The following is a 54,754-nucleotide window of genomic DNA, read 5'->3' as shown; positions in this document are numbered from 1 at the left end:
CCTCCTGCAATGGCATCGGGTCGGGGTAGCAGGCACTGGCCTGCGCCACCAGCTCGTCCACCTGCAGCATCGGCGGCAGGTTCGTGCTCTGCAGCATCACGCCCAGGCCCAATCGGCTGGCCCGCTGCTGCGGGTCGCCACCGAGCAGCTCGACCTGGCCTGCATCGGCGCGACGCAGGCCCAACAGCACGCTGATCGCGGTACTCTTGCCGGCACCGTTGCGGCCCAGCAATGCCAGCACCTGGCCAGCGCGGACCTGCAGGTCGATGCCATGCAGGGCGGTATGGTCGCGGTAGCGCACCTGCACCTGCTGCAGGCGGGCCAGCGACGGGGCGATCGGATCCATGGGCGGTACCGGTAGCGGGGACGTTGCCATCCTGTGCCGCCGTGGTCACATTTCGCAGTTGCCGCCGTCAGTGTCATCGGGTGACAGCTGTCACTGCCGTCATCGCCGTACCTGCCTTCATGCTGTGCCGCACGCTCCACCGCCGGAACCGCCGCCGTCCGCTCTTCCGGCCACACCCGCCCGAACGCCTGTGATGGAACGAATGAACGCTTCTGCCGAGCTGTTGAAGGAACTCCGTATCGACCGCAAGTCACCGCCGCCCGCCTCTGGTGGTGGTAGCAATGGCGGTGGCCGTCGTTGGTTGTGGACCGCGATCATCGTGGTCGTGCTGCTGATCGCCGCCGCCGTCGCCTTCCTGCTCGGCCGTGCGCCGGCCGTGGAAGTGGAAACCGCCCCTGCGGTGGCCATCCAGCAGGGCAGCGCCAGCAGTTCGGTGCTCGACGCCAGCGGCTATGTGGTCGCCCGGCGCATGGCCACGGTCTCGGCCAAGATCACCGGCAAGGTGCGCGAGGTGATGATCGAGGAGGGCATGCGCGTGGAACAGGGGCAGGTCATGGCCACCCTGGACCCGATCGATGCCGACGCGCAGCGCAGCCTGTATGCCTCGCAGCTGCAGGCCGCGCGCAGCCAGGTGGTCGGTCTGGAAGCCCAGCAGAAGCAGGCCGCTGCCGAGGCCAGCCGCCTGCAGGCGCTGGTCGGCCAGCAGCTGGTGTCGCGCTCGCAGTACGACCAGGCCGTGGCCCAGCGCGACAGCCTGCGCGCACAGCTGGATACCGCGCAGCGCAACGTCAAGGTGGCCCACGATCAGCTGGCCATCGCTGACCTGGGCGTGGACAACAACGTGGTGCGCGCACCGTTCTCCGGCGTGGTCACCGCCAAGGCGGCGCAGCCGGGTGAAATCGTCTCGCCGCTGTCGGCTGGCGGTGGCTTCACCCGTACCGGCATCGGCACCATCGTCGACATGGACTCGCTGGAGATCGAAGTCGAGGTCGGCGAGGCCTTCATCGGCCGCGTGCAGCCGAAGATGCCGGTGGAAGCCACGCTCAACGCCTACCCGGAGTGGAAGATTCCGGGCGAGGTGATCGCCATCATCCCCACCGCCGACCGCGGCAAGGCCACGGTGAAGGTGCGCGTGGCGCTGAAGGTGAAGGACCCGCGCATCGTGCCGGAGATGGGCGTGCGGGTCAGTTTCCTGGAACAGGCCCAGCCGCAGGCGGCCGCCAAGCCGCAGGGCGTGCGCGTGCCAGGCGGCGCCGTGGTCCAGCGCGACAGCGCCTCGGTGGCCTTCGTGCTGGGCGACGAGAGCCGCGTGCAGCAGCGCACGGTCGAGGCCGGCCAGGCGATGGGCAAGGACCGCCAGATCCTCAAGGGTGTGAGCGCAGGTGAATCGGTGGTGGTGAACCCGCCGGACACCCTGCGCGATGGCGCCAAGGTGCAACAGAAACAAGCGCAGTAACGGCCTGGCGCCTGCGGGCGCCGCCGGCAGCACCGCTCGACGCACGCCTGCGGCCACCGCAGGTGCGCTTTCCCGTTTCCCGCCTTCCGTGGAGAACCACCCATGTCGACCCTGGTTTCACTGCGCAACATCACCAAGACCTACCAGCGTGGCCCCGAGAAAGTGCAGGTGCTGCACGGCATCGACCTGGACATCGCCAGTGGCGACTTCGTGGCACTGATGGGCCCGTCGGGCTCGGGCAAGACCACCCTGCTCAACCTGATCGGTGGGCTGGACAACCCCAGTGGTGGCGAGATCAGCATCGAAGGCGAGCGCATCGACCAGATGAGTGGCGGCCAGCTGTCGACCTGGCGCAGCCACCACGTCGGCTTCGTGTTCCAGTTCTACAACCTGATGCCGATGCTGACCGCGCAGAAGAACGTGGAACTGCCGTTGCTGCTGACCCACCTCAGCGCGGCGCAGCGCAAGCGCAACGCCGAGATCGCGCTGACCCTGGTGGGCCTGGCCGACCGCCGGAGCCACCGCCCGAACGAACTGTCCGGCGGCCAGCAGCAGCGCGTGGCGATCGCGCGGGCAATCGTCTCCGACCCGACCTTCCTGATCTGCGACGAACCGACCGGCGACCTCGACCGCCAGTCCGCCGAAGAGATCCTGGGCCTGCTGCAGCAGCTCAACCGCGAGCATGGCAAGACCATCATCATGGTCACCCATGACCCGAAGGCCGCCGAGTACGCCACCCACACGGTGCACCTGGACAAGGGCGAGCTGGCCGACGCCCCGCTGGCCCACTGACGGAGGCCACGGCGATGAAATACTTCTCGTTGGTCTGGGCGCAGCTGTTCCGCAGCCGCACGCGCACCCTGCTGACCCTGCTGTCGGTGGTGGCCGCATTCCTGCTGTTCGGCATGCTCGACTCGGTGCGCGTGGCGTTCTCGTCCGGCGGCAGCGTGGAAGGCGCCAACCGCCTGGTGGTGGCCTCGCGGCTGTCGATCACCCAGTCACTGCCGATCCGCCTGGAAACCCAGATCCGCCAGGTGGCCGGCGTACGCGACGTGGCCTACGGCATGTGGTTCGGCGGCATCTACCAGGACCCGAAGAACTTCTTCCCGAACTTCTCGGTGTCGCCCAACTACTTCGATGTCTACCGCGAACTGCAGATCGACCCGGCGCAGCTGGAAGACTGGAAGCAGACCCGCACCGGCGCCATCGTCGGCGAAACCCTGGCCAAGCAGTTCGGCTGGAAGATCGGTGACACCATCCCGCTGCAGGCCACGATCTTCCCGCGCGGCGGCAGCAACGACTGGCCGCTGGAACTGAAGGGCATCTACCGTTCCAAGGACCGTGCTCTGGCGGCCAACGAAGAACGCCAGTTGATGATGAACTGGAAGTACTTCGACGAATCCAACGACTACATCAAGAACCAGGTGAGCTGGTACACGGTGACGCTGGACAACCCTGACCAGTCCTCACGAGTGGCGCAGGCGATCGATGCGATCTCGGCCAACTCCGACCACGAGACCAAGACCCAGACCGAATCGGCGTTCCAGCAGGCCTTCGTCAAGCAGTTCGCAGACATCGGCATGATCGTCACCTCGATCATGGGCGCGGTGTTCTTCACCCTGCTGCTGTTGACCGGCAACACCATGGCCCAGGCCGTGCGCGAGCGCGTGCCGGAACTGGCCACGCTGAAGACACTGGGCTTCAAGGACAGCACCGTGCTGACCCTGGTGATGGTGGAGTCGGTGCTGCTGATCGGCCTGGGCGGCCTGATCGGCATGGGCCTGGCCGCGCTGATCCTGCCGGCGATCGGCCCGAAGAGCATGGGCATGCTGCCGCCGCACGTACCGACGCCGACCTGGCTGATGGGGCTGGGCCTGATCGTGGTGATCGGCATCATCGTCGGCCTGCTGCCGGCGCTGCGTGCCAAGCGCCTGAAGATCGTCGACGCACTGGCCGGCCGCTGAGGAGGACACCGACATGTTCAAGAGCAAACTCAAGAAGTGGTCCGGCAACGCGCTCACGGTGCTGCTGCTGGTGATCGGGCTGGTACTGTGGATCAGCCTGCCCTGGGTTGGTGTACTGGCCGTCGCAGTGCTGGTGGCGCTGTGGCTGCTGCTGACCCGCGGCGGACGGTTGGCACTGGCCGCCACCCGCATCGGCGTGGCCAGCCTGCCGCAGCGCTGGGGCGCGTCCTCGGTGATCGTGGTCGGCATCGCCGGCGTGGTCGGCGTGCTGGTGGCGATGCTGGCGATGGGCGAAGGCTTCCAGGCCACGCTCAACAACACCGGCGATGACACCACCGCCATCGTCCTGCGTGGCGGCTCGCAGGCCGAGACCAACTCGGTCATCACCCGCGAGCAGGTACCGACGCTGTCCACCCTGCCCGGCATCACCCGCGATGCCGAAGGTCGGCCGCTGCTGTCACCGGAGCTGTCGCAGGTGGTCAACCTGGTGTCGAAGTCCGATGGCACCGACGTCAACGCGCAGTTCCGCGGCGTCGGCCCGCAGGCGTGGGCGGTGCATGACAAGGTCAAGATCGTCGAAGGCCGCACGTTCGCCACTGGCCTGCGCGAGATCGTGGTCGGCCAGGGCGCCAAGGGCCAGTTCCGCGATCTGGACGTGGGCAAGACGCTGACGCTGGGCAACCAGACCTGGACCGTGGTGGGTGTGTTCGCCACCGGCGATGCGCATGATTCGGAACTGTGGACCGACGCCGATACGCTGGCCACCACTTATCAGCGCAGCGCCTGGCAGTCGATCAGCGTGCGTACCGATGGCAAGGCCGGCTTCGAGCAGTTCAAGGAGGCGGTCGCCGCCGACCCGCGCCTGAAGCTGGACGTGGAAACCACCCGTGTCTACTACAGCAAGCAGGGCGGCGGGCTGACCAAGCTGATCGACATCCTCGGCAAGGTGATCGGCACGATCATGGCAGTAGGTGCGGTGTTCGGCGCACTCAACACCATGTATGCGGCTGTTGCCACGCGTGCGCGCGAGATCGCCACCATGCGCGCGATCGGCTTCCGTGGCCTGCCGGTGGTGACCGCGGTGATGCTGGAGACGATGCTGCTGGCGCTGCTGGGTGGCCTGCTCGGCTGTGCGGTTGCATGGCTGCTGTTCAATGGCTACAGCGTGTCCACCATCGGCAGCAACTTCAGCGCAGTGGTGTTCAAGTTCCATGTGTCGCCGGAACTGCTGTGGACGGGTTTGAAATGGGCGCTGGGCATCGGCCTGGTCGGCGGCCTGTTCCCGGCGCTGCGCGCGGCACGTTTGCCGATCACCACGGCGCTGCGCGAAACCTGAGCATTTCCCAGCGATAGATTGCGCATCCTGCAGAGGGACGGAGCGAAGGCTCCGTCCCTTTTTGTTTGCACGTCATCCACGCATGGCGTGGATGGATGCCTGCGTACACGCGCTGCTACAGATCGGCGGAAATCCGCCGCTATCGATGCCTCTACCCATCGCGCACGCAACGTGCGTGACGCTGCGCACATCGCATCTGTGGATTGTTGGTTGCGATTCATCTTCGCGCACATTCAGCGGCATGGCGACAAACAGTTACGAATGGAAACACTCTAGAATCCCGGCCCCCACGTTGGTTTGCAGCACCCCACGCGCCCACAGAACGGACGCTTGTTTTCCTGAAACACGAGATGTCACGGATGTCCCTGAAAACCACTCCGCTGCGCAACGCGATCGTCATCGCGCTGGCCGCCAGCTGCACCACCCCCGCCTTCGCACAGAGCGCCGGCGATACCCCGACCAACCTCGACCGCATCGAGATCACCGGCTCGCGCATCCGCCAGGCCAGCGTCGAGACCGCACAGCCGGTCGTCGCGCTCAGCCGCGCCGAGATCGAGAAGAAGGGCTACATCAACGTCGCCGACATCCTGCAGGACGTCACCGCCGCCGGTGCTCCGAGCCTGAGCCGCTCGTCGTCGCTGAGTTCTTCGCGCGACTTCGGCGGCACGTACGTCAGCCTGCGCAACCTCGGCCCGGAACGCAGCCTGGTGCTGATCGACGGCCGCCGCATGGGCGTCAGCGCCGGTGGCTACTCCGACCTGGCTTCGATTCCGTCCGCCATCGTCGAGCGCGTTGAAGTGCTGACCGACGGCGCATCCGCGCTGTACGGCTCGGACGCCATCGCCGGTGTGGTCAACATCATCACCCGCAAGAACTTCGACGGTGGCGAAGCCAGCGTCTACGTCGGCCAGTACGGTGAAGGCGACGGCCAGAAGCGCTCCTACAGCGCCACCTTCGGCAAGACCTTCGACCGCGGCTGGTTCAGCGTCGGCGCCGAGCGCACCAAGGAAGACGAGATCCTCGGCAGCGAGCGCGAGTTCAGCCGTTACCCGGGTGGCCCACGCCACGCCGATGACGTCGACGCGCTGAGCCCGACCACCCAGTGGGGCACCGTCACCGTCGGCGGCAAGCCGCTGACCGTGGGCCCGGGCGGTGATCCGAGCCAAGCTGGCAACTTCCACACCCCGGACCCGGCTGATGGTGCCAACGCCAAGACCAACATGAGCCTGCTGAGCGGTCTGGAGCGCACCTCGGTGTTCGCCAACGGTGGTTTCTCGATCACCGACAACCTGCGCATCGTGGCCGACGCGCTGTACAGCAAGCGCGAGTCGACCAAGCACCTGGCCGGCTACCCGTACTCGGTATCGGCCGCACAGGCCCGCAATGGCACCCGTGCTGCCCTGTCCAAGGACAGCACCTTCAACAAGTGGGGCCAGGACGTCCTGTTCTCGCACCGCACTGAAGAACTTCCGCGCGGCACCGAGAACAACCTGGATACCAAGCGCGCCAGCATCGGCCTGGAAGGCAGCTTCGAAACCGGTTCGCGTTACTGGGACTGGAACGTCAGCTACATGTACAACCGCAATGAAGGCGAGCGCATCGGTACCGGCAGCATGTACCAGCCGCACGTCGACCTGGCGGTCGGCCCGTCCTTCATGGATGGCACCGTGGCACGCTGTGGCACCCCGGGTGCGGTGATCGCCGGCTGCGTGCCGTGGAACCCGGCCGCGCCGATGGGCTATGTGGGCCCGGGCTCGCTGGGCAACCAGGACGTGCAGGACTACCTGTTCACCCGCTTCGTCGACAAGATGAAGAGCACCACCAAGGTCGCCAGCGCCAACATCTCCGGCTCGCTGTTCACTCTGCCGGCCGGTGACATCATGGGTGCGATGGGCTTCGAGCACCGAAGCGAAGAGGCCAGCTACACGCCGGACCTGATGGTGCAGAAGGGCCAGATCGCCGGCACCACCGGCCAGCCGACCCGTGGCGATTACTCGCTCAACGAGGTCTACCTGGAAATGCAGGTGCCGCTGCTGGCCGACATGCCGTTCGCGCGTGAACTGTCGCTGGACCTGGCCGGTCGTTACACCGACTACAACACCTTCGGTTCGACCACCAACAGCAAGTTCGGCCTGAAGTGGAAGCCGATCGACAGCCTGCTGGTGCGCGCGACCTACGGTACCGGCTTCCGTGCACCCACCGTGGACGATCTCTACGGCGGCGCCGTGTCCAGCCGCGATTCGTTCACCGATCCGTGCGATACGAAGTTCGGCATCGCCGCCAGCAGCCCGACCGTGGCAGCACGCTGCAAGGCGCTGAATGTGCCCGCCAACTTCCGTCAGCAGACCGGTGCGGACGGCAACCTTGCCAACCGCCCGGGCCAGCAGGCCACCTCCGATTTCAACTCGGGTTCCAACCCGGAACTGAAGCCGGAAACCGCCAAGACCTGGACCGTCGGCCTGGTCTACAGCCCGGAATTCGTGCAGGGCCTGGACGTCAGCCTGGACTGGTGGAAGATCCGCATCAACAACGCCATCGTCGGCGAGTCGGCCACCGACATCCTCAACCAGTGCTACGTGCAGGGTGTGGATTCGGCCTGCGGTCGCTTCACCCGTTCCACCGCTGCGGCCACCCGTGGCCAGGTCTCGGCGCTGGATCGTTCGCTGGTCAATGCTGGCTATCGCGAAACCGCCGGCTATGACATCGGCGTGCGTTACCGCCTGCCGGAAACCGCGTACGGCAAGTTCGCCATCAACTGGAACACCACCTACACCGACTACCTGGAGCAGCGCAACGACAGCGCCGCTACCACGCCGGTGGAGCAGAAGACCGGCTGGCAGGGCAACTTCCGCGTGCGTTCGACCTTCAACCTGGATTGGCAGTACGGCGATCTGGGCATCGGCTGGACCGCCCGCTACTACTCGGGCATGAAGGAAGCCTGCTCGTATGACCTGGCCGGTGGCCCGGACTGCAACATGGCCGGCTTCGTCTCGCCGTACACCGATGCGCAGCCGAGCCGCAAGGTGGGCTCCAACACCTTCCACGACCTGCAGGTGCGTTACAGCCTGCCGTGGGACGGCACCGTGTCGCTGGGCGTGAACAACGTCTTCGACCACCAGGGTCCGATCATGTACAGCCAGCCGAACAGCAGCTTCACCTACTACGGTGGCTTCGACATCGGTCGTTTCATGTACATGAAGTACCAGCAGCGCTTCTAAGCCTGCAACCGCGTTCCCGCCACCGCCATCTCTCTCCTGGCGGTGGATGGAAGCAGAACGGCGCCCCTCGGGGCGCCGTTCTTTTTTTGCGGAAAGCGGGGCCGGATCCCGGCGCCGCTACCGCTTGCGCATCGTGCGGATGTTGTCGCCGACGAACAGCACCAGGCCGGCCCAGATCGCCGCGAAGCCGATCGCCTTGGCGGTATCGAACGCTTCGTGGAAGAAGAACACGCCCAGCAGCAGCTGCAGGCTCGGCGCGATGTACTGCAGGATGCCGACCAGCGACAGCGGAATGCGCTTCACGCCGTAAGCAAAGCCGATCAGCGGCACGGCCGTCACCGCACCGCCGAAGATCAGCAGCAGGTCGTTGCGCCAGCCCCAGCCATGGAAGAACGCGCCGCCATGGCCGTTCTCGGCCCAGATCGCGAACGCGAGCGCCGGCAGGAACAGGTACATGCTCTCCACGCCCAGCCCGGCCACCGGATCGACCGAAACCAGCTTGCGCAGCAGCCCATACAGGCCGAACGAACAGGCCAGGCCCAACGCGATCCACGGCGGCGTGCCCGCATCGATGGTCAGCCAGGCCACACCCACCGCCGCCATCGCCACCGCCACCCACTGCAGGCGGCGCAGGCGCTCCTTCAGCACCAGCACGCCCAGCAGCACGTTCACCAGCGGGTTGATGAAGTAACCCAGGCTGGTTTCGATCACATGGCCGGCGTTGACCGCCCAGATGTACAGGCCCCAGTTGAACGCGATGGTCAGGCTCGACACCAGCAGGATCGGCAGCGCGCGCGGCTGTGCGGCGATCTTCTGCCACCAGCCCAGGCGCGAACTGAGCAGCAGCCAGCCCAGCACCAGCACGGTGCTCCAGATGATGCGGTGGGCGATGATCTGGAACGAGGGGACCTCGTTGAGCAGGTGCCAGTACACCGGCACCAACCCCCAGATCACGAAGGTGGACGCAGTGACCAGCAGGCCCCGGCGTTGTTCTTTCTCGTCCATGCTCATTTCTTTCGTGTCCTTGCCATTGTCAGCACCACCACACCCAGAAGAATCACCGCCATGGCGAGGAAGTCCCGCCATCCAAAGCGTTCACCATTCAATGCAGCGCCCAGCAGCACCGCAATCACCGGATTGACGTACGCATAGCTGCCCGCCAGCGCCGGGCGCACGTTCTGCAGCAGCCATACGTAGGCGGTGAACGCGACGATGGAGCCGAACACGCACAGGTAGGCCATCGCCAGCAGGCCGCCGGTGTCGGGCAGCGTGGTGGGGCGTTCGCCCACGGCCAGGCCGATCAGCACCAGCAGCACGCCGCCGCAGATCATCTGCCCGGCAGCGGTCATGAACGGGCCCGGCAGGTCCAGGCCACGTGCCCACACCGAACCGAACGCCCAGCCGATCGGCGCGATCAGCAGCAGCACCAGCCCGGTCGGTGAGGCGGTCAGGCTGCTGCCGGCATTGAGCCAGACCACGCCGACAAAGCCGACCGCGATGCCCAGCCATTCACCCTTGCTGGCATGTTGGCCGCGCAGCGCCGAGAACAGCGCCATCCACAGCGGCACCGAGGCCACCGCGGTGGCGGCCAGTCCCGAAGACACCTCACGCTCGGCCAGCACCACCATGCCGTTGCCCAGTACCAGCATGGTCACGCCCATCACCACCAGGTTGCGCCACTGCCGCAGGGTCGGGTTCGGCATCTTCCAGAACAGGCGCAAGGCCAGGAACATCAGGCCACCGGCAATGATGAACCGGCTGCCGGAGACCATCGTCAGCGGCAGCGCGCCGCCGTGCAGGGCCTTGGCGATGCCCAGGTAGGTCGAGCCCCAGACCACGTAGACCAGCAGCAATGCCAGCGCGACAAGGCCACCCCGGGGGGCAGCCGCAGACGAAGAAGGGGGAGCCGACATGACACACCAGGGAGCCGGGGGAAGGCGGATTCTAGGACGTTTTGAGTATGGTCCGGGACCCCGGACGGTGGCACGCTGTCATCCATCCATGCACCCTGCTCTGGTCTGCTACCCCGTGTTGACGGCCGATGCAGTACCAAGAGGGCTGCCCGGCCGCGCCGCCCCAAGGCCGGGCGCCGTTTTCCCTGCGCACGGACGCGCCGCATCGAGGATTCCCACCCAGATGAGCACCACGTCCCAACCTGCCGTACCCGCAAATGACCGCGCCGCCCTGCGGCGGTCGATCTCCAACACCCTCAAAGGCTCCGCCGGCAACCTGGTGGAGTGGTATGACGTCTACGTGTACTCGGTGTTCGCCGTGTACTTCGAATCGCAGTTCTTCTCGCCGGACGACAAGAACTCCACCATGTACGTGTGGGCGATCTTCGCCGCGACCTTCCTGATGCGCCCGATCGGTGCCTGGTTCTTCGGCCGCTTCGCCGACCGCCATGGCCGCCGCCTGGCGCTGACCGTCTCGGTCACGCTGATGGCGCTGTGCTCGTTCCTCATCGCCATCACCCCCACCGCTGCCAGCATCGGCATCTGGGCCGCCGTGATCCTGCTGTTCGCACGCCTGCTGCAGGGCTTCGCCACCGGTGGCGAGTACGGTGCCAGCGCCACCTACATGTCCGAGGCCGCCATTCCCGGCCGTCGCGGCTTCCTGTCCTCCTTCCACTACGTCACCCTGGTCGGCGGCCATGTGCTGGCCCAGCTGACCCTGCTGCTGATGCTGACCTTCTGGGGCAAGCCGGAGATCTCCGAGTGGGGCTGGCGCATCGCCTTCGGCATCGGTGGCATCGCCGCGGTGGTGGTGTTCTGGCTGCGCCGCGGCATGGACGAATCGCTGTCGGAGTCGTCCATCGAAGCCGCACGCGAAGGCAAGGCACAGAAGTCCGGTTCAATGTACGAGCTGTTCGTGCACCAGTGGCGGCCGCTGCTGCTGTGCTTCCTGATCACCGCCGGTGGCACCGTGGCCTTCTACACCTACTCGGTGAACGGCCCGAAGATGATCCAGAGCGCCTTCGCCGGCAACGACCCGATGACCGGCACCCTGATCAACCTGGGCGTGCTGGCGTTCCTGATGGTGCTGCAGCCGGTCGGCGGCTGGCTGTCGGACATCATCGGCCGCAAGACCCTGCTGGTGTTCTTCGGCGTCGGCGGCGTGCTGTACAGCTGGTACCTGATCACCCAGCTGCCGCACCAGCATGACGCCACCCTGGCCTTCCTGACCCTGGCCATGGCCTTCGTCATCCTCACCGGCTACACCTCCATCAACGCGGTGGTGAAGGCCGAGCTGTTCCCCACCCACGTGCGTGCACTGGGCGTGGGCCTGGGTTACGCGCTGGCCAACTCGCTGTTCGGTGGCACCGCCCCGCTGCTGTACCAGGGCGCGCTGAAGACCGGCCATGTCGACTGGTTCGCTATCTACGTAACCGCCACGATCGCGGTATCGTTGGTGGTCTATGTGTTCTTCCTTACCAACAAGGGCCCGAACTGGCTCGACGGCACCCGCAAGTAAGCGCGTTGCCGTAATTGCGGCCACCGGTGCACTGCCGGTGGCCGCTGCGTCTCCCGCCACGCCACTGATGTGGATCGCGGCGACGCTGGCCGCAACCACGGCACTGGCCTGGCTGCTGCGCCGCCCCAACGCACAGGCCGCATGGCCACGCATCGGGTTCGGGATCGCCCTGCTGGTGTTCTGCGGCGCGCTGGCGCTGCAGCTGGCGGTGGACCTGGGCAGCGGCCACAGCTCGCTGCAACTGCGCCTGCACCGCGGCATCAATGCGGGGTCGCCGGTCGGCCTGCGTACGATGGTGGCGTGCTATCTGGCCGCGCTCGCTGCCAGTGGCTGGGGCGCATGGACGCTGTTGCGCCGGCGCTGATGAGCGCGCGATCGTGCCGGCCGCTGGCCGGCAACTCCACATTCTTTCCGAAGGTTCACGAGGTTGCCGGCCAGCGGCCGGCACTACCTCAGCGGCGGGCGGCTTCGCTCTTGTCGCGTGCGCTGCGGAACTCCGATTCCTTTTCCCACGTCGGCCAGCGGCGGCTGTTGGCCAGCTCGGCACCCAGGTCGTAGACCAGCAGGGTATCGGCGGCGTGGCCGCTCGGATCCCAGGTCGGGGTCCAGGCATCGCAGGCCTGGTGGTAGCAGTCGGCGAAGTACTTCTCGCGCAGCGCACGGCCGGCTTCAACACCGCCGTCCAGCTTGTCCAGGCCCGGGCCGATGGTGATCGCCGGCACGCCCAGGCGGGCGAAGGCGAAGTGGTCGGCGCGGTAGAAGAAGCCCGCTTCCAGGTTCGGGTCCGGGCTGTAGCTGCGGCCGCGGGCCTTGGCCACGCGTTCCAGATCGCCTTCCAGCGACACCCGGCCCTTGCCCCACGAAGCGATGTCGCGGGTCGGGCCATCCGGGCTGAACATTTCGATGTTCAGCACTGCGGCGGTCTTGTCCAGCGGCGCCAGCGGGTGCGCGGCGTAGTAGCTGGCGCCCAGCAGGCCCTTCTCTTCGGCGGTAAGGGCCACGAAGTACAGCGTGCGCTGCGGCTGCGGGCCGGCGGCGAACACGCGGCCCAGTTCCAGCACCGTGGCCACGCCAGTGGCGTTGTCGATCGCACCACGGCGGATGCGGTCGCCCTTGGCATCGGCCTGGCCGATACCGAACGCATCCCAGTGCGCGGAGAAGATCACGGCCTCGTCGGCGTGTTCACCACCGGGCAGCTTGGCCACCACGTTGCGGGTCACCACCTGCTCGCGCTTGAGCGCGAAATCCACGCTCAGCTTCGCGTTGTCCAGTGCCACCGGGCGGAAGTCGGCACGCATCGCCTTGCGCTTCTCAGCGTCGAAGTCGAGGCCGGCGTCGGCGAAGATCGCTTCGGCCAGCTCGCGCTGCATCCGGCCGCGCAGCGGCGTGTGCTGGGCCATCGCCTCGGCCTGACCGCGTTCGATGTCGAACAGCGGCGAGGTGCCCGAGCTCTTCACCGTGGCCCAGCCATACGCAGCCGGTGCAGTCTCGTGCACGATCAGCACGCCCTCGGCACCGCGGCGTGCGGCTTCCTCGAACTTGTAGGTCCAACGGCCGTAGTAGGTCACCGCCTTGCCATCAAATGCACCCGGCGCATCGGCTTCGAAATCGGCGTCGTTGATCAGCACCACCGCGATCTTGCCGTGCAGGTCCACGTCCTTGTAGTCGTTCCACTGCCGTTCCGGCGCGTCGATGCCGTAGCCGACGAATACCAGCGGCGCGTCCTTGATCTGCACGCGCTTGCGCGGCTGCAGGCTCTGCAGGGTCACGTCCACGCCGTTGGCCAGCGCGCGCTTGCCCTGCTTCAGCGACAGGCTGGCCTTGGCCGCGCCATCCAGCTGTGCGCGCACCAGCGGCACCGGCTGCACCCAGCTGCCGTCCACGCCGCCCGGCTGCAGGCCGTAGCTGCGGAACTGCTCGATCAGGTACTGCACCGTGCGCTCTTCACCCTCGGTGGCCGGTGCACGGCCCTCGAATTCATCCGACGCCAGCACGCGCACATGGCGCGACAGTGCCTGCGGATCGATGCCGCCACCCGGCAGGTCGTTGGCCGCATGGGCCAGGCCACCGACGAACAGGCAGGACGACAGCAGCAACACGCGCATCGGATTCACGGCAATACCACGGCTAGCTTGGAAGTCACCAGAGTGTAACGTGGTCGTGACACCGCGGCGCAGCCTGGGCCAACGTCATCCACGCATGGCGTGGATCTACTTGCTGATGCGATCCAGCCAGCAGGCCAGGCCTTGGGCGTTGAGTTCGATGTCCATCGCCAGAACAGCGGTCACCGCGGCATCGTCCAGCGCACAGCCATGCAGTTGTGCACGTTCCAGGTACAGCGCCTGCAGTGCGGCCAGCAGGCAGCGGTGGCGATCCGGTCGACCATCGCACTGGCGGCCGATGGCGGCCATCGCATCGATCTGCTCGAACAGGTCGTCGGCCAGTTTCTCCACCTGTTCCACACGACCGTAGTGGGTCAGGTACATCGCTTGCGGCGCGTAATCGAGCATGCGCCGGATCGAAGCCTTCATCGCTTCTGGATCGAACTGCACCGGCGACGAAGTCGGGAAGATGAAAGCACCCTGCGCACTGTCCAGCTCACGGTAGGAGATACCGAACGTATCGCCGGTGAACCAGCTGTGGCTGCGCGCATCCCACACGCAGTAGTGGTGCAGCGCGTGGCCCGGCGTATGCAACAGCACCAGTTCGCGGCCAGCCAGATCGATGCGGTGGCCGTCTTCGGCCACCACCACGCGCTGTTCAGGAATCGCCTCGATGCGACCATAGCTGCGCGCGATCTCTTCGGCGCCGTACACCGCGGTGGCGCCGGCAATCAGCCGGGTCGGATCGATCATGTGCGGCGCACCGCGCGGATGCAGCACCGCCTTCGCATTCGGCAGCTGCTGCATCAGCAGGCCTGCACCACCGGCGTGGTCCAGATGTACGTGCGTGAGCAGCAGCCAGTCCACTGCTTCCACGCCCAGACCGGCCTCCGCCAGCGCCTGCAGCATCGCCGGTACCGACAGGCCGGTGCCGCAGTCGACGAACGCGGCACGGCCGTTTTCAACGATCAGATACGCCGCGTCGAAATCCGGGCGCTGGAAACCGGTATCGATGGTGTGGATGCTGGGGTCGGCGGTCATTGGCACGCACCTGGCAGGATCGGGAACAGATACCCATGGTAGGCGCGCAGGCGGCCCGGGTTCGATGCGGCTTTGGTCGGGGGGCGCATGGCTTTGGCCGGATGGTGGCCTGGTAGAGTCGACTGTTAGTCGACTTGCGCGCGCAGCGCGGGTATTTCTCCACGTCTGACGGGAAAGCAGTCGACTAACAGTCGACTCTACCAGGAGCACGTTCAGCGGCGGCCATCATCACCGCCAGGTTCAGCGCAATGCGAACCGCGGCCGCAGCAGCAACGCCAGCACCAGCACTGCCAGGAAAGCTCCATAGGCATACAGCACCGCCAGCACCTGCGGCCAGATCGGGCCGGCGCCGGGCTGCACCAGGCCGATATGGTGGCCCCACAGCATCGCCAGGATGCTCAGCAGCAATGCCAATGCCAGGGCAGCACCATCGAACAGGCGCCGCCGCGCGCTACGCGGCTGGCGCGGGAACAGCCAGTACAGGCTGCCCAGCAACAGAAACCAGGGCAGGAACAGCAGCAGCGACAACCAGGCCATTGCAGACTCCATGTCATCGCGCCTGAGGCGCGCGGACATCATGCCATGGCCGCCGATTGCGGGTAGTGCCGGCCGCTGGCCGGCATTCCGCCCTCAACAGCGCCGACCAAGGTCGGCATCTACCGATCAGTCGGCGCGCAACACAGCCAATGCCGCCAGCACCGCATCCACCTCGGCTTCCAGCTTGAACAGCTCGCTCTGCAGCTGGTCGCCCTGCTCGGCCTGCTTGATCACCGCAATCAGCTGGCCGGCATCGCGCGGCGAATCGAAACCTTCGCTCTGGATCAGCAACGTGCCGTCACCGGCGGACAGCTTGAAGTAGAAACGGCCGTCCTTCTCGCGGTACTGCTTGAACAGCGGCGGTGCCACGCGGGCCACGCCAGCGTCCTCGCTGGCGATGTCGCCCGCGGTGGACAGGTCACGCAGGCCCACCGCATGGCGCAGCTCGTCCAGCAGCGGTGCCGCCAGCTGCTCGCGCAGCTGCTGGCCACGGCGCTTGAGCAGCGCCTCGATCTTCTCCGGCTCGGCCATCAGCGCGTTGTAGCGCTCGCGCAGCGGAGAAAGCTCGCTGTCGATGCGCTCGAACAGCTGCTGCTTGGCATCGCCCCAGCTGATGCCGGCGGCGAACGCCTTGGCGAATTCCGCGGTCTGTTCCGGGGTGGCGAACGCCTGGTACATCTGGAACAGCGCCGAGCCCTCGGTGTCCTTCGGCTCACCCGGTGCGCGCGAGTCGGTCAGGATCGAGAACACCAGCTTCTTCAGCTCCTCGCGCGGCACGAACAGCGGAATGGTGTTGTGGTAGCTCTTGCTCATCTTGCGGCCGTCGAGGCCGGCCAGCGTCGCCACCTGCTCGTCGATCACCACGTCCGGCAGCGGGAAGTACTCCTTGCCGTACACGTGGTTGAAGCGCTGGGCGAAATCGCGCGCCATCTCGATGTGCTGGATCTGGTCGCGGCCCACCGGCACCTGGTTGGCCTTGAAGATGAGGATGTCGGCGGCCATCAGCACCGGGTACATGAACAGGCCGGCGCTGACGCCCGCGTCCTCGTCCACGCCTTCCTCGCGGTTCTTGTCCACCGCCGCCTTGTAGGCGTGCGCGCGGTTGAGGATGCCCTTGCTGGCGATGGCGGTCAGGAACCACATCAGCTCGGTGGTCTCGCGGATGTCGCTCTGGCGGTAGAACCACACGTGTTCCGGGTCCAGGCCGCAGGCCAGCCAGCTGGCCGCGATCTCCAGGGTCGCGCGCTGGGTGCGCTGCGGGTCCTGGGACTTGATCAGGCTGTGCAGGTCGGCCAGGAAGAAGAAGCTCTCGATCCCCGGCGCGCGGCTGGCCGCAATGGCCGGACGGATGGCGCCAACGTAGTTGCCCAGGTGGGGCGTGCCGGAGGGGGTGATGCCGGTAAGGACTCGGGTCGTCATGACTGCGTGGGGTAACCTTCGATGAACGGGGCCAGTTTACCTTGCACGCCACCAACCCCGTCAGGGCCCGCGGCGCGTTCATTCACGCAACCCCGCTGGAGACGCCCGATGAAACGCCTGCTGCCCCTGCTGCTGATCCTGCCCCTGGCCGGCTTCCGCCCGGCTCCCATGCCCCCGCCGGTGTACGAGGGCGACCCCGTGCGCATGTCCCTGGTCGACCGCGACCGCGGTACCGAACTGCGCAGCTATCCCGCCGAGGGCCAGCGCTGGGTGGCTGGCGAGCGCGGTCACCGCTACGCCGTGCGCCTGTACAACGACAGCCCGCGCCGGGTGCTGGTGGTGCTGTCGGTGGACGGCGTCAACGCCATCTCCGGTGAGGATGCCGATCCCTCGCAGACCGGCTACGTGCTCAATCCCGGCCAGCGCGCCGACATCACCGGCTGGCGCAAGAGCCAGGACGAAGTGGCGCAATTCGTGTTCAGCAGCCCCAGCGGCAGCTATGCCAGCCGCACCGGCCGCCCGGACAACATCGGCGTGGTGGGCGTGGCGGTGTTCGAGGAGGCGCGCCGCTGGCGCCCCGAGCCGATCCTGCGCCGTGGCCTGCCGCTGCCGGCCCCGGCCGCGCAAGCCGAGGCTGCCGCTGATGCCAGTGCCAGCCGCATCGAGGGCTATGCCAGCAAGTCGCAGGCCCCTGCGCTGGGCACCGGCCACGGCGCTCGCGAACAATCGTCGGTACGCGATACCGACTTCGAACGCGCCAGCCGCAGCCCCGCCCAAGTCCTGCAGCTGCGCTACGACAGCGCCCGCAACCTGCGCGCACGCGGCATCCTGGTGGATTCACCCTCGCGCCTGCCGCGCGAGCCCCAGGCCTTCCCCAACCGCTACGTGCCGGACCCGCCGGCGCGCTGATCCTCCCGCCCAGACAACACAACGCCCGCAACCTCTCGGTGCGGGCGTTGTGTTGTGGGGGAAACCGAAGCGCTTACTTGTAGTCCGGGTAGTCCTTGCTGACGCTGTCCTGGAACTCACGGACTTCCTTCTCGGCGCGGTCCTTGGCCCAGCCATAACGTTCCTGCAGGCGACCGGCCAGATACTCGGCATTGCCCTCGGCCACATCGAAATCGTCGTTGGTCAGATCGCCCCACTTGGCCTGGGCCTTGCCCTTCAGCTGCGACCACTTGCCGGAAATGATGTCTTTGTTCATTGCTGGGAATCCTTGGCTGCAACGGCGTTCTTACCGTGGGTCCAGCTTCGCGCAGCAGCTGTTGGGTACCGGTCAACCGACCATGAAAACACTGCTCACTTGCTTGAATGGTTCACTACGCTTCGACATCACGCAGTGAAAAGCACGCACAAAAAAGGCCGGGGATGTCCCCGGCCCTTTCTCTTTCCGTTTCGTGCAGGGCTCAACGGCCCTTGGCGGTGTCTTCAACCTTTTCGCCCGCCTTCTGCACGTCCTTGCCGGCACCGGCAATGGTGTTGCAACCGGCCAGCAGGGCCACCGAGAACATCGACAACAGCATCAGGGCAACTACGCGCTTCATGGGCTTCTCCTTGGGTTCGCCGCTATACCGCTTCATTCGCGGATGGGATTCTTTCGCTCGGCGGGAGGGCACCAATGCCCACTGCCGCCGCGTGAAGTGCAATCTGGCGGCAGGGGCGTGGAGCGGGTGTGAACGGTTCGGCAATCCGTTCAGCAGGGGCGGTCAGTCGCGCATCAGGGTGGACTTGCCGAACAGGCTTTCGACCAGGTCAACGGCCAGTTCGGCGGTGGCATTCTGCTTGTCCAGCAAGGGGTTGAGCTCAACGATGTCCAGCGACCCCATGCGCCCGGTGTCGGCGATCATTTCCATCACCAGCTGCGCCTCACGGTAGTTCACCCCGCCCGGCACGGTGGTGCCCACGCCCGGTGCGATGCTGGGGTCGAGGAAGTCCACATCGAAGCTGACATGCAGGTGGGTGTTCTCGTCGATACCGGCCAGCGCCGCCTCCACGGTGCGCTTCATGCCGTTCTCGTCGATGTAGCGCATGTCATAGACATCCACCTTGTGGGTCTTGATCAGGCGCTTTTCTTCCGGGTCCACCGAGCGGATACCGATCTGGTGCATCTGCGACGGGGTGATCGCCGGTGCGCTGCCGCCGAGGTGGGTCAGCGCATCCGGGCCGAGGCCGCACAGGCAGGCCACCGGCATGCCGTGGATGTTGCCCGACGGGGTCACGTCACTGGTGTTGAAGTCCGAATGCGCATCCAGCCACAGCACGCGCAGGGTCTTGCCCTGCTCGCGGCACCAGCGCGCCACCGCAGTGATCGAACCGATGCCCAGGCAGTGGTCGCCGCCGAGCATGATCGGCATGCGCCCGGCCTGCAGTTCGGCATAGCTGGCTTCCATCAGCGCGTGGTTCCACGCCACCACTTCATCCAGGTGCCGGTAACCTTCCACCGGCGCGGTCCACGGGTTGCGCGGACCATCCAGATTGCCCAGGTCGCGCACGTCCACGCCACGCGCCTCCAGCGCCTCCGGCAGCCCAGCCACGCGCAGCGCTTCCGGCCCCAGCCGTGCACCGCGATGGCCCGCACCGACATCGGTGGGAACGCCAATCAGGGATACGGAAATGGGATGGGCCATGGGTGCCTCCTGCGGTGGGGAAAAAGAAGCACAGTCTAGCCAGAGCTGTGTGACACCACTCGCGGCGGTGCAGCAGGGCATTGGCATGGCATGATGCCGCGCGGACCCGACCGTCCTTCATGGAAGATTGCGATGTCGCCCTTCATCAATACCGCATGGCCACGCTTCTTCATGGGTGCGCTGCCCATTGCCGCTTTTGCGGTTCTGTTGAGCAGCTCGATCGATGCGTCGCCGAACCGCTGGCTGATGCAGGCGACGCTACTGCTGGTGCCGTTCTCGACCCTGGTATTCCTCGGGTTGGGTTGGCAGCGTCTGCGCAAAGCACACGCCGAACACCCGATTCTGAAAAGCGAGCTGCCCCGTGTGGCGACGGCGTTGATCGGCAACGTGAAGGTGGCGGCGCTATGGTTCGGCCTGACCTTCGTTGGTATGTTCGCCCTGATGCTGGCGTGGGTGTTGCTGTATAGGTCCTGCGGCTGAAGCCTGCCCCAGCCCGCTGCGCGCTCAGCTTCCGCGGTGGCGAACAGGCGTCACGCTCTGCACCTGGCCGTTGTTGCGCATCATGCACAGGAAGCGGCCATCGGGATAATCGATGATCAACTCCTGATAATCGCTGCCCACCGGTAGCTGAGTCACCAGCGTGCCTTGCGCACCCTTGCGCATATTGCAGGAACCCAGCGCGGTATCCCCCGCCGGCGCGCTGTTGGCCGCCTTGGACACATTGCGGAAGACCGCACGGCAGCCACCATTCACCCACACCGAATGCCGCGACAGGCCCCAGTTCTGGCCTTGTTCGCAGCGGGTGTGGCTGAGCTGGCGCACGATTTCCACGTTGCCACGGGTATCCATGTCGCACGACACCTGCTGCTGGCCGGTGGATTCGCAGGTGACTTCGCGCGGCAGCGCCGCGTCGTTGTCGTCATCGTGGCGACGGTGGTCGCGATGTTCAGACGGTACGGGCGTTCCACTGGCACTGACCTGGCAGATGCCATTGGCGCCGCCTCGGCCGGTATAGCTGATCTGCGGCGTGCCGTCCTCGTTGCTGCTGATCGACAGCGTGATGCCGCTGTTGGCATCGCGCGCTTCGGAATAGCGGTCGTTGAAGCGTTTCACCGTGGCCTCGCGGCCCTGCACGTAGACCGGACCGCCTTCGTCGGCGTGCACGTCGATGCCGCCTGGGCAGCTGGCGTTGAAGAACGGTACCGCAGCCATGGCCGGGGCCACGCAGGTGGTGGACAAAAGTGCGACGGTGAGCGACAGGGCATGGCGACGCATGTGCGGATCCCGAAGGGGCCCAGGGTGGGCGTGTGGCGGCAGTATGCGGTGGGGCGTTGCGGGCTGTCCGTGAGGAATATCAAGATCCAGGCGGCGCGCATGGGGATTCATGTCTGATAGGGTGTTCTGGAAGCCCTGCCGGGGAAGTTAAGCCGGCTTTACTTTCTGGGCCTTAAAGGGCCGTGCGACAGCAATGACGCACCAGAATTCGTCGTTGGTTGCAGTCCTGCGCGATATGTCGCTTCTGGCATTGCCATGGTCGAAACGGGCCAATTGCGATAATTCATTTTCCCTTTCAGATCACCCGATGCCATCGAAACAAACGACTGGCAGGCGGTGATTTCACGTGCGCATGATGAATCGCCACCTGCAAAGGTGGTCGGGACTTCCAAGCCTGTGTTGTCAACGATGTATACGCTTGCCAGCCGGCGTCGTCCTCCCAAGTACGGCGCCGGCTGGCAATCCGTTCGCCGATCGACGGCGGGCGGTGCGTGGGGGCCTCGTGCCCGCCGATTCGTTGACCCGGTCTTGGAAGCCACGCATCGCCCGCCACCCTCTTCGGGTGGCGCCTCTGTTCCCGACGAGGATGCCCGCATGCCCAAGACTCATCACCCGTACCTGACTGCCACCCTGGGCGAGGCGGCCCTGCGCCTGCCGCCCGAACTGGCGCAGCCATTGGAGGCCGCTTTCGCTGCCGCCAACGAGGCGCCTGCGCCGATCAACCTGCCCGGCTGCCTGCAGCGCATCCAGGCCGGTGACGCCGCCGATGGACAACCATGGCAGGGGCCGGCAGGCACACCTGGCGACGCGGTGGCCGCCGCACGCAGGGATCGCGCCGCGGTTGGCCTGGTATCGCTGCTGGAGCTGTACCACGCCGCAGAGCGCGTGCGCGTGGACGGGGAAGAGAAGGACGATATCGGCGATGGCACGCGCGAGGGACTGATGCTGGCCTGCCGGGGGCTGGCGGAGTATGTGGCGTTGCAGGTGGTTAGGGCTCAATAATGCGGAACATTCAGATCCCCGTTGCACAGGTTCACAACGTCACTGCCGTGGCTATCGAATCGAGCAGACCCGCTTCTGGAATGAGCACACCTTATCCAAACCTGAAACCTGTTCTCGTTGAGCTACGGCTGGACGAAGTGGATTCGCGCGGCTGCGCTGTTGCCGAGTTGATCGCCTCCACCGCGCGCCCCATGGCGCTCTCCATGAGTCCCCGACTCACGTGGTACAGCTTCGTCTTGAATGACAGAACCATGACCCGGATCCGTCCCGGCACTCGGACGAACTGCACGATCTCATTCATCAACCATGACGGTGCGAAGGAGGCATTCCCCTATGGCACATTGGCCGCCTTCGGAGACGGATCGTCGACAAGAGGGTTGATCCGCATCATCCGGTTTGATTGAAACTGTTCGCGCCAGACTACCGGGAGTTCGAAAGACGGGATTGTGTCAACCACCCCTCGCCGCACGTGTGCATGGAGATGTAGTAAACAACAGGAGATGCGGGTGCACCTTGAGCACCCGCACCTTTGGGAGAAGCGATGAAAGGAGTCATCCTCGCCGCATTCGCCGCCTCCATCCTGGCAGGCTGCGCCGCAACAATTGGATTGCCACAAGGCATCCCTCCGGATGGCTACACCGAGCTGGTGTCCACGCCTCTCGGTCCATTCCGCTACTTCCGATCCCTGTCCACTGTTCCGGGGCGCAAGGACCTGCCCGCTCTGGAATCGGTTCACTGCGCCAACACCCAGCACGAAATCCTGCTCTTGATGGCTGCAGGAACACAGATTGACGTTGCCGATACCTGCATGCGCATTGATGCAGCAGCGAAATTCTCCGAATCATGGATAGAAGCAAAGGCGAACAGATACCGGATCCTTCTCGCGCCAACGGATACCGCGGCGACGATACAGTCGCGTACTTTTGGATCGTTCTCGGGTGGAAAGACGTTGGCACTTGCGGCTTCGATACATGACGACCGCGAACGGACGGTTGCGAACCTTGTCGATCTGGTCGCACACGAGACATTCCATGCGCTAGGTCATGCCACAAGGCACCCTCAGGCGCTTGATGAACGCATCGCCTACTACGCCGGACTCTGCGCACAGCTTCAGGTAAATGGCGTTGTTCGAGAGGATTCGCTACCTGGAGCCGCCATCGGCACGGACGACGCTGCAGTGCAGCTGTCTTCGCAAGCGGCCTATCGCGTCCGTCTCGAGACCTATCCCCTTCTCGCTGATGGCGGCATTCAACTCAAGGAGCAATCCGGCGAACGTATGCTCCAACGTTGCAGTCAACTCAAAAGGGGCATTGCGGTGCCACGGTGAACTTGCCTGCAGGCTCCCATTCTTCCCCAGAACGGCAACGCACAAAAAAACCCGCCATTGCAGCAGGTTGATTGTTCTCCGTGGACATGTGCGGATGCCAAGGGATCGAAGATGGTGCCGCTTATCCGAATCGAACGGATGACCTACTGTTTACAAGACAGTTGCTCTACCAACTGAGCTAAAGCGGCATGGGTGGTGCACCGGCGGCAGCGCCGCGGTCCGGGGATTCTAGCGCAACCTTGCGCATTCCAGCGACCGGCTCTGTGCCGCGCCGCTTCGCTGTTGGGCCTGGGCCGGCTGCGCGCCCGCGGCCAGCTGCCCTTCCAGCCACCACTGGCCGGCGTCGCCGCTGGCCACCAGGCGCGGCTGGAAGCCGGCGGCCTGCACCGCCGCCATGCGGCGCTCGGCGCCTTCGCGGTTGCGGTACTGGCCCAGCGCCACGGCGTTGATGTCCTCGCCCTGGCTGATGATGTAGTAGTCGCTCAGGCCGGCGGCGACGATGCGCTTCACCGTGGCCTGGGCTTCGTCGCGGTTGGCGGCGGCCGGCAGCATCACCCGGAAACGGGCGCTGCCGCTGGCGGCGGGCTGTTCGCGCAGGCGTACCTGGCTGATGACATTGCCGGCCTTGCCCTGCGCGCTGGTCGCGGCGGCGCGGTCGGCGAACGGGCCCAGCGCGACGCAGCGCGGCGGTTCGGCAGCCACGGGCTGGGTTGCGGGTTTTTCCGGTGCCGGTACGGGTGCAGGCGGTGTTGCCGGCTTGGCTGCGGCCGCAACCGGCGTAGCCTCAGCCACCTGTGGCTTGGCAATCTCCGGCTTGGCCGGGGCGGCGGGCGCCGGCGTGGCAGCCACAGCCGTCTTCTCCACCGGCTCGCGCTCCGTCAACGGCGCGGTCGGGGCGGCAGCGGTGGCCTCGGCAGCCGCAGCGGCATCCACACCACCGGGCACCCAGCGCAGCTCGGCCACGCCAGCGGGTTGCGGCGGCGGCGCAGGCTTCTGCGGCGCATCGCGCAGCAGCCACCAGCAGGCGACGCCAAGATTGAGGATGGCCAGTACGACGATCAGGGCACGGGTCAGCATGCGCGGATACTAGCCTGCGGGCTGGTGCACCGCCCAGCGGGCGAGGCCATCCAGCACCAGCGAGGGGTGGTAGTCGGCGCCGGGCAGCAGCGGCATCAGCGCTGGTGCGCCACCGCCGTGCACCAGCAGCGACGGTGCCACGCCCAGCAGCGTGTGCGCCTGCTGTGCGCTGCGTTCGATCAGCGCCACCGCGGCGCCATCGCAACCGGAAGCCAGCGCATCGGCGGTGTCGTTGGCGAATTCGCTGTAGTCACCGCCCGTGGCCGGCAGCTGCACCGCGCGGGCGTGCAGCGCTTCGCGCATGGTGGTGGGCGATGCGGAAATGCGGCCACCGTGGTGCTGGCCGTCGGCGTCGAGCAGATCAATCGTCAGTGCGGTGCCCACGCCGACCACCAGCACCGGGCGCTGCGCCTTGGCCGCGGCCAGCAGGGCCAGGAAGCGGTCGACGCCGAACTTCTCCGGCTTGGCATAGGCGATGCGCACACCGGCGCATTCGGCGCTGGTGCGTACCACGTGTACGTGTTCGAAGCGGCGCTGCAGCTGGTCCAGCATGGCGCTGGTCAGCGACGGTGCGGCCACGCTGGCCACGAACGCGGTGCGGCCGCTGGGCAGGCTGTGTGGCGGCTGCCCGGCCATGCCTTCGGCGCCATGCGCCCAGGCCTGCACATCGCCGGCACGGTCACCTTGCAACGGCGCGAACTTGAAGCGCGAGTTGCCGAGGTCGAACAACCAATCGCTCATGCCGCCCTCACACTGACTTCGCCGGCGTGCAGCAGGCGCTCGCGGCCATCGATGCGCACGCGCAGCGCGCCGTCATCGGCCAGGCCGAGCGCGGTGCCGTGCTGCCACTGCCCTTCCAGTTCCACCCGTACTTCGCGGCCGGCCAGCATGTCGAACGCGGCGTAGCGCGGCAGGAACGGAGCGAGACCTTCGCGATCGAATTCTTCCAGCGCCGGTAGCAGGCGCGTCAGCACGGCAGCGACGACCACGTTGCGGTCCACCGGCTTGCCGGCCAGCGTGTCCAGGTCCACCCACGGCTGGGTGATCTGCTCGGCGAACGACGGCGGCATGTGCGTGTTGATGCCGATGCCGATCACCGCGCGCGCCGGACCAGCGTATTCGCCACCGCCTTCTGCGAGCAGGCCGACCAGCTTGCGCTTGCCATCGACGATCAGGTCATTCGGCCACTTCAGCTGCGCCTGGGTGTAGCCCAGGTCGTGCAGCGCTTCGGCCACGGCGATGCCGGCCACCAGGCTCAGCCCGGCCAGGCGGCCGAGGCCGCCGGAGAACAGGCGCAGCACCGACAGGTAGATATGCGCGGCCAGCGGCGACGCCCACGTACGGCCGCGACGGCCGCGGCCGCCGGTCTGGCGTTCGGCCAGCAGGACGCTCACCCCGCGCTGGGGCGCGCTGCAACGCAGCAATTCGGCGTTGGTCGAGTCCACTGTCCAGGCCACCTGCAGGTCGTGCAGCAGGGCCTGGACGTCGGCAGGCAGGCCCGCGCGGATCGCGTCCGGGTCCAGCAGGTCGACCGGGCGGGTCAGGCCATAGCCCTCGCCAGCGCGGCCCTCGATGTCCACACCGGCGGCCCTAAGTCCTTGAATACGCTTCCAAATGGCCGCCCGGGTCTGACCCAGCTCACGGGCCAGGGCGTCGCCGGACAGGCGACCGGCAGCGAGTTTGGCCAGCAATTGGCGATCGTCCACGGCAGCTTCCACGAAGTCAGAAAGGAATTATGCGGGAAAGCCGCCAGCGACGCCCGCCACCGGGTGACCACAGGGGCTTCCAACCTGGCGCCGGGTTCGGGCTAGAATCGGGAACTCACCTTCCCTTAACGTGGATGTCGTCAATGCGCCGTTATGCCCATTGCCTGATCCTGCTGACGATGCCCTTCGCGGCGTCTGCGACGGCAGCGCTGGACGACAGCCGTGGGGCATGCGTGTCCTCCAATGGCGACGCCGCCTCGCAGCGCGCGCCCACCGCCAGCGCTGCGGCCGCCAGCACCAAGGCGGCACCGGTACGCCCGGCGGCCAGCACCACCACCGGCGGCGGTGGCAGCGACGACGACATGCTGCCGCGCATCCGCGCGCCGAAGTGGCACAGCTACCTGCCGGGAATGTTCCGCTGATCAAGTCGTTGCTGCAGTGGCTGCGGCCATCGCCGCGGCCGATTGACGATGCACTTTGGGAAGACGCCTGCCAATGCGCGGCGTGGCTGCACGGCCTGGATGACGGGCGTCGTGGGCGACTGCGGCTGCTGGCCACGCGCTTCCTGCACGAGAAGACCATCACCCCGATCGGCGATCTGCAGTTGCAGGCCGGCGATGGCGTGCTGCTGGCCGCGCTGTGCTGCCTGCCGCTGCTGGAGTTCGGCGAGGTGGGACTGGAAGGCTGGTCGCAGCTGATCGTCTACCCCGACGCGTTCCGCGTGCACCGCAGCCACCTGGATGCGGCCGGCGTACTGCATGAGTGGGATGACGAACTGATTGGCGAATCGTGGGACAGCGGTCCGTTGATCCTGTCCTGGGCCGATGTGCAGGCCGACCTGGCCGCGCCGCACGAGGGCTACTGCGTGGCGGTGCACGAGATGGTGCACAAGCTGGATGCGCTGGATGGCGCGATGGACGGCACGCCGCCGCTGCCGCGGCAATGGCAGCGCGAGTGGGCGGCTACGTTCCAGCAGGCTTACGATGCCTTCTGTGCGCAGGTGGACGCGGGTGTGGAAACGCTGATCGATCCGTACGCGGCCGAAGCGCCGGAAGAGTTCTTCGCGGTAGCCAGCGAGTATCACTTCTCGGCGCCGGATCTGCTGCAGCAGGCATTGCCGGAGGTGGCCGCGCAGCTGCGGCGGTTCTATGGCGAGCCGCCGACGATGGTCGGCTGATTCACTACCGCAGCTTATGTAGAGCCGAGCCATGCTCGGCTGCATTCTGCGGAGCAGTCGAGCATGGCTCGACTCTACACAAGGCTACGGCCCCGGCGGCAGGCGCACTTCGAAACGGGCGCCGCCCAGTTCCTCGGAGCGGCCCACAGCCAGTTCACCACGGTAATCCTTGATCAGGTCCTGCACGATCGACAGGCCGATGCCGTGGCCCTGCACGCGCTCGTCGCCACGCACGCCACGCTGCAGCACCTTGCCGATGTCGTCCGGGGCGATGCCGGGGCCATCGTCGTCCACCGCCAGCAACAGGCCGGCACGGCGCGCGTTCGGTGCCGGCAGCGGCTGCGCGGTCAGCAGCACGCGGCGGTTGGCCCACTTGAAGGCGTTTTCCAGCAGGTTGCCGAGCAGTTCCTGCAGGTCGCCCGGTTCGCCATGGAAGCGCGCGGCCGGGTCGATGTCGAATTCGCACAGCACACCCTTGGAGGCGTAGACCTTCTCCAGGCCACGCACGATTTCCTCGGCGTTGGATTCGATCGGCAGCGGTGCGGAGAACAGCTTGTGGCCCGACGAAGCAGCACGTGCCAGCTGGTACGAGACCAGGTTGTTCATGCGCTGCAGCTGCACATCCAGCTCCTCGCGCAGCGCGCCATCGCCGGCACCGCTGTCCATCTGCGTGCGCAGCACCGCGATCGGTGTCTTCAGGCTGTGCGCCAGGTCGGCCAGGGTATTGCGCTGGCGTTCGAGGTTCTCGCGCTCGCTTTCGATGAAGGCGTTGATGCTGTCGGTCAGCGGTTCCAGCTCGCGCGGGTGGCGCTCGCTCATGCGCGCGGTCTCGCCACGCTGCACCTTGGTCAGCTCGGTGATCACGCGGCGCAGGGGCCGAAGGCTCCACTGCAGGATGACGGTCTGCAGCAGCAACAGGATCAGGCCGATACCGCCCAGGTAGAACCAGACCCGGCCACGGAACACCCGCAGCTGTGCACCCAGCGCGCGCGAGTCTTCCATCACGTAGATGGTGTACGGAAACTCGGTGGCAGGGTCGGCGTCTGCGTCCCACACCAGGCCCAGGCCATAGCGGTACACCGAGCCCTGGCTGCCGTCGATCTGGATCATCGGCAGCGGGCCTTCGAACACTTCCTGGCGCGGCGCCAGCAGGCCACCGCCCACGGTGGGCAGCATCGGGCCTTCGGCGGACATCGAATTGCCCTTGCCGTGCGGCATCACAACCTGCAGGTACAGGCCGCTGCCCGGCACGTCGAAGCGTGAATCCGGCGGCTGCTCGCGGATGTACAGCGAGCGGTCGCGGGTGAAGTCGATGCCGGCCGCATAGGCCGTGGCGTAGTTCTTCAGGCGCTCACGCAGGTTCGCCTTCGCCGTATCGGCGAAGGCGGCGTCGAGCGCGTAACCGGCCAGCGCCAGGAACGCGACCAGACCCACGGACGCAGCAAGCATCTGGCGCGCCTGCAGGGAGCGCGGCCGCCAGCGTCGGAAGAACCACAGACGGCCGGACATCATGGTATCGCCAGGGTGAGCCGGCTCAGCCCTCGTTGCGCGGAATCGCGAAACGGTAGCCGCGGCCGCGCACGGTTTCGATCGGCTTCAGCTCGCCATCCGGGTCCAGCTTCTTGCGCAGGCGGCCGATGAAGACCTCCAGCACGTTCGAGTCGCGGTCGAAGTCCTGCTGGTAGATGTGCTCGGTGAGGTCGGCCTTGGAGACCAGTTCACCGGCGTGCATCATCAGGTACTCCAGCACCTTGTACTCGTAGCTGGTGAGGTCGACATTGCTGCCGGCCACGCTGACCGTCTGCGCAGCCAGGTCCAGGGCAACCGGGCCGCATTCCAGCGTCGGCTTGCTCCAGCCAGCGGCGCGGCGCAGCAGCGCGTTGACGCGGGCCAGCAGCTCTTCGACGTGGAACGGCTTGACCAGGTAGTCGTCGGCACCCTGCTTCAGGCCCTCGACCTTGTCCTGCCAGCTCGAACGCGCGGTCAGGATCAGCACCGGGAACTTCTTGCCTTCGTCACGCAGGGCCTTGATCAGCTCCATGCCCGACATCTTGGGCAGGCCGAGGTCGATGATGCCGACATCGAACGGAACTTCGCGCCCCATGTAGAGGCCTTCCTCGCCGTCCTGCGCAGCATCGACGGCAAAGCCTTCGCGCTTGAGCCGGGCTGCCAGGGTCTCACGCAGCGGGGCTTCGTCTTCGACCAGAAGGATACGCATGAACTCTCCCTAGTGTCCTGGGTGTGGCCCGGAGGCCTGTGGGGTACGGGTTGATAGCGACAACTATCCCTGTTCAGGGGTTATCGCCGCGTAGTGATGACATATCCGACCGCGGCGTGCGCGGCTGTGAACGCGACGGGGCGGGGTCGTCCATGTAGCGGACCCGGCCCCGATCGTCCATGTACTTCACCCGGTTGATATCACGACCATCGAACGGCACGCGCTCGGCGCCGAGGATGTGGCCGCCGGTGGTGCGCTGCACGCGGCGCACGGCATCGGACAGCGACCGCTCGTCGCCACGGTTGCCACGCTCGCCCCGCTCCATCATCTCCGCCCGCGCCTGCTCGCCACGCGGCGGCTGTTGCGCCAGCGCCGAAGACAGCGGCACAGCCGACAGGACCACGCAGGTGGCCAGGGCAATGCGGCGATGGAAGGGAACGGAAGACATCGATGCGATCCTAGCCGAGCACGGCGATTCGTTCAAAAGTCGTAAATCCGGCGCCGGGTTCGAAACCCAGCGTTTTACAAATCTTTTGCAAATTCTTGGTTTACAGCGGTGAATCCGGTCTGAACTTTTCCGGCCTTGACCTCGCGTTGTTCAGCTAAGTGAACATTCGGGACGAATCGCCGCCCCTTGTCAAGTCAGGAATGTGACAAGCATCACGCTGCGGCGCGATCGGATTCGCGCTCGGTGACCGCCAGCGCCTGTTCGATCAGGCTCCAGCCGGCGCCCGGGCGATGTGCGCCCTCGCTCAGCACCTGGCGGAATGCGCGACCACCGGGCTCGCCGTGGAACAGGCCGAGCAGGTGGCGGGTGATGTGCTTCAGCGCCAGGCCTTCGCCCAGCCGCGCCTCGATGTAGGGGCGCATCGCGCGCAGCAGCTCGCCACGGGCCTGCAGCGGGGCGCCGGTGTGCAGCGCCTCCAGCTGATGCAGCAGGTAGGGGTCGTGGTAGGCCGCACGCCCCAGCATCACGCCATCGACGTGCGCGGCCTGCGCCTGTACCGCCTCGATGCTGGCCAGGCCACCGTTGATCACCACCGGCAGTGCCGGGCGCTCCTGCTTCAGGCGGTAGGCCCAGTCGTACTTCAGCGGCGGAACCTCGCGGTTCTCCTTCGGCGACAGGCCCTTCAGCCACGCGTTGCGCGCATGCACCACCACCATCGCCGCACCAGCGGCAACCTGGCGGTCGACGAAGCTGGCAAACACGTCGTAGTCGTTGTCCTCGTCCACGCCCAGGCGGCACTTCACCGTTACCGGGATGTCGACCGCATCGACCATGGCCGCCACGCACTCGGCCACCAGCACCGGCTCGCGCATCAGGCAGGCGCCGAAACGCCCGGCCTGCACGCGGTCGGACGGGCAGCCGCAGTTGAGGTTGACCTCGTCGTATCCCCACTCGGCGGCGATGCGCGCAGCCTGCGCCAGCAGAGCCGGATCGCTGCCGCCCAGCTGCAGCGCCAGCGGCTGTTCGCTGCGGTCGAAGCCGAGCAGGCGCTCGCGGTCGCCGTGGATGACCGCGTTGGCGTGAACCATCTCCGTGTACAGGCGCGCACCCGGCGCCAGCACGCGATGGAACACGCGGCAATGGCGGTCGGTCCAGTCCATCATCGGGGCAACGGACAGGCGCAGGGAATCGGCGTAACGGGCGGTGGCGGACGTCATCGGGGCGTTGATCGTGGAGACTGGCATTGCCAGTGAGATCAATAGTTTACACCGCTCGGCTGAATGCGCCCGGTCAGTCGCGCGGCAAGCGCCGGTTGGGCCAGGTTCCCGCTGGCGGCCGGGGCGGGCTGGGCGGCGGCAGCGGACGCTTCCTGCCCTCGGGGAGCTTGGGGTTTGCGTTCTCCTTGGATACGACCAGCTGGTCCAGCGCAGTACGCCACGCATTGACGCAGATGCCAATTGAACGGTGTATCCTTTTGGATACGATTTGTGGATGGCGACCCTCCAGGCAACAGAGACGTTCACGCGCTGGCTGCGCGGGCTCAACGACAGCGGCGCCCGAGCAGTGATCGTGGAACGCCTGCAGCGGGTCTCCCGCGGTCTCGAGGGAGATGTTCGATCAGTGGGTCATGGCGTGAGCGAACTGCGAATCAACCATGGGCCGGGATATCGCGTGTATTTCACACGTCGCGGAAGATCCATCGTCGTACTCCTGCACGGTGGCGACAAGTCGAGCCAGCGTCGCGATATCGAAAAAGCGGTCAGGCTCGCGGATCTGCTGTAGCCACCATTTGATTCCATGCCGTTGCCAGGACTCTCCCCATGAGCAAGCTGAAGACGATTCCCTTCGATCCCGCAGACTATCTGGATGATGACGTCGCAATCGCCACCTATCTGAGCGAGGCCTTGGCAGCAGGTGATGCGGGCCACTTCCAGGAGGCGCTCGGAACTGTTGCGCGCGCCCGCGGCATGGGCGGCGTTGCCGAGGTCTCTGGTCTTGGACGCGAGAGCCTGTACAAGGCGCTGCGTCCCGGAGCACACCCACGCTTCGATACCGTGCAGCGGGTACTGTCAGCGCTCGGGGTGCATCTCATCGTGCAAGCCGACAAGCAACCCGCTGGCACCGCCTGATCGCTGCCGCTGCGCCCGCCGGGCATGGCCCGGCGCTACCAGCATGCCCTACGCGATCAATGCCCCCCGCGCGCGCCCCCGACCTGCTCGATCAGCGTCTGGCTGGCCGCATTGAGCCCCACCACCGTCACCTCCGCACCATGCGCGGCCAGCTTTTCCTGCGCCCGCTCCAGCGCGGCCACAGCAGTCAGATCCCACAGGTGGGCATCGCGCAGGTCAATCTGCACCTTCGGCGCCACGTGCTGGTAATCAAACGCCGCGCCCAGCTGGCCGGCTGAAGCAAAGAACACCTGCCCACGCACGCGGTAGACCTGGGTATCGACGGTGTCGTCGCGCTGCACATCCAGCATGCGGCCGACCTTGCGTGCGAAGAACAGCGCCGACAACAGCACGCCGCTCAACACGCCCTTGGCCAGATCGTGGGTAGCCACGGTGACCACCACGGTCAGCAGCATCACCGCAGACGAGCTACGCGGATGCGTGCGCAGGTCGCGCAGCGAGCGCCAGCTGAAGGTGCCGATGCTGACCATGATCATCACCGCCACCAACGCAGCCATCGGGATCTGCCGCACCAGGTCGCTGCCATACACCACCAGCACCAGCAGGAACACGCCGGCCACCAGGCAGGACAGACGGCCACGTCCACCGGAGGTCACGTTGATCACCGACTGGCCGATCATCGCGCAGCCAGCCATGCCGCCGAGGAAACCGGTAACCGTATTCGCCACGCCCTGGCCGACACACTCGCGATTGCGTTCGCTCGGCGTCTCGGTGATGTCCTCGACAATCTGCAGGGTCATCATCGACTCAAGCAATCCGACCACGGCCAGCGTGGCCGACACCGGCAGCAGGATGCGCAGCGTCTCCCAGCTGAGCGGCACATCAGGCAGCAGGAAATGCGGCAGGCTGTCGGGCAGCTGGCCCATGTCGCCGACGCTGCGCACGTCCACGCCGAAGCCGATCACCACGGCGGTAAGCACCACAATGGCCACCAACGGCGACGGCACCGCGCGGGTGAGGCGCGGCAGCAGGTAGATGATCGCCAGCGCGGCGGCGCACAGCACGTAGACCGTAGGGCCGCGGCCAATCAGTTCCGGCATCTGCGCGAGGAAGATCAGGATCGCCAGCGCGTTGACGAAGCCGGTGATGACCGAACGCGAGACGAAGCGCATCAGCGAGCCGAGCTTGAACACGCCGGCCAGCACCTGCAGCAACCCGGCCAGGATGCTGGCGGCGAACAGGTACTGCAGGCCGTGATCCTTGACCAGGTCGACCATCACCAGCGCCATTGCACCGGTAGCGGCGGAAATCATGCCGGGGCGGCCACCCGCGATGGCGGTGATGACGGCAATCGAGAACGCGGCATACAGGCCGACCTTGGGGTCGACGCCGGCGATGAGCGAGAAAGCGATGGCCTCGGGAATCAGGGCCAGGGCGACGACGATGCCGGACAGCAGGTCGCCACGGATGTTGCCGAGCCATTGCTGGCGCAGGGGATAGGACGTTTGCATGGGAAAACTCCGCGCGCAGGCGGGCGTGGCCGCATGGCGCTGCAGTGGAAAGACACGGGTTCCTGAGCCGGGCGGGCCGGCTGCCGATGGGCGGCAAGGGTCAGGGTGGCGTGATCACTGCAGGCGGGCGTCGGTGCGTTGGGAGGGGCGCAGTCTACGGGAAGCGGCCGCACGAAGGTAGCGCGGCCGGCCGCGAAAGGCCGCGGGGCATGGCTCCGCTCTACAATCGGGGCATGGCTACCGATCGCCCGCAGTTCTTCGACCCCGCCACCGAACAGGGCGTGCTGCGCCTGTCGATTGCCGCTTCGCTGCTGCTGGCCGCGGCGGCGGTGGTGTTCGGCCTGCTGGCCAATTCGTCATTGATCATCTTCGACGGCATCTACGGCCTGATCGACGTGGTGATGACCTGGCTGTCGCTGCTGGTGGCACGGCTGATCGCGCTGTCCACCCAGACCGACGCGCTGCAATCGCGGCTCAACCAGCGCTTCACCATGGGCTTCTGGCACCTGGAGCCGATCGTGCTGGGGGTCAGCGGCACGCTGATGATCGGTGCGGCACTGTATGCCCTGGTCAATGCGGTGGATGCACTGATGTCCGGGGGTCGCCACATTGCGCTGGGCCCGGCCATCGCCTTTGCCGGGCTGTCGATCGTGGGCGAAGGCGCACTGGCGTGGTTCATCCTGCGCGCCAACCGCCGCATCGGCTCGGAGTTCATCGCGCTGGACGCGAAGAACTGGGTGATCGCAGCCAGCATGTCGGCCTGCTATCTGCTGGCCTTCCTCGGCGGTGTGCTGGTGCAGGGCACCTCGTGGGCCTGGGTCGGGCCGTACATCGACCCGGCTATCCTCGCCTTCGTCTGCGTGCTGGTGATGATCGCCCCGCTCGGTACCGTGCGCCGCGCGCTGGCCGGCATCCTGCTGGTCACCCCGCCGGAGCTGCAGGCGCACGTGGATGCGGTGGCGCGCGACATCGTGGCCAAGCACGGCTTCGTCGAGCACCGCAGCTACGTGGCCCAGGTGGGGCGAGGCGAGCAGATCGAGCTGTTCTTCGTGGTGCCGGAAAACGACCCACCGCGGCCGCTGGTGGAATGGGACCAGCTGCGTGATGAGATCGGCGATGCGCTGGGCGAGGCTTCGCCGGACCGCTGGTTGACGATCATGTTCACCACCGATCGCGAATGGACGATCTAGGCCCACAGGACGATCAATCAAGTTTTTCGTACGCATTGCAACCCAACGTACGCGAAAACCGGGCAAAGTAGGCTCCAACGCAACACCCACCCACCGACCAGGAGCATCACGATGTCCATCGAAAAGGTTCTGTACACCGCCCAGGCCACCTCCACCGGCGGCCGTGAAGGCCGTTCCGTCTCCTCCGACAACGTGCTGGACATCCAGCTGTCGACCCCGCGCGAGCTGGGCGGCGCCGGCGGTCCGGGCACCAACCCGGAACAGCTGTTCGCGGCTGGCTACTCGGCCTGCTTCCTGGGCGCACTGAAGTTCGTGGCCGGCCAGGCCAAGGTCGCGCTGCCGGCCGACACCACCGTGACCGGCAAGGTCGGCATCGGCCAGATCCCGACCGGCTTCGGCATCGAAGCCGAGCTGACCATCAATGTGCCGGGCGTATCGCGCGAGCAGGTGGAAGAGCTGGTGCAGAAGGCGCACATCGTGTGCCCGTACTCGAATGCCACCCGCGGCAACATCGACGTGACGCTGGTCGTCGCCTGATGGGGTGATGCCGGCCTGCGGCCGGCACTACCAACGTGAAGAGAAAAAAATGGGCGGATGCCGGTCGAAACCGGGCATCCGCCCATCCCACCTCGGGTGGGCCCCGGCACGCGGCCGGGGACGCATTCGCTTCTGTAGCGCCGAGCCCATGCTCGGCTGATCCGTCCGGCGCCTCGATGCGCGGCGGGAAAAGCAGCCGAGCGTGGGCTCGGCGCTACATCTCCAAGCCTTATTTCTCGCTGGTGATCAGCTGCACGACGCTGGAGAAATCCAGCTTGCCGCGGCCGGCCTGGTGGTTCATCGAGTACAGGTTGCGGGCCACTTCGCCCAGCGGAATCGAGGCGCCGACACTCATCGCCGCTTCCACCGCCAGGCCCATGTCCTTCAGCATCAGGTCGCTGCCGAAACCGCCGCTGTAACCGCGTGAGGCCGGCGCATTCTCCAGCACGCCCGGCCACGGATTGCACACTTCGGTAGCCCAGCTGCGGCCGGTGCTGACGGCCATCATCTGCGACAGCACCTTCGGGTCCAGGCCGTGCGCCACGCCCAGGGCGATGGCTTCACCGGTCACCGCCATGATCACGCCCAGCGCCATGTTGTTGCACAGCTTGGCAACCTGGCCGGCACCACTGGCGCCCACGTGGAAGATGTTCTTGCCCATCGCCTGCAGCACCGGACGGGCGCGCTCCAGCGCATCCTCCTCGCCACCGACGATGAAGGTCAGGGTGCCGGCCTGGGCACCGGCGGTACCGCCGGACACCGGCGCGTCGATCATCTGCAGGCCACGTGCGGCAGCGGCTTCAGAGACCTTGCGGGCGCTGGCCGGTGCGATCGTGCTGCAGTCGATGACCAGTGCGCCGGCCGGAATCGCGGCAAGAATGCCGTCGTCGCCCAGGTACACGCCTTCGACGTGGCGGCTGGCCGGCAGCATCGAGATCACCACTTCGGCGTCGGCCAGGGTGTCGCGCGCCGACGGTGCGGCGCTGGCACCGGCGTCGACGGCGGCCTGGGCCGCGGCCGGCACCAGGTCGAACACACGCACGGTGTGGCCGTTCTTGACGAGGTTGGCGGCCATCGGGCCACCCATGTTGCCCAACCCGATGAATGCAATGCGGCTCATGCAAGGCTCCTTTCAGCAAGCGGAGTGCCCAGGTCGGCCAGCGGGTGCGCAGCCTCGGACCAGGGGGAAACAAAGAAGGTGTCCGCCCACGCGGCGGTGGCCTCGGCCAGGGTGGCCGGGTTCCACTGCGGGTTGCGGTCCTTGTCGATCAGCAGCGCGCGGATGCCTTCGGCGAAATCGCCGTGGGCGGCGCAGTGCAGCGCGGTGATGTACTCCAGCCGATAGACGCTGGCCAGGTCCTGGCCGGCGCTGCGACGCTGCAGCTCGAAGGCCAGCCGCGCCGAGCCGGGCGCACCGGCGGCGAGGGTCTTCTGTGCCGCCTGCAGCCAGGCATCGTCGGTCTGCAGCGAGCTGATGCGGTTGATGATCGCGGGCAGGTCATCGCCCTCGCACAGCGCATCGACCTGCGCCGCATGGGCCAGCAGCGGGCCGGTGGCTGCATCGCTGGCGTGCGACTGCAACAGATGGCTGAGACGTTCGTGGTTGTGTGCGGCATCGCTGGACCAGGCCACCTGCAACAGCGCATCGAACACCGCGCTGCGGCGTTCTTCAGCCACGTGCACATCGGCCAGGCCGGCATAGATGGCATCGCCCGGGTTGAGCAGTGCGCCGGTCAGGGCCAGGAACAGACCGCCCTTGCCCGGTACGCGCGGCAGCAGCCAGCTGCCACCGACATCGGGGAACAGGCCAACAGTGATTTCCGGGAAGGCCAGCTTGGAGCGCTCGCTAACCACGCGGTGGCTGGCGCCGGACATCAGGCCGATGCCACCGCCCATCACGATGCCATGGCCCCAGCACAGGATCGGCTTGGTGTAGGTGTGGATGAGGTAATCGACGCGGTATTCCACGTCGAAGAACTCGGCCGCGTAGTCGTTCTCGCGGATGTCGCTGCGGCCGGCCTCACGGAAGGTGACCATGGCCTTGTACAGGCTGTGCAGATCGCCTCCGGCGCAGAACGCCTTTTCACCAGCGCCCTGCAGCACCACCATGGCGATGCCGTCGTCGTCGGCCCAGGCATTGAGCTGCTTCAGCAGCAGGTGCGCCATCGGAAGCGAGAATCCGTTGAGCGTACGCGGCGCGTTGAGCGTGGCGATGCCGATGCGCGCGCCGTTGCCGGCCACGCGCTCTTCGAACAGCACCGGTGCGTCGTCGGCAGCGGTGTCGGTGCTCATGCGTTCTTCCACTGCGCGGCGCGCTTTTCCAGGAAGGCAGTCACGCCTTCGACCTGGTCGGCGGTGTCAAACAGGTCGACGAAGGCTTCGCGCTCGGCCACCAGCGCCGAGGCGTGGGTGCCGGTGCGGGTGGACTGCACCAGGGTCTTGCAGGCGGCGATGCTGGTCGGACTCTGCTTGCCGGCCTTCTTCGCCCATTCCAGCGCCAGTGCCTTGGCTTCGCCCTTGCCGACCTTCTCTTCGGCCAGGCCAATGCGCAGTGCGGTCTCGGCGTTGATGCGCTCGCCCAGCAGGATCATGCGTTTGGCCCAGCCCTCGCCCACCAGGCGCGGCAGGTTCTGGGTGCCGCCGGCGCACGGCAGCAGGCCGACGGTGGCCTCCGGCAGCGCGACCTGGGCGTGGTCTTCGATGATGCGCAGGTCGCAGGCCAGCGCACATTCCAGGCCGCCACCCATTGCATAGCCGTTGATCGCGGCGATGGACACGCCACGGAAGGCGGACAGCGCTTCGAAGGCTTCACCGAAACGGCGTGCGGCCTCGCGTGCGGCGGCCTTGTCGCCGGAGGCGAACTGGTTGAGGTCGGCACCGGCGGAGAAGAACTTCTCGCCGTCACCGGTGATCACCAGCGCGTAGATCCCGCGGTCTGCGTTGAGCGCGCCGACCAGGTCGCGCAGCGCCGACAGGCTGTGCACGGTCCAGGTATGCGCCGGCGGGTTGTGCAGGGTGACCACGGCGGTGTGGCCATCCACCTCGACCTTCAGGCCCACGTGCTCCTGGGTACGCCAATCCTTCATCGCAGTTCCTCTTCGGTGTTGAGCAGGTGACGGGCAACGATCACCCGCATGATCTCGTTGGTGCCTTCCAGGATCTGGTGCACGCGGCAGTCACGCAGCAGACGCTCGATCGGGTACTCGCGGATGTAGCCGTAGCCACCGTGGATCTGCAGCGCTTCGTTGCAGACGTTGAAACCGGCATCTGTGGCGAAGCGCTTGGCCATCGCGCACCACACGTTGGCATCGCTGGCACCGGCATCGAGCTTGCGCGCAGCGGTGTGCACCATCTGCCGTGCAGCCACCAGCTGGGTGACCATGTCGGCCAGCTTGAACTGCAGCGCCTGGAATTCGGCCAGCGCCTTGCCGAACTGGCGGCGCTCGCCCATGTAGCGGCGCGCAGCATCCAGTGCCCCCTGTGCGGCACCCAGCGAGCAGGCAGCGATGTTGATGCGGCCGCCATCGAGCCCCTTCATCGCCAGCTTGAAGCCGCCGCCTTCCTCTCCCAGAAGGTGGCTGACCGGCACGCGGACATTCTCGAAGGTAATGCCGCGGGTGGGCTGGCTGTTCCAGCCCATCTTTTCTTCCTTGCGGCCGAAGCTGATGCCCGGCAGGTCGGCCGGCACCGCGATGGCGCTGACCCCACTCGCACCGGCACCGCCGGTACGCGCCATCACCACCAGCAGCTCGGTGGCACCGGCGCCGGAGATGAAGGCCTTGGAGCCGTTCAGCACGTAGAAGTCGCCATCGCGCACGGCGGTGGTCTTCAGCGAGGCCGCATCGGAACCGGCGCCCGGCTCGGTCAGGCAGTACGAGGCCAGCTTGTTGCCCGAAGACAGGTCGGTGCCCCACGCATCGCGCAGTGCCGGCTGGCCCCACTTGGACACCATCCACGAGGCCATGTTGTGGATGCTGATGTAGGCCGCGGTCGACGGATCGACGTTGGCGAGCTCCTCGATGACGACGGCGGCGTCCAGTCGGCTCAGGCCGCTGCCGCCCACTTCCGGGTCCATGTACAGGCCGCAGAAGCCCAGTTCACCGGCCTTGGCGATCGCCTCGCGCGGAAAGATGCCCTCCGCATCCCATCGCGCGGCGTGCGGCGCCAGTTCGGCCTGTGCGAAGTCGCGCGCAGCCTCGCGGTACGCCTGCTGTGCTTCTTCCAGTTCCGTCGTCATCGAGTGGCTCATGGCTGCTCCTGCCGTTACTTCAGGCTGATCGTGGTGTTGACGCCGTGGCTGAGCGTCTCGTCATCGAACCAGCGCGCGGTGACCGTCTTGGTCTGGGTGTAGAACAGCACCACCTGCTTGCCGTACGGGCCCAGGTCGCCCAGCTTGGAGGCGCGCGAACCGGTGAAGGAGAACAGCGGCACCGGCACCGGGATCGGCACGTTGATGCCGACCTGGCCGACGTCGATGTCTTCCTGGAACTTGCGCGCGGCGGCGCCGGACTGGGTGAACAGTGCGGTGCCGTTGCCGTTGGGGTTGCTGTTGACCATCGCGATGGCGTCTTCCAGCGTTTCCGCTTCGAGGATGACCAGCACCGGCCCGAAGATTTCTTCCTGGTAGATGCGCATGTCGGTGGTGACACCGGCAAAGATGGTCGGGCCGACGAAGTTGCCCTTCTCGAAGCCATCGACCTGCGGCTTGCGGCCATCGAGCACCAGCTGCGCGCCCTGCTCCACGCCCGAGGCGATCAGGCCTTCCACGCGCTCGCGGGCGCTGCAGGAAATGACCGGGCCGACATCGGTGCCGGACACGGTGCCGCCGCTGACCTTCAGGGTCTTGGCCTTGGTCACCAGGTCCTGCACCCAGTTGCGTGCGTCACCGACCAGCACCAGGGTGGAGGCGGCCATGCAGCGCTGGCCAGCGGCACCGAAGGCGGCGCCGACCATCGCGTTGAGGGTCTGTTCCTTGTTGGCGTCCGGCAGCACCACGGCGTGGTTCTTGGCGCCCATCATGCACTGCACGCGCTTGCCGGCCAGCGAGGCACGGTTGTAGACGTGGGTGCCGACACGGGTGGAACCGACGAACGACACGGCCTTGATGTCCGGGTGGTCGCAGATCGCGTTGACCACTTCTTCGCCGCCATGCACCACGTTCAGCACGCCCTTCGGAATGCCGGCTTCCAGCGCCAGTTCGACCAGGCGCATGGTGACCATCGGGTCCTGCTCGGACGGCTTGAGGATGAAAGTGTTGCCGGTGGCGATCGCCATCGGGAACATCCACAGCGGAATCATCGCCGGGAAGTTGAACGGGGTGATGCCGGCGCACACGCCCAGCGGCTGCATGATCGTGTAGGTGTCCACGCCATTGGCCACGTTGTTGGCCAGTTCGCCCAGCTGCAGGTTGCCGATGGCGGCGGCGTGCTCGACCACTTCCAGGCCGCGGAACACATCGCCTTCGGCGTCCGGCAGGGTCTTGCCCTGCTCGGCGGTGAGGATGTGGGCCAGCTCGCTCATGTGCTCGCGGATCAGCTGCTGGTACTTCAGGAAGATGCGCGCGCGGGTGCCGATCGGGGTCTTGCGCCAGGTCTTGAAGGCTTCCTTGGCGGCGGCGACGGCGGCGTCCACTTCGCCGGTGGTGGCGAACGGCACCTTGGCCAGCACGTCCTGGGTGGCCGGATTGATCACGTCCTGCCAGTGGGAGGTGGCCGATTCGATGAACTGGCCATCGATCAACATGCGGATACGGGGCGCTGCAACAGTCATGACGACAATCCCACGGGCTCGAAAGATGCTTGGCATTATTCACAGCACTCACCTCGATTTCCGGGCTGAATCCGCTTAATCTGGCCAACACGCCAGACGATTCATGTTAATTCTGTGAATTATTCAGCCACCCAGCGACAACTTGGCCTGCGCCTGCTGCGGCTGCGCGAGCAGCGCGGCTACAGCCAAGCCGACCTGGCACGTGCGCTGGGGCTGTCGGCCAGCTACCTGAACCAGATCGAGCGTAACAAGCGCCCGTTGACGCCGGCGGTGCAGAAGAAGCTGGGTGAGGTGTTGGGCGACGTTTCGTCGCTGTTCGACGAAGATGAGCCCGCCGCACTGCAGGAGGCACTGGGCGAGACCCTGCGCGATCTGGGCCTGGCGGAGGTGAGCGCCACCGAACTGCGCGCGCTGGCCGGCAACCTGCCGCAGGTCAGCCGTGCGCTGCTGGACCTGCACCGCCGCCACCTGGCCCTGCGCGAACATGCCGCCGCCCTGGAATTCCAGCTGGGCGAGCCGGGTGCCGGCAGCACCCTGCCCGCCGGTGACCAGGTGCGCGAGTTCTTCAACCGCATGCACAACCACATCCCCGAGCTGGACGAACTGGCCGAACGCCTGTTCGCCGAGTGGGGGCTGTCGCCGGGGCATGTGGCGCCGCGCCTGCGCCAGCTGCTGGCTGACCGCCATGGCGTGCTGGTGGAAGTGGCCGCCCTGCAGGCCGGGCGCGAGAAGCGCCAGTACGACGCCGGCACGCGCCGGTTGTGGCTGCCGGACTACCTGGAGCCGGGCCAGCAGGCGTTCCAGATGGCCGCCGAACTGGCCCTGCACGGCTACCTGCCGCAGATCGATGCGGTGGTGGCGCGTGCCGGTTTCAGCGATGAGGCGCGCATCGCGCAGGCGCGGATCGGCCTGTCGAACTACTTCGCTGGCGCCTTGGTGATGCCGTACATGCGCTTCCTGCGCGCCGCCGAAGTCAGCAGCTACGACATCGAGCTGCTGGCGCACCAGTTCGGCGTCGGCTTCGAAGCGGTCTGCCACCGGCTGAGCACGCTGGCACGGCGCAGTGCGCCCGGGCTGCCGTTCTTCTTCATCCGCGTGGACCGCGCCGGCAATGTGTCCAAGCGCCATTCGGCCACCGATTTCCACTTCTCGCAGGTAGGCGGTTCCTGCCCGCTGTGGATCGTGTACGAGGCGTTCAACCAGCCCGGACGCATCCTCACCCAGACTGCGCGCATGCCCGATGGCCGCCGCCATTTCTGGCTGGCACGGCAGGTCAGCAGCGGGCCGGTCGGGCATGGCCAGCCGCGCAAGACCTTCGCGGTGGCGCTGGGCTGCGACCTGCAGCATGCCGAGCGGCTGGTGTATTCGCTGGGGTTGGACGTGCAGAGCCCGGGCAACTCGGTGTCGATTGGCCCGGGTTGCCGGGTGTGCCCGCGCGAGGACTGCATGCAGCGCGCGTTCGCGCAGTTGCCGGGGCGATAGGGTTGGTTCGGCAGGGCTGCGCCCTGCACCTGCAGAGGCCGAAGCAACGGCAACGGCAAAAGCTGGCATTCCGTGGGATGCCGGGGTGGCATTGCCTGCTCTTGGTGGGTGTCGACCTTGGTCGACACGCTTGATCCACGCCATGCGTGGATGTTCTTCGATGAAGGTTCGAAATATTCGACTTCGATGGGGTTCCATCCACGCATGGCGTGGATCTACTAAACCTTTCGTGCGTAGGCTGCATCCCATTGCAATGCCTTCCCAGGAGACACCCGATGTCCTTGTTGCGCTCTTGCCTGGCCCTGCTGCTTGCTGCCGCCGCTGCGCCGGCGTGGGCGACGTTCTCCATTGCGGCCTGCAATGAGGCCGGCGACTGCGGGGTGGCGGTGGCCACGCATAACCTGGCAGTCGGCGGCGTGGGGGTGCCGTGGGCGCAGGCGAAGGTGGGTGCGGTGGCCAGCCAGTTCGAGACCAACCCGACCTATGGCTCCAAAGGCCTTGAACTGCTGGCCAAAGGACGCACGCCTGCGCAGGTGCTGAAGCAGTTGCTGGATGAGGATGGCGACTTCGATGGCACCACCCTCGCCGAGCGCCAGGTGGGGCTGGTCAGCGCGCGCGGTGGCAATGCGCAGTACACCGGCTCCACCGCGCAGCAGGCCAGCTGGGCCGGCGCGCACGGCGACGGCATGCTGAGTGTGCAGGGCAATGGCCTGGCCGGGCCGGAGGTGCTGGCGGCGATGCAGCGCATCTTCGCCGCCTCACGTGGGCCGCTGGCCGCGCGCCTGCTGGCGGCGCTGGAAGCAGGTCAGGCCGCAGGTGGTCAACGCAGTGGGCAATGGTCGGCGGCGCTGCTGGTGCGCACGCCAGGGGGCGACTGGCAGGACACCGACCTGCGCGTGGACGCTGACCCGCACGCGGTGGCGAAGCTGCGCGAGCTGTACGACATGCGCTTGTCCAACGAGGCGATCATCCGCGCCGAGCAGCGCTGGGAGAAAGGCGATGTGGCAGGGGCGCGTGCAGCACTGGCGACCTCGTTGTCACTGGCCCACGGCTGGGACCGCACCTGGGCGCGCGCCGCGCGCTTGGCGATGCGGCAGGGCGATACGGCGCTGGCCCGCGAGTACCTGGCCGGCCTGCGTGCGCTCAATCCGGGCTGGGTGAAGCAGGAGCTGGCGTTGCCGCTGTATGCGCCATTGCGGGGTGATGCGGTGGTGGAGGCGTGGCGATGAGGCACCGCAGGGGTGAGATCGTGCCGACCAAGGTCGGCACCCACCAGGACAGTTCAATCGGCTGCGGCGGAAATCAGTAGATCGGCGTCACCTTCATCTGCGGCAGCGGGCGCGGTGCGCCGTCGGTAAGGTCGGGGCCCAGGTCCTCCCAGGTGCGCCCCTGCTCGACCATCAAGCCCCACAACTGCTGCGAGGCCAGCCGCTTGTCTTCCGATCCCAGCTTGTACGAGGGCGGTGCCGGTTCACCGTGGGCGACCATCGAATAGGCCGCACGGTAGGCCAGCACCTGCTGCGCCGGGTCGTCGGTGCGTGCCACTTCCAGCGTGTAGCGCTGGTAGGCCGAGGCCAGGTTGCGCCAGCGGATCCAGTAGTGGTTCTCGAACGAGAATGAGCAGAAGCGCGCGCCCGCCAGGCTGCCCTTGTCGGCGATGCGGGTCAGCACCTCCTGCGGCATGTCCAGGTTCATGCCGCCTTCGTCGCCCTGCAGGCTGACGTGCACGATGCGGTCGCGGTAACCCGGCGCGCGCGCCTGCAGCAGATCGCGCCAGTTCTGCATGGTCGCCACCACCGCGAACAGGAAACGCCCCAGTTCCGCGGCCGCCAACGGCGTGGCGATCGACTGATAGGTGCGCTGCCAGCCATGACGGTTTTCGGTGGGCAGGAACACCGCGTGTTCCAGCGACTGGCGGCCGCTGCTGCCGTGGCTCACCTCTTCAGCGTGCTGCGGGTAGACCAGGTTGATGGCGAAGGTCGGCCAGCGCGGCAAGGCGGCATCGAACAGATGGATCGGGAAGTTGCTGCTGATGCCGCCATCGGAGAACCAGCAGATGCGGAAGGCGGTGATCACCGGGCCACAGGTCTGCCCGGCACTGGTCAGCCCTTCCATGCTGTCGGCCACGTTGTGCTCCTGGTCGGCGGCAGGCGCGGTGGGTTCGCAGCGACGCTCGCGCCGCGAGGGCTCATGCAGCGGCACCGCGCTGATCAGCAGCGGGAAGCTCAGGCTCATGCGCGTGGCCACCAGCACCGGCAGCTTCGGGCCCTGCGGCAGGTGGTAGTACCGTCGCCCCTCCACCTCCAACGGCGGGCCAGCTTGATCCACCAGCCACTGCACCACGCTGGCCGGGAACAGCTGCTCGAACTCTTCGCGCAGGAACCAGAACTGCGCGCCACCCAGCGGCAGCGTACGCGGCTCGTTGTGCGACACACAGGTGGTGATCATCTGCAGGCTGATCGCATGCGGGCTGTCCGGCTCGCCGGCATAGCGCGGCGCATCGTGCAGATCGGCGAAGGTGAGCGGTGCATCCAGCGGTTTGCCGGACAACTGCTGCAGGCACTCGTGCAGCCACTCGGTCAACGCCGGCGTGCGTGCATCACGGCCGAGGCCGCTGCACAGGCCCAGCAGGTTGCGCCGTGCCACCCGTGCCACCCGCAGCGCGGCGCCGGCCACGCCGGCACCGTAAGCGCACAGCAGCGACGGCAGCAGCGTGGCGGCCACGCCGCTCCAGCCACCGCCCCACCAGCCCAGGCCGAGCAGCAGCGCCAGCGACACCAGCACTTCCAGCGGCGCGATCTCGAACACGGCAACGGCCAGGCACAGCAGCTTGTGCGGCAGGCGGGCATTGCCGGTCAGCACCACCAGCAGCCGATAGGCCGCACGCGCGCCCCGTGCCGGCTGGAACAGGCTGTAGATGAAGCCGCGCCGCGACAGCTGCGCCGACACCGCCGACAACCCGCCATAGCCGGCATCGCCAGGCAGGTGCTCGCCAGCCTGCTGGCGGCGATCACCGCAGGCCGCCGCGGCCGCCACAGCCGCAGCAATAGCGCCGGCCGAGGTGCCGCCGATGCTCTTGAAGCGATACTCGCGCGCCAGCGCCAGTACCGCATTGGGGTACACGATGCCGCTGGTGATGCCGCCTTTCATGACCAGATCGCAGTACTTCGCCGCCACGAGCCACCTCCCGTCTGTCGATGCACAGTATGGCAAGAGGGGCTCTCACAGCCTGAGAAACGAGCCACAGCCCTGCGCTTTGATTGGCCCTTGACCATTGGCCTCGACGCGTCCACCGTGGGCGCGCCGAAGGTATCCCTGCCGTGGCTGGATGGCGGCCGGGATTTAAACGGGAATCCGGTGAAGACGCCTCGCGCGCCCATTCCGGAGCTGCCCCGCAGCGGTGAATGGAAACGAATCCTGCCAACAGCACTGGGCTCGCGCCTGGGAAGCGGCAGGTAGTAGGTGGGCTGCGGCCCGTGTCCATCAGCCCGAATACCGGCCCCGGCCGGGGGACACGACCGTCCCCTGATTCGACCTGGAATCTCCGCGGGGAGGTTGCCGGGGCCGCCGTCGTCCTGCGCGTGCAGGCGATGCGGCCGCGCGCGTCCTGTTCACGGTATCCGGCCAGACCTGTTCACCCACGCGCTGATGCATGGGCCACCGCCGTTGCCGGCGGTCCATGCGGTACCTGACGATGACCGAGCTCCAACGCCCTACCCTGACCCTGCCCGACGACGGCAAGCGCCTGCTGCTGCATTCATGCTGCGCGCCATGCTCCGGCGAAGTGATGGAGGCGATCACCGCCTCCGGGATCGACTATGCGATCTTCTTCTACAACCCCAACATCCATCCGGTGAAGGAATACGAGCTGCGCAAGCAGGAGAACATCCGCTTCGCCGAGCAGCACGGCATCCCGTTCATCGATTGCGACTACGACACCGACAACTGGTTCAGCCGTGCGCGCGGCATGGAAAACGAGCCCGAACGCGGCATCCGCTGCACGATGTGCTTCGACATGCGTTTCGAGCGCACTGCGCTGTACGCGCACGAACACGGCTATGACACCATCAGTTCTTCGCTGGGCATCTCGCGCTGGAAGAACATGGCGCAGATCAACGACTGCGGCATCCGCGCCGCGTCGCGCTACGAGGGCCTGCAGTACTGGGACTACAACTGGCGCAAGGGCGGCGGTGCCAGCCGCATGATCGAGATCAGCAAGCGCGAGCAGTTCTACCAGCAGGAGTACTGCGGCTGCGTGTACTCGCTGCGCGATGCCAACCGCCATCGCCGCGAGAACGGCCGGGAACGGATCAAGATCGGCCTGCTGTACTACGGGCAGGACGCTGGGACGCCGCAGGGCGATTGACCTGTGCCGCCGGGGCGGCCACGCTGGTCGCCCCTTTACGTTGTAGTGGATCTGCCATGACCGCCCTGCCCGCCGACGTCGCCCTGCTGGTGATCGACCTGCAGCCGGACTTCATGCCCGGAGGTACGCTGGCCTGCGATCAGGGCGATGCGCTGGTGGCACCGATTGCCGATCTGCTGGCGCAGCGCCGCTACCGCACCGTGGTGGCGACACAGGACTGGCACCCGGCCGACCATGCCTCGTTCGCCAGCCAGCATCCTGGCCAACGCCCCTTCGAGAGCATCCTGCTGCACGCGCAGCCGCAGACCCTGTGGCCGGACCACTGCGTGCAGGGCAGCGCCGGTGCCGCCCTGCACCCGGATGTGGACTGGACCGTGGCCGACCTGATCCTGCGCAAGGGCACGCGCCAACAGGTGGATTCGTACAGCGCCTTCCGCGAGAACCATGGTCCCGATGGCGAGCGCCCGGCCACCGGCCTGGCCGGCTGGCTGCACGAGCGCCGCATCCGCGAAGTGCACGTGTGCGGCCTGGCACGCGACTACTGCGTGCTGTGGAGCGCGCAGGACGCGGTGAAGTCCGGCTTCAAGGTGAAGTTCCTGTGGGACCTGACCAAGCCGGTGACCGAGGCCAACGATACGATGGTGCGCGAGGCGCTGGGCAAAGCGGGGATTGCGATCATCTGACGGGCGACTGCTGCTCAATGGACGCGTCGTCGCTGGGTGCGGGATACCGATGCTGAGAATGTCGCCTCTGCCGCTTGCAGGCCGCAGCCTGCGGCAACACAATGAACTCATCCAGCCCTCCAAGTACGCCCCCCTACAGATCGCGGGACGGCCGAACCGAGGGCTTTTTACTGGATGGAATCGAGGGCAAAGGCATGCCAACGGCGATCCTCATCGATGGCGGTTACTTCGTTAAGCGATTCCGCCGGATTGAACCTCACAACGCCGGCAACGCTGAACGTGCCGCAGAAGTGGCGCATCGATGGGCACTCGCACACCTGACCTCGTCGGGGTGTAAGCGGAGGGATCTCTACCGGATCTTCTTCTACGACTGCCCGCCGCTTCGAAAGCGGATGCACAACCCGATCTCGGGCGCCTGCATCGACTATGCACGCTCACCCGAGGCACTCTTCAGAATCGATTTGCACGAGGCCCTGAAACAAAAACGCAAAGTGGCATTGCGCGTGGGCCATCTCGCAGATTCCAATTCATGGACAACTGATTCCCGAACGCTCGATGCACTTCTGAAGGGCAAGCGCGCGTTCTCCACACTCCTGCCCGGGGATCTGCACCCGGAGGTCAGACAGAAAGGCGTCGATATGCGCATCGGCCTGGACATCTCCTCACTTTCCCTCAAACGGCAAGTTCGTCAGATTGTTCTGGTAGCCGGTGACGCCGACTTCATCCCCGGTGCCAAACTCGCGCGACGCGAAGGCGTGGACTTCGTTCTGGACCCGATGTGGTCGCCGATCCCTCAGGGTCTTCTGGAGCATATCGACGGTGGCCGCTCCACCTGCCCCAGGCCCGCGAACAGGGTCGAGGGAAAGACGGTGACAGGGCGCGCGACAGTAGATTCAACCCGATCCTAGCGGAACACCACCGTGCGGTGCCCGTTGAGCAGGATGCGGTGCTCCACATGGCGGCGCACGGCGCGTGACAGCACCAGCGATTCGGTATCGCTGCCCAGCCGCACCAGCTCGCGCGGCGCCATCGCGTGGTCCACGCGGGCCACGTCCTGTTCGATGATCGGGCCTTCGTCCAGGTCCTCGGTGACGTAGTGCGCGGTGGCGCCAATGATCTTGACTCCGCGCGCGTGTGCCTGGTGATACGGCTGCGCACCCTTGAAGCTGGGCAGGAAGCTGTGGTGGATGTTGATCGCGCGTCCGGCCAGCGCGCGGCACAGCGTGGGTGACAGGATCTGCATGTAGCGCGCCAGCACCACCAGGTCGATGCGTTCGCGCTCGACCAGGTCGATGATCTGCTGTTCCTGCACCGCGCGCGTTTGGGCGGTCACCGGGAGGTGGTGGAACGGCACCTGGTAGGACGCGGCCAGCGGCGCGAAGTCGGCGTGGTTGGAGGCCACCGCGGCGATGTCCACCTTCAGCTGGCCGCTGTGGGCGCGGAACAGCAGATCGTTGAGGCAATGCCCCTGCTTGCTGACCAGCACCAGCAGGCGTGCGCGGCGGCGGCCGTCGTGCAGCTGCCAGTCCATGCCGAAGTCGGCCGCCAACGTGGCCATGGCGGTGTGCACCGTGTCCAGCGGCAGCCCGGCATCGCGGTCGAAGTGCACGCGCAGGAAGAAGCGGCCGCTTTCCTCGTCACCGAACTGCTGGGCGTCGAGGATGTTGCAGCCATGGTCGAACAGCAGGCCGGACACGCGGTAGACGATGCCGGTACGGTCGGGGCAGGACAGGGTAAGAATGGAATCGGGGCGCATCGCCCGAGTGTAGGGCAGCGGCCTGTTCCCAGGATCGATGGTCACCAATGCAACCGAACTGCTTGGTTCAGTCCCAAGCGATACTTGGGCGTCCCCATGGCAAGCTGGTCGGTCATGAACCTGTTGCAACTGATCCGCAGCTTCACCCGCACCGCAGAGACCGGCAGCATTGCCGCCGCGGCCCGCATCCTTGGCATCAGCGCCACCGCAGTCGGCCAGAACATCAACCGGCTGGAGGCCCATCTGGGCGTACGGTTGCTGAACCGAAGTACACGGCAGCTGGCCCTCAGCGAGGCCGGCGCGCTGTACCTGGCACAGGTGCGCCACATCGAAGCCGACCTGGCACGCGCGCAGGCGATGGTCACCTCCGGTGACATCGAACCGGCCGGGCCGCTGCGCATCGCCAGCAGCAGCGCGTTCGGCCGCCATGTGCTTGCCCCCTTGCTGCCGTCGCTGCAGCAGCGCTACCCGCAACTGCAGCTGGAGCTGCGCCTGACCGACCGCGCCGTGCAACATGGGCCGGAAGCGGTGGATGCCAGCATCCGCATCGGTGCACAGCTGGAAGATGGCGTGGTCGCGCGGCAACTGGCACGCGTCCCGTTCGTGTTCTGTGCCTCGCCGGCCTATCTGAAAGCGCACGGCACCCCGCAGCAACCCTCCGACCTGAGCGGTCATCGCGGGCTGCTGCACCGCTTCCCCACCGATGGCCGGCCGCTGCGCTGGGGCCTGCTGAAGGATGGCCAGCGCGTGGACGCCGCGCTGCCACCAAGCATGGTCTGCGATGACATCGATGCACTGGCAACGCTTGCCGCGACCGGTGCCGGCATCACCCGGCTGGCCGCATTCGTGGCCGAGCCGTACCTGCGCGATGGCCGCCTGCAGGCGGTGTTCGGCGCCGACACTGCATGGCGCCCGGAGCCGATGGAGGTCTATTTCTGTGTCAGCGACCGCCGCGACTTCACCGCCAAGATCCGCGCGCTGTTCGAGCACCTGCAGGCCGGCATGGCGCCGGCCTGGCGGGTGTGAGCCTCAGCGCGTCTTGAACACGCCGCGCGCATCGCGCGGCTCGCAGCGCAGGTACTGCGGCGCCGGCTCCACGCTGTCGCGCAATGCGGCAGCAGCGTGCCACGGCCAGCGCGGGTCGTAGAGGATGCCGCGTGCCAGCGCTACCGCATCGGCGTGGCGATGGCGCAGGATCGATTCGGCTTGCTCGGGCTCGGTGATCATGCCCACCGCGATGACCGGCATGCGCACCTTGGCCTTGATCGCCGCAGCGAACGGCACCTGGTAGCCGGGACCGACGGTGATCTTCTGGTGCTCGTCCAGGCCACCGCTGGAGACATGCAGGAAATTGCAGCCGCGCGCATCCAGTACCTGGGCCAGCGCTTCGCTCTGCACCAGGTCCCAGCCACCCTCGACCCAGTCGCTGGCGGAAATGCGCACGCCCACGGCGATCTTGTCCGATACCGCCGCACGCACTGCGTCGAACACCTCCACCAGCAGGCGCAGGCGGTTCGGCAGCGAGCCGCCATAGCCATCGGTGCGGCGGTTGCTCAGCGGCGACAGGAACTGGTGCAGCAGGTAGCCGTGCGCGGCATGCAGCTCGATCAGCTCGAAGCCCAGGCGCTCGGCGCGCACCGCACTGGCGGCGAAGGCGGCGACGATCTCGGCGATGCCCGCCTCGTCCAGCTCCTGCGGCGCCGGGTCAGCGGCATGGAACGGCAGCGGCGACGGCGCCACGGTGGCCCAGCCACGCGCATCATCGGCCGGCAGCTGGCCGCCGCCGTCCCACGGGCGCTTCACCGAGGCCTTGCGGCCGGCGTGGCCGAGCTGGATGCCCAGCGGCATCGGCGACCAGCGGCGGACGCTGGCCAGCACCTGTGCCAACGCGGCCTCGGTGCCGTCATCCCACAGGCCCAGGTCGGCCCAGCTGATGCGGCCGCGCGGCTCGACCGCGGTGGCTTCCAGGATCAGCAGGCCAGCGCCCGACTGCGCCAGGTTGCCCAGGTGCATGGCGTGCCAGTCGCTGGCGCGACCGTCTTCGGCGGAGTACTGGCACATCGGCGCGATGACGATGCGGTTGGACAGGGTCAGGGGGCCGAACGAGATCGGCGAAAACAACTGGCTCAAGACAGTGATGAACGACGTAGGGGGTGCGTATTGCACCGCCGCACGGCCGGCGAATCAACCGTCTGGATGGATCGCTGTTTCGCGCAGCCTGCTGCAGCCGGGCGTGGGCCCGGCGCTACAGAAGCCCACAACCGCTTGTAGAGCCGAGCCCACGCTCGGCTCAGGGCGAAGCCCACGTGGCCAGGGCTTCGGCGCAATCGCGCTCGTCCTTGAACTGCAGCAGGTCGTCGGCACGGGTGCGGCCGCGGTTCAGCGCCGCCACCGGCAGTCCTGCCCTGGCCGCCGCCTGCACGAAGCGGAAGCCGGAATAGACCATCAGCGAAGAACCCACCACCAGCACGGCGTCGGCCTGCTGCAGGTGCTGATGCACCGCCGCCACGCGTTCACGCGGCACGTTTTCGCCGAAGAACACCACGTCCGGCTTCAACACGCCGCCACAGTCCGGGCACTCGGGCACCACGAACGTGGAGAAATCGGTCTCCAGGTCGGCGTCGCCATCCGGGGCGATACCGGCCTCCAGCGTGTCCCAGCCGGGGTTGGCGTCCAGCAGGCGCTGCTGGAAGTCCTCGCGGCCGCTGCGGCGCTCGCAGCCCATGCAGCGCACCAGGTCCAGGCGGCCATGCAGGTCGATCACGTTGCGGCTGCCGGCCCGCTGGTGCAGGCCGTCCACGTTCTGGGTCAGCAGCACCTGCAGTTTGCCGCGGGCTTCCAGCGCGGCCAGCGCCTGGTGGCTGCCGTTGGGCCGGGCCAGGCCGAAGCGCGGCCAGCCCAGCAGGCTGCGCGCCCAGTAGCGCTGGCGGGTGGCCGCCTCGCCCATGAAGGCCTGGTAGGTCACCGGCGGCGTGCGTTTCCACTGGCCGTCGGTATCGCGGTAATCGGGAATGCCCGAGGCGGTGCTGCAGCCAGCGCCGGTCAGCACGAACAGGCGCTGGGCGCGGTCGATGAAGTCGGTCAGTGGCGGGGTCATGGCTGCCAGATGGGGGCGCGGCGGCGCCCCCGCAAGCACCGGTTCAGCCGGCGTGGTCAGGCCACCGGCAGCGGCGGCACCGCGATCGGATGGCCTTCCTCGTCCAGCGCGATCATCACGAAGTGGCCGCGGGTACACAGTTTGCGCTCGCCGCTGTGCAGGTCCTCGGCGACCAGCTCCACCTCGACCTTCATCGAGCTGCGGCCGACTTCGACGATGCGGCCGATGGTTTCCACCATCTGGCCGATGCGGATCGGCAGCTTGAAGTCGACCTGGTCGCTGCGCGCGGTCACCACGGTGCGGCGTGAGTAGCGGGCGGCGGCCAGGAAGGCCGCCTTGTCCATCCACGCCAGCGCCTGGCCACCGAACAGGGTGCCAAGGTGGTTGGTGTGATTGGGGAAGACGATTTCGGCCATGCGCACTTCGGTGGGCGGCACGGTCTCGGGGATCGGGGTCATGGGGGTGCTTCGGTGTGTGGGGTCCGGTAATTTTATGCGAGCGGCGTGACGGCCATCGGAACGCATGTGCAATGGCCACCTGGCAGCGGTGCCTGCGCAGGCCGCGCCCGTGGCAGGCGCTACACTGCGCCACGCCCACCGCCAGGACCACCCATGCCCTCCACTTCCGACCTTCTGGCCTTTGCACTGGTCTCGCTGGCCATGGTGATCACGCCCGGGCCGAACATGATCTACGTCATCTCGCGCTCGATCTGCCAGGGGCCGATGGCGGGACTGATCTCGCTGGGCGGGGTGGCGCTGGGCTTCGTGTTCTACATGCTGTGCGCGGCGCTGGGCATCACCGCCCTGCTGATGACGGTACCGTTTGCCTACGACGCGCTGCGCATCGGCGGCGCGCTGTACCTGCTGTACCTGGCCTGGCAGGCGCTCAAGCCGGGTGGCCGTTCGCCGTTTGCAGTGCGCGACCTGCCGCAGGACAGCCCGCGCAAGCTGTTCACGATGGGCTTCCTGACCAATCTGCTGAACCCCAAAGTGGCGGTGATGTACCTGTCGCTGCTGCCGCAGTTCCTGCATCCCGACGGCGAAGGCAGTGTGCTGATGCAGTCGATCGTGCTGGGCTCCACCCAGATCCTGGTCAGCGTCAGCGTGAATGGCATGATCGCACTGACCGCTGGCAGCATCGCCGGCTTCCTGGCCGCGCGCCCCACCTGGCAGATGGTGCAGCGTTGGCTGATGGGCACGGTACTGGCCGGGCTGGCGGTGCGCATGGCGGTGGAAGGGCGGCGGTAGCCGCTCTTTGTAGAGTCGGGCCATGCTCGACTGATCTTCGCGAACAGCAGTCGAGCATGGCTCGACTCTACAAAAGCGCCGCAATCGAGAAAGCTCGACGCTACAGAAACAAAAAACCCCGGCGATCGCCGGGGTTTTTCGTTGCGACAGGCTTGACCGGTTCGATCAGAAGTTCATGTCGAAGGCCACTTCGCCCTGCACGCCGACCTGGTAGGCCGAGACGCGGCGTTCGAAGAAGTTGGTCAGTTCCTGCACGTCCTGCAGTTCCATGAACGGCAGCGGGTTGCGCACGTTGTACTTCTTTTCCATGCCCAGCTTGGCGAAGTGCTGGTCGGCGCAGTGCTGCAGGTACTGGCGCATGTCGCGGGTGGAGATACCGGCCACGCCGCCGGACAGCACGTCCTCGGCGAACTGCACTTCGCATTCGATGGCTTCGGCCAGCATGTCGTAGACCTGCTGCTTCATTTCATCGTCGAACAGGTCCGGTTCTTCCTCACGCACCACGCGCACCGACTCGAACGCGAATTCCATGTGCGCGCTCTCGTCGCGGAACACCCAGTTGGTGCCCGAGGCCAGGCCCGGCAGCAGGCCGCGCGAACGGAAGTAGTACACGTAGGCGAACGCTGCGAAGAAGAACAGGCCTTCGATGCAGGCAGCGAAGCAGATCTGGTTGAGCAGGAACTGGCGGCGCTCGGCACGGGTCTCGATGCGCTTCAGGTCCTGGATCGAGTCGATCCACTTGAAGCAGAAATCGGCCTTCTTCTTGATCGAGTCGATGTTCTCCACCGCGGCGAAGGCTTTGACGCGCTCCTCCGGGTCCGGCAGGTAGTTGTCGAGCAGGGTCAGATAGAACTGCACGTGCAGCGCTTCTTCATACAGCTGGCGCGACAGGTACATGCGCGCTTCCGGCGCATTGAGGTGCTGGTACAGGTTCAGCACCAGGTTGTTGGACACGATCGAGTCGCCGGTGGCGAAGAACGCGACCAGGCGGTGGATCAGGTGGCGCTCACCCGGCGACATCTTGCTGTGCAGGTCGGTGATGTCGATCTGGAAGTTGATCTCTTCCACCGTCCAGGTGTTCTTGATCGCATTCCGGTACATGTCATAGAACTGCGGGTAGCGCATCGGGCGCAGGGTCAGTTCAAAACCGGGATCGAGCAGCATCTGCTTGGGCTTGTCGGCCATGGGTGTTTCCTTGAATTCTCGGGTCAAAACGCCGGGCGTGGCCCGGCGCTACCTT

55 protein-coding genes, 1 tRNA gene and 1 riboswitch (1 of these 57 running past the window's edge) are annotated in these 54,754 nt (G+C 66.7%); of the genes, 25 read left to right on the top strand and 31 right to left on the bottom strand.

Annotated elements, in window-relative coordinates:
* On the bottom strand, nt 1-346 hold the beginning of the coding sequence (locus ACW5IY_RS01270) for an ABC transporter ATP-binding protein (protein ID WP_049435533.1). 551 nt of this gene lie to the left of the window's left edge; 346 of the gene's 897 nt are visible here — the first part of the coding sequence; its start codon is at nt 344-346; its stop codon lies beyond the left edge, outside the window.
* Between the two features lie 202 nt (nt 347-548).
* On the opposite strand from ACW5IY_RS01270, the gene ACW5IY_RS01265 reads away from it, so the two are divergent.
* From ACW5IY_RS01265 to ACW5IY_RS01245, 5 genes are all read left to right on the top strand, one after another.
* On the top strand, nt 549-1,802 hold the full coding sequence (locus ACW5IY_RS01265) for an efflux RND transporter periplasmic adaptor subunit (protein ID WP_049435532.1): 1,254 nt from the start codon (nt 549-551) through the stop codon (nt 1,800-1,802).
* A gap of 102 nt (nt 1,803-1,904) precedes the next feature.
* Nucleotides 1,905-2,594, top strand: coding sequence for an ABC transporter ATP-binding protein (locus ACW5IY_RS01260; protein ID WP_049435531.1), 690 nt, complete (start codon nt 1,905-1,907; stop codon nt 2,592-2,594).
* 14 nt (nt 2,595-2,608) lie between these two features.
* Nucleotides 2,609-3,766, top strand: coding sequence for an FtsX-like permease family protein (locus tag ACW5IY_RS01255; protein WP_197616236.1), 1,158 nt, complete (start codon nt 2,609-2,611; stop codon nt 3,764-3,766).
* Nucleotides 3,767-3,779: 13 nt separating this feature from the next.
* Complete coding sequence (locus tag ACW5IY_RS01250; RefSeq protein WP_197638407.1) at nt 3,780-5,102, top strand: ABC transporter permease; 1,323 nt, start codon at nt 3,780-3,782, stop codon at nt 5,100-5,102.
* A gap of 359 nt (nt 5,103-5,461) precedes the next feature.
* Nucleotides 5,462-8,320, top strand: a complete 2,859-nt coding sequence (locus ACW5IY_RS01245) for a TonB-dependent receptor plug domain-containing protein (protein WP_049435526.1) — start codon at nt 5,462-5,464, stop codon at nt 8,318-8,320.
* 117 nt (nt 8,321-8,437) lie between these two features.
* On the opposite strand, the gene rarD is transcribed toward ACW5IY_RS01245, so the two are convergent.
* Nucleotides 8,438-9,331 (bottom strand): EamA family transporter RarD, encoded by an 894-nt coding sequence (gene rarD, locus ACW5IY_RS01240; RefSeq protein ID WP_019338652.1) that lies wholly within the window; start codon nt 9,329-9,331, stop codon nt 8,438-8,440.
* Nucleotides 9,328-10,233: a drug/metabolite exporter YedA gene (gene yedA / locus ACW5IY_RS01235; RefSeq protein ID WP_049435525.1), complete on the bottom strand. Its 906-nt coding sequence runs from the start codon at nt 10,231-10,233 to the stop codon at nt 9,328-9,330. The genes rarD and yedA overlap by 4 nt, the downstream gene beginning before the upstream one ends.
* 223 nt (nt 10,234-10,456) lie before the next feature.
* Between yedA and ACW5IY_RS01230 the strand changes: the two genes are divergently transcribed.
* Together ACW5IY_RS01230 and ACW5IY_RS01225 are read left to right on the top strand one after the other, a co-directional pair.
* The gene (locus ACW5IY_RS01230) at nt 10,457-11,791 is read left to right on the top strand and encodes an MFS transporter (protein ID WP_010486964.1); all 1,335 of its coding nucleotides are present in this window, start codon (nt 10,457-10,459) and stop codon (nt 11,789-11,791) included.
* A 67-nt stretch (nt 11,792-11,858) separates the two neighbouring features.
* Nucleotides 11,859-12,155 carry a hypothetical protein gene (locus tag ACW5IY_RS01225; RefSeq protein WP_049435524.1) on the top strand — a complete coding sequence of 99 codons (297 nt, stop codon included), beginning with the start codon at nt 11,859-11,861 and terminating at the stop codon, nt 12,153-12,155.
* A gap of 88 nt (nt 12,156-12,243) precedes the next feature.
* Here the strand turns inward: ACW5IY_RS01225 and ACW5IY_RS01220 are convergent, their stop codons facing one another.
* The 4 genes from ACW5IY_RS01220 to ACW5IY_RS01205 form a co-directional block, all read right to left on the bottom strand.
* Nucleotides 12,244-13,896: a M28 family metallopeptidase gene (locus ACW5IY_RS01220; RefSeq protein WP_049435522.1), complete on the bottom strand. Its 1,653-nt coding sequence runs from the start codon at nt 13,894-13,896 to the stop codon at nt 12,244-12,246.
* 105 nt (nt 13,897-14,001) lie between these two features.
* Nucleotides 14,002-14,934, bottom strand: a complete 933-nt coding sequence (locus ACW5IY_RS01215; RefSeq protein ID WP_049435521.1) for an MBL fold metallo-hydrolase — start codon at nt 14,932-14,934, stop codon at nt 14,002-14,004.
* Nucleotides 14,935-15,174: 240 nt separating this feature from the next.
* Nucleotides 15,175-15,471, bottom strand: a complete 297-nt coding sequence (locus tag ACW5IY_RS01210; protein ID WP_049435520.1) for a hypothetical protein — start codon at nt 15,469-15,471, stop codon at nt 15,175-15,177.
* Between the two features lie 126 nt (nt 15,472-15,597).
* Nucleotides 15,598-16,890 (bottom strand): tryptophan--tRNA ligase, encoded by a 1,293-nt coding sequence (locus tag ACW5IY_RS01205; RefSeq protein WP_049435519.1) that lies wholly within the window; start codon nt 16,888-16,890, stop codon nt 15,598-15,600.
* 108 nt (nt 16,891-16,998) lie between these two features.
* On the opposite strand from ACW5IY_RS01205, the gene ACW5IY_RS01200 reads away from it, so the two are divergent.
* The gene (locus ACW5IY_RS01200) at nt 16,999-17,799 is read left to right on the top strand and encodes a hypothetical protein (protein WP_049435517.1); all 801 of its coding nucleotides are present in this window, start codon (nt 16,999-17,001) and stop codon (nt 17,797-17,799) included.
* Between the two features lie 73 nt (nt 17,800-17,872).
* Here ACW5IY_RS01200 and ACW5IY_RS01195 read toward each other — a convergent pair whose 3' ends face one another.
* The 3 genes from ACW5IY_RS01195 to rocF form a co-directional block, all read right to left on the bottom strand.
* The gene (locus tag ACW5IY_RS01195; protein ID WP_004137109.1) at nt 17,873-18,094 is read right to left on the bottom strand and encodes a CsbD family protein; all 222 of its coding nucleotides are present in this window, start codon (nt 18,092-18,094) and stop codon (nt 17,873-17,875) included.
* A gap of 202 nt (nt 18,095-18,296) precedes the next feature.
* Entirely contained in the window at nt 18,297-18,434 is a 138-nt protein-coding gene (locus ACW5IY_RS01190; RefSeq protein WP_008266021.1) for an entericidin A/B family lipoprotein, read from the bottom strand.
* 162 nt (nt 18,435-18,596) lie between these two features.
* A complete protein-coding gene (gene rocF, locus ACW5IY_RS01185; protein WP_049435516.1) occupies nt 18,597-19,517 on the bottom strand; it encodes an arginase in 921 nt (306 codons plus the stop codon).
* 132 nt (nt 19,518-19,649) lie between these two features.
* Between rocF and ACW5IY_RS01180 the strand changes: the two genes are divergently transcribed.
* Nucleotides 19,650-19,997, top strand: coding sequence for a hypothetical protein (locus ACW5IY_RS01180; protein WP_010486978.1), 348 nt, complete (start codon nt 19,650-19,652; stop codon nt 19,995-19,997).
* Between the two features lie 24 nt (nt 19,998-20,021).
* On the opposite strand, the gene ACW5IY_RS01175 is transcribed toward ACW5IY_RS01180, so the two are convergent.
* The gene (locus ACW5IY_RS01175; RefSeq protein ID WP_049435514.1) at nt 20,022-20,792 is read right to left on the bottom strand and encodes a DUF3011 domain-containing protein; all 771 of its coding nucleotides are present in this window, start codon (nt 20,790-20,792) and stop codon (nt 20,022-20,024) included.
* Between the two features lie 594 nt (nt 20,793-21,386).
* Between ACW5IY_RS01175 and ACW5IY_RS01170 the strand changes: the two genes are divergently transcribed.
* The 3 genes from ACW5IY_RS01170 (at nt 21,387) to ACW5IY_RS01160 (ending at nt 23,121) form a co-directional block, all read left to right on the top strand.
* Nucleotides 21,387-21,794 carry a hypothetical protein gene (locus ACW5IY_RS01170; RefSeq protein WP_049409956.1) on the top strand — a complete coding sequence of 136 codons (408 nt, stop codon included), beginning with the start codon at nt 21,387-21,389 and terminating at the stop codon, nt 21,792-21,794.
* Between the two features lie 80 nt (nt 21,795-21,874).
* A complete protein-coding gene (locus tag ACW5IY_RS01165) occupies nt 21,875-22,198 on the top strand; it encodes a hypothetical protein (protein WP_049410078.1) in 324 nt (107 codons plus the stop codon).
* Between the two features lie 137 nt (nt 22,199-22,335).
* Entirely contained in the window at nt 22,336-23,121 is a 786-nt protein-coding gene (locus ACW5IY_RS01160; protein ID WP_049435513.1) for a hypothetical protein, read from the top strand.
* Nucleotides 23,122-23,233: 112 nt separating this feature from the next.
* Here the strand turns inward: ACW5IY_RS01160 and ACW5IY_RS01155 are convergent.
* From ACW5IY_RS01155 to birA, 4 genes are all read right to left on the bottom strand, one after another.
* Nucleotides 23,234-23,309 (bottom strand) — tRNA-Thr (locus tag ACW5IY_RS01155).
* Nucleotides 23,310-23,349: 40 nt separating this feature from the next.
* Nucleotides 23,350-24,198 carry an SPOR domain-containing protein gene (locus tag ACW5IY_RS01150; RefSeq protein WP_049435512.1) on the bottom strand — a complete coding sequence of 283 codons (849 nt, stop codon included), beginning with the start codon at nt 24,196-24,198 and terminating at the stop codon, nt 23,350-23,352.
* Between the two features lie 9 nt (nt 24,199-24,207).
* Nucleotides 24,208-24,939, bottom strand: coding sequence for a type III pantothenate kinase (locus tag ACW5IY_RS01145; protein ID WP_049435511.1), 732 nt, complete (start codon nt 24,937-24,939; stop codon nt 24,208-24,210).
* Entirely contained in the window at nt 24,936-25,904 is a 969-nt protein-coding gene (gene birA / locus ACW5IY_RS01140; protein WP_049435509.1) for a bifunctional biotin--[acetyl-CoA-carboxylase] ligase/biotin operon repressor BirA, read from the bottom strand. Before birA ends, ACW5IY_RS01145 begins: the two co-directional genes overlap by 4 nt.
* 143 nt (nt 25,905-26,047) lie before the next feature.
* On the opposite strand from birA, the gene ACW5IY_RS01135 reads away from it, so the two are divergent.
* Nucleotides 26,048-26,326, top strand: coding sequence for a hypothetical protein (locus tag ACW5IY_RS01135; RefSeq protein WP_049435508.1), 279 nt, complete (start codon nt 26,048-26,050; stop codon nt 26,324-26,326).
* Entirely contained in the window at nt 26,293-27,081 is a 789-nt protein-coding gene (locus tag ACW5IY_RS01130; RefSeq protein WP_162838406.1) for a M90 family metallopeptidase, read from the top strand. The genes ACW5IY_RS01135 and ACW5IY_RS01130 overlap by 34 nt, the downstream gene beginning before the upstream one ends.
* Before the next feature lie 84 nt (nt 27,082-27,165).
* On the opposite strand, the gene ACW5IY_RS01125 is transcribed toward ACW5IY_RS01130, so the two are convergent.
* From ACW5IY_RS01125 to dusA, 4 genes are all read right to left on the bottom strand, one after another.
* Complete coding sequence (locus tag ACW5IY_RS01125; RefSeq protein WP_032128221.1) at nt 27,166-28,590, bottom strand: ATP-binding protein; 1,425 nt, start codon at nt 28,588-28,590, stop codon at nt 27,166-27,168.
* 25 nt (nt 28,591-28,615) lie between these two features.
* Nucleotides 28,616-29,299, bottom strand: coding sequence for a response regulator transcription factor (locus ACW5IY_RS01120; RefSeq protein WP_004136763.1), 684 nt, complete (start codon nt 29,297-29,299; stop codon nt 28,616-28,618).
* Between the two features lie 73 nt (nt 29,300-29,372).
* On the bottom strand, nt 29,373-29,747 hold the full coding sequence (locus ACW5IY_RS01115) for a hypothetical protein (protein ID WP_049435506.1): 375 nt from the start codon (nt 29,745-29,747) through the stop codon (nt 29,373-29,375).
* Between the two features lie 212 nt (nt 29,748-29,959).
* On the bottom strand, nt 29,960-30,991 hold the full coding sequence (dusA, locus tag ACW5IY_RS01110; RefSeq protein ID WP_049435505.1) for a tRNA dihydrouridine(20/20a) synthase DusA: 1,032 nt from the start codon (nt 30,989-30,991) through the stop codon (nt 29,960-29,962).
* A gap of 247 nt (nt 30,992-31,238) precedes the next feature.
* Between dusA and ACW5IY_RS01105 the strand changes: the two genes are divergently transcribed.
* Together ACW5IY_RS01105 and ACW5IY_RS01100 are read left to right on the top strand one after the other, a co-directional pair.
* Nucleotides 31,239-31,529 carry a type II toxin-antitoxin system RelE/ParE family toxin gene (locus ACW5IY_RS01105; RefSeq protein WP_019337795.1) on the top strand — a complete coding sequence of 97 codons (291 nt, stop codon included), beginning with the start codon at nt 31,239-31,241 and terminating at the stop codon, nt 31,527-31,529.
* A gap of 38 nt (nt 31,530-31,567) precedes the next feature.
* A complete protein-coding gene (locus tag ACW5IY_RS01100) occupies nt 31,568-31,876 on the top strand; it encodes an addiction module antidote protein (RefSeq protein WP_004136660.1) in 309 nt (102 codons plus the stop codon).
* A 56-nt stretch (nt 31,877-31,932) separates the two neighbouring features.
* On the opposite strand, the gene ACW5IY_RS01095 is transcribed toward ACW5IY_RS01100, so the two are convergent.
* Complete coding sequence (locus ACW5IY_RS01095; protein ID WP_049435504.1) at nt 31,933-33,387, bottom strand: SulP family inorganic anion transporter; 1,455 nt, start codon at nt 33,385-33,387, stop codon at nt 31,933-31,935.
* Nucleotides 33,388-33,596: 209 nt separating this feature from the next.
* Here ACW5IY_RS01095 and ACW5IY_RS01090 point away from each other — a divergent pair, with 209 nt between their 5' ends.
* Nucleotides 33,597-34,577 (top strand): cation diffusion facilitator family transporter, encoded by a 981-nt coding sequence (locus ACW5IY_RS01090; protein ID WP_049435502.1) that lies wholly within the window; start codon nt 33,597-33,599, stop codon nt 34,575-34,577.
* A gap of 111 nt (nt 34,578-34,688) precedes the next feature.
* Nucleotides 34,689-35,114, top strand: coding sequence for an organic hydroperoxide resistance protein (locus ACW5IY_RS01085; protein WP_049435500.1), 426 nt, complete (start codon nt 34,689-34,691; stop codon nt 35,112-35,114).
* Nucleotides 35,115-35,343: 229 nt separating this feature from the next.
* On the opposite strand, the gene mmsB is transcribed toward ACW5IY_RS01085, so the two are convergent.
* From mmsB to ACW5IY_RS01060, 5 genes are read right to left on the bottom strand one after another with little or no spacing between them, the layout of a single operon-like run.
* Nucleotides 35,344-36,234: a 3-hydroxyisobutyrate dehydrogenase gene (mmsB, locus tag ACW5IY_RS01080; protein ID WP_457326874.1), complete on the bottom strand. Its 891-nt coding sequence runs from the start codon at nt 36,232-36,234 to the stop codon at nt 35,344-35,346.
* Nucleotides 36,231-37,406, bottom strand: a complete 1,176-nt coding sequence (locus tag ACW5IY_RS01075; RefSeq protein WP_049435497.1) for an enoyl-CoA hydratase/isomerase family protein — start codon at nt 37,404-37,406, stop codon at nt 36,231-36,233. Before ACW5IY_RS01075 ends, mmsB begins: the two co-directional genes overlap by 4 nt.
* Nucleotides 37,403-38,200, bottom strand: coding sequence for an enoyl-CoA hydratase (locus ACW5IY_RS01070; RefSeq protein ID WP_049435496.1), 798 nt, complete (start codon nt 38,198-38,200; stop codon nt 37,403-37,405). The genes ACW5IY_RS01075 and ACW5IY_RS01070 overlap by 4 nt, the downstream gene beginning before the upstream one ends.
* Complete coding sequence (locus ACW5IY_RS01065) at nt 38,197-39,363, bottom strand: acyl-CoA dehydrogenase family protein (protein ID WP_049435494.1); 1,167 nt, start codon at nt 39,361-39,363, stop codon at nt 38,197-38,199. The genes ACW5IY_RS01070 and ACW5IY_RS01065 overlap by 4 nt, the downstream gene beginning before the upstream one ends.
* A gap of 14 nt (nt 39,364-39,377) precedes the next feature.
* A complete protein-coding gene (locus ACW5IY_RS01060; RefSeq protein WP_049435493.1) occupies nt 39,378-40,883 on the bottom strand; it encodes a CoA-acylating methylmalonate-semialdehyde dehydrogenase in 1,506 nt (501 codons plus the stop codon).
* A gap of 114 nt (nt 40,884-40,997) precedes the next feature.
* On the opposite strand from ACW5IY_RS01060, the gene ACW5IY_RS01055 reads away from it, so the two are divergent.
* Nucleotides 40,998-42,365: a helix-turn-helix domain-containing protein gene (locus tag ACW5IY_RS01055; RefSeq protein WP_049435492.1), complete on the top strand. Its 1,368-nt coding sequence runs from the start codon at nt 40,998-41,000 to the stop codon at nt 42,363-42,365.
* Between the two features lie 275 nt (nt 42,366-42,640).
* Nucleotides 42,641-43,594: a DUF1028 domain-containing protein gene (locus ACW5IY_RS01050; protein WP_049435491.1), complete on the top strand. Its 954-nt coding sequence runs from the start codon at nt 42,641-42,643 to the stop codon at nt 43,592-43,594.
* 73 nt (nt 43,595-43,667) lie between these two features.
* On the opposite strand, the gene ACW5IY_RS01045 is transcribed toward ACW5IY_RS01050, so the two are convergent.
* The gene (locus tag ACW5IY_RS01045) at nt 43,668-45,515 is read right to left on the bottom strand and encodes a patatin-like phospholipase family protein (RefSeq protein ID WP_049435547.1); all 1,848 of its coding nucleotides are present in this window, start codon (nt 45,513-45,515) and stop codon (nt 43,668-43,670) included.
* Nucleotides 45,516-45,669: 154 nt separating this feature from the next.
* A riboswitch (cobalamin riboswitch) is annotated at nt 45,670-45,883 on the top strand.
* A gap of 161 nt (nt 45,884-46,044) precedes the next feature.
* Here ACW5IY_RS01045 and ACW5IY_RS01040 point away from each other — a divergent pair.
* The 3 genes from ACW5IY_RS01040 (at nt 46,045) to ACW5IY_RS01030 (ending at nt 48,322) form a co-directional block, all read left to right on the top strand.
* Nucleotides 46,045-46,731, top strand: a complete 687-nt coding sequence (locus ACW5IY_RS01040) for an epoxyqueuosine reductase QueH (protein WP_019337787.1) — start codon at nt 46,045-46,047, stop codon at nt 46,729-46,731.
* 56 nt (nt 46,732-46,787) lie between these two features.
* A complete protein-coding gene (pncA, locus tag ACW5IY_RS01035) occupies nt 46,788-47,414 on the top strand; it encodes a bifunctional nicotinamidase/pyrazinamidase (RefSeq protein WP_049435488.1) in 627 nt (208 codons plus the stop codon).
* A gap of 194 nt (nt 47,415-47,608) precedes the next feature.
* Nucleotides 47,609-48,322, top strand: a complete 714-nt coding sequence (locus tag ACW5IY_RS01030; RefSeq protein ID WP_049435487.1) for an NYN domain-containing protein — start codon at nt 47,609-47,611, stop codon at nt 48,320-48,322.
* Here the strand turns inward: ACW5IY_RS01030 and purU are convergent.
* Nucleotides 48,319-49,170, bottom strand: coding sequence for a formyltetrahydrofolate deformylase (purU, locus tag ACW5IY_RS01025; protein WP_049435485.1), 852 nt, complete (start codon nt 49,168-49,170; stop codon nt 48,319-48,321). The genes ACW5IY_RS01030 and purU overlap by 4 nt on opposite strands.
* Nucleotides 49,171-49,284: 114 nt before the next feature.
* Between purU and ACW5IY_RS01020 the strand changes: the two genes are divergently transcribed.
* On the top strand, nt 49,285-50,196 hold the full coding sequence (locus tag ACW5IY_RS01020; protein WP_049435484.1) for a LysR substrate-binding domain-containing protein: 912 nt from the start codon (nt 49,285-49,287) through the stop codon (nt 50,194-50,196).
* A 3-nt stretch (nt 50,197-50,199) separates the two neighbouring features.
* On the opposite strand, the gene ACW5IY_RS01015 is transcribed toward ACW5IY_RS01020, so the two are convergent.
* The 3 genes from ACW5IY_RS01015 to ACW5IY_RS01005 form a co-directional block, all read right to left on the bottom strand.
* Entirely contained in the window at nt 50,200-51,300 is a 1,101-nt protein-coding gene (locus ACW5IY_RS01015) for an oxidoreductase (RefSeq protein ID WP_197638412.1), read from the bottom strand.
* A gap of 160 nt (nt 51,301-51,460) precedes the next feature.
* Entirely contained in the window at nt 51,461-52,267 is an 807-nt protein-coding gene (locus ACW5IY_RS01010) for an NAD-dependent protein deacetylase (protein WP_049435482.1), read from the bottom strand.
* A gap of 56 nt (nt 52,268-52,323) precedes the next feature.
* Complete coding sequence (locus ACW5IY_RS01005; RefSeq protein WP_049435481.1) at nt 52,324-52,725, bottom strand: acyl-CoA thioesterase; 402 nt, start codon at nt 52,723-52,725, stop codon at nt 52,324-52,326.
* 153 nt (nt 52,726-52,878) lie between these two features.
* On the opposite strand from ACW5IY_RS01005, the gene ACW5IY_RS01000 reads away from it, so the two are divergent.
* A complete protein-coding gene (locus ACW5IY_RS01000; RefSeq protein ID WP_049435480.1) occupies nt 52,879-53,514 on the top strand; it encodes a LysE family translocator in 636 nt (211 codons plus the stop codon).
* A gap of 165 nt (nt 53,515-53,679) precedes the next feature.
* On the opposite strand, the gene ACW5IY_RS00995 is transcribed toward ACW5IY_RS01000, so the two are convergent.
* Nucleotides 53,680-54,699, bottom strand: a complete 1,020-nt coding sequence (locus tag ACW5IY_RS00995) for a ribonucleotide-diphosphate reductase subunit beta (RefSeq protein ID WP_008264781.1) — start codon at nt 54,697-54,699, stop codon at nt 53,680-53,682.
* Between the last annotated feature and the right edge of the window lie 55 nt (nt 54,700-54,754).

The organism is Stenotrophomonas sp. C-A (assembly GCF_054030835.1).
The sequence above is the reverse complement of the archived record's forward strand: the minus strand, read 5'-3'. Positions and strand labels throughout refer to the sequence as shown.

Coding starts and splice junctions, on each gene's coding strand:
- ACW5IY_RS01265 (WP_049435532.1), top strand. CDS start 549: ATGAACGCTTCTGCCGAGCTGTTGAAGGAACTCCGTATCGACCGCAAG.
- ACW5IY_RS01260 (WP_049435531.1), top strand. CDS start 1,905: ATGTCGACCCTGGTTTCACTGCGCAACATCACCAAGACCTACCAGCGT.
- ACW5IY_RS01255 (WP_197616236.1), top strand. CDS start 2,609: ATGAAATACTTCTCGTTGGTCTGGGCGCAGCTGTTCCGCAGCCGCACG.
- ACW5IY_RS01250 (WP_197638407.1), top strand. CDS start 3,780: ATGTTCAAGAGCAAACTCAAGAAGTGGTCCGGCAACGCGCTCACGGTG.
- ACW5IY_RS01245 (WP_049435526.1), top strand. CDS start 5,462: ATGTCCCTGAAAACCACTCCGCTGCGCAACGCGATCGTCATCGCGCTG.
- rarD (WP_019338652.1), bottom strand. CDS start 9,331: ATGAGCATGGACGAGAAAGAACAACGCCGGGGCCTGCTGGTCACTGCG.
- yedA (WP_049435525.1), bottom strand. CDS start 10,233: ATGTCGGCTCCCCCTTCTTCGTCTGCGGCTGCCCCCCGGGGTGGCCTT.
- ACW5IY_RS01230 (WP_010486964.1), top strand. CDS start 10,457: ATGAGCACCACGTCCCAACCTGCCGTACCCGCAAATGACCGCGCCGCC.
- ACW5IY_RS01225 (WP_049435524.1), top strand. CDS start 11,859: ATGTGGATCGCGGCGACGCTGGCCGCAACCACGGCACTGGCCTGGCTG.
- ACW5IY_RS01220 (WP_049435522.1), bottom strand. CDS start 13,896: ATGCGCGTGTTGCTGCTGTCGTCCTGCCTGTTCGTCGGTGGCCTGGCC.
- ACW5IY_RS01215 (WP_049435521.1), bottom strand. CDS start 14,934: ATGACCGCCGACCCCAGCATCCACACCATCGATACCGGTTTCCAGCGC.
- ACW5IY_RS01210 (WP_049435520.1), bottom strand. CDS start 15,471: ATGGCCTGGTTGTCGCTGCTGCTGTTCCTGCCCTGGTTTCTGTTGCTG.
- ACW5IY_RS01205 (WP_049435519.1), bottom strand. CDS start 16,890: ATGACGACCCGAGTCCTTACCGGCATCACCCCCTCCGGCACGCCCCAC.
- ACW5IY_RS01200 (WP_049435517.1), top strand. CDS start 16,999: ATGAAACGCCTGCTGCCCCTGCTGCTGATCCTGCCCCTGGCCGGCTTC.
- ACW5IY_RS01195 (WP_004137109.1), bottom strand. CDS start 18,094: ATGAACAAAGACATCATTTCCGGCAAGTGGTCGCAGCTGAAGGGCAAG.
- ACW5IY_RS01190 (WP_008266021.1), bottom strand. CDS start 18,434: ATGAAGCGCGTAGTTGCCCTGATGCTGTTGTCGATGTTCTCGGTGGCC.
- rocF (WP_049435516.1), bottom strand. CDS start 19,517: ATGGCCCATCCCATTTCCGTATCCCTGATTGGCGTTCCCACCGATGTC.
- ACW5IY_RS01180 (WP_010486978.1), top strand. CDS start 19,650: ATGTCGCCCTTCATCAATACCGCATGGCCACGCTTCTTCATGGGTGCG.
- ACW5IY_RS01175 (WP_049435514.1), bottom strand. CDS start 20,792: ATGCGTCGCCATGCCCTGTCGCTCACCGTCGCACTTTTGTCCACCACC.
- ACW5IY_RS01170 (WP_049409956.1), top strand. CDS start 21,387: ATGCCCAAGACTCATCACCCGTACCTGACTGCCACCCTGGGCGAGGCG.
- ACW5IY_RS01165 (WP_049410078.1), top strand. CDS start 21,875: ATGAGCACACCTTATCCAAACCTGAAACCTGTTCTCGTTGAGCTACGG.
- ACW5IY_RS01160 (WP_049435513.1), top strand. CDS start 22,336: ATGAAAGGAGTCATCCTCGCCGCATTCGCCGCCTCCATCCTGGCAGGC.
- ACW5IY_RS01150 (WP_049435512.1), bottom strand. CDS start 24,198: ATGCTGACCCGTGCCCTGATCGTCGTACTGGCCATCCTCAATCTTGGC.
- ACW5IY_RS01145 (WP_049435511.1), bottom strand. CDS start 24,939: ATGAGCGATTGGTTGTTCGACCTCGGCAACTCGCGCTTCAAGTTCGCG.
- ACW5IY_RS01135 (WP_049435508.1), top strand. CDS start 26,048: ATGCGCCGTTATGCCCATTGCCTGATCCTGCTGACGATGCCCTTCGCG.
- ACW5IY_RS01125 (WP_032128221.1), bottom strand. CDS start 28,590: ATGTCCGGCCGTCTGTGGTTCTTCCGACGCTGGCGGCCGCGCTCCCTG.
- ACW5IY_RS01120 (WP_004136763.1), bottom strand. CDS start 29,299: ATGCGTATCCTTCTGGTCGAAGACGAAGCCCCGCTGCGTGAGACCCTG.
- ACW5IY_RS01115 (WP_049435506.1), bottom strand. CDS start 29,747: ATGTCTTCCGTTCCCTTCCATCGCCGCATTGCCCTGGCCACCTGCGTG.
- dusA (WP_049435505.1), bottom strand. CDS start 30,991: ATGCCAGTCTCCACGATCAACGCCCCGATGACGTCCGCCACCGCCCGT.
- ACW5IY_RS01105 (WP_019337795.1), top strand. CDS start 31,239: ATGGCGACCCTCCAGGCAACAGAGACGTTCACGCGCTGGCTGCGCGGG.
- ACW5IY_RS01100 (WP_004136660.1), top strand. CDS start 31,568: ATGAGCAAGCTGAAGACGATTCCCTTCGATCCCGCAGACTATCTGGAT.
- ACW5IY_RS01095 (WP_049435504.1), bottom strand. CDS start 33,387: ATGCAAACGTCCTATCCCCTGCGCCAGCAATGGCTCGGCAACATCCGT.
- ACW5IY_RS01090 (WP_049435502.1), top strand. CDS start 33,597: ATGGCTCCGCTCTACAATCGGGGCATGGCTACCGATCGCCCGCAGTTC.
- ACW5IY_RS01085 (WP_049435500.1), top strand. CDS start 34,689: ATGTCCATCGAAAAGGTTCTGTACACCGCCCAGGCCACCTCCACCGGC.
- mmsB (WP_457326874.1), bottom strand. CDS start 36,234: ATGAGCCGCATTGCATTCATCGGGTTGGGCAACATGGGTGGCCCGATG.
- ACW5IY_RS01075 (WP_049435497.1), bottom strand. CDS start 37,406: ATGAGCACCGACACCGCTGCCGACGACGCACCGGTGCTGTTCGAAGAG.
- ACW5IY_RS01070 (WP_049435496.1), bottom strand. CDS start 38,200: ATGAAGGATTGGCGTACCCAGGAGCACGTGGGCCTGAAGGTCGAGGTG.
- ACW5IY_RS01065 (WP_049435494.1), bottom strand. CDS start 39,363: ATGAGCCACTCGATGACGACGGAACTGGAAGAAGCACAGCAGGCGTAC.
- ACW5IY_RS01060 (WP_049435493.1), bottom strand. CDS start 40,883: ATGACTGTTGCAGCGCCCCGTATCCGCATGTTGATCGATGGCCAGTTC.
- ACW5IY_RS01050 (WP_049435491.1), top strand. CDS start 42,641: ATGTCCTTGTTGCGCTCTTGCCTGGCCCTGCTGCTTGCTGCCGCCGCT.
- ACW5IY_RS01045 (WP_049435547.1), bottom strand. CDS start 45,515: ATGAAAGGCGGCATCACCAGCGGCATCGTGTACCCCAATGCGGTACTG.
- ACW5IY_RS01040 (WP_019337787.1), top strand. CDS start 46,045: ATGCGGTACCTGACGATGACCGAGCTCCAACGCCCTACCCTGACCCTG.
- pncA (WP_049435488.1), top strand. CDS start 46,788: ATGACCGCCCTGCCCGCCGACGTCGCCCTGCTGGTGATCGACCTGCAG.
- ACW5IY_RS01030 (WP_049435487.1), top strand. CDS start 47,609: ATGCCAACGGCGATCCTCATCGATGGCGGTTACTTCGTTAAGCGATTC.
- purU (WP_049435485.1), bottom strand. CDS start 49,170: ATGCGCCCCGATTCCATTCTTACCCTGTCCTGCCCCGACCGTACCGGC.
- ACW5IY_RS01020 (WP_049435484.1), top strand. CDS start 49,285: ATGAACCTGTTGCAACTGATCCGCAGCTTCACCCGCACCGCAGAGACC.
- ACW5IY_RS01010 (WP_049435482.1), bottom strand. CDS start 52,267: ATGACCCCGCCACTGACCGACTTCATCGACCGCGCCCAGCGCCTGTTC.
- ACW5IY_RS01005 (WP_049435481.1), bottom strand. CDS start 52,725: ATGACCCCGATCCCCGAGACCGTGCCGCCCACCGAAGTGCGCATGGCC.
- ACW5IY_RS01000 (WP_049435480.1), top strand. CDS start 52,879: ATGCCCTCCACTTCCGACCTTCTGGCCTTTGCACTGGTCTCGCTGGCC.
- ACW5IY_RS00995 (WP_008264781.1), bottom strand. CDS start 54,699: ATGGCCGACAAGCCCAAGCAGATGCTGCTCGATCCCGGTTTTGAACTG.